The sequence below is a fragment of the Paenibacillus sp. VMFN-D1 genome, from assembly GCF_003386155.1.
GTDB classification, from domain to species: domain Bacteria; phylum Bacillota; class Bacilli; order Paenibacillales; family Paenibacillaceae; genus Paenibacillus_AQ; species Paenibacillus_AQ favisporus.
Window position 1 is genome coordinate 575,983 of record NZ_QRDU01000003.1, and the last position, 57,671, is coordinate 633,653.

Annotated in this window: 51 protein-coding genes, 1 tRNA gene, 1 other RNA gene and 1 pseudogene (2 of these 54 only partly in view); 17 read left to right on the plus strand and 37 right to left on the minus strand. The window is 53.3% G+C overall.

Going from position 1 to position 57,671, the window contains the following annotated elements:
* Window positions 1-823, minus strand: partial view of a cation diffusion facilitator family transporter gene (locus C7820_RS23520; RefSeq protein ID WP_116233075.1) — the 5' portion only. It extends 68 nt beyond the left edge of the window; only the first 823 of its 891 coding nucleotides appear in the window; the start codon lies at window positions 821-823; its stop codon lies beyond the left edge, outside the window.
* A gap of 451 nt (window positions 824-1,274) precedes the next feature.
* Here C7820_RS23520 and C7820_RS33705 point away from each other — a divergent pair, with 451 nt between their 5' ends.
* A complete protein-coding gene (locus tag C7820_RS33705; RefSeq protein WP_208629353.1) occupies window positions 1,275-1,394 on the plus strand; it encodes a YjcZ family sporulation protein in 120 nt (39 codons plus the stop codon).
* A gap of 304 nt (window positions 1,395-1,698) precedes the next feature.
* Window positions 1,699-1,935: a hypothetical protein gene (locus tag C7820_RS23525; RefSeq protein WP_116233076.1), complete on the plus strand. Its 237-nt coding sequence runs from the start codon at window positions 1,699-1,701 to the stop codon at window positions 1,933-1,935.
* A 264-nt stretch (window positions 1,936-2,199) separates the two neighbouring features.
* Here the strand turns inward: C7820_RS23525 and C7820_RS23530 are convergent, their stop codons facing one another.
* The 6 genes and pseudogenes from C7820_RS23530 to C7820_RS23555 form a co-directional block, all read right to left on the minus strand.
* The gene (locus C7820_RS23530) at window positions 2,200-3,909 is read right to left on the minus strand and encodes an ABC transporter substrate-binding protein (protein WP_116233077.1); all 1,710 of its coding nucleotides are present in this window, start codon (window positions 3,907-3,909) and stop codon (window positions 2,200-2,202) included.
* A gap of 84 nt (window positions 3,910-3,993) precedes the next feature.
* On the minus strand, window positions 3,994-4,932 hold the full coding sequence (locus C7820_RS23535) for a carbohydrate ABC transporter permease (protein WP_116233078.1): 939 nt from the start codon (window positions 4,930-4,932) through the stop codon (window positions 3,994-3,996).
* Between the two features lie 10 nt (window positions 4,933-4,942).
* A complete protein-coding gene (locus tag C7820_RS23540; protein WP_116233079.1) occupies window positions 4,943-5,908 on the minus strand; it encodes an ABC transporter permease in 966 nt (321 codons plus the stop codon).
* Between the two features lie 85 nt (window positions 5,909-5,993).
* Window positions 5,994-7,544, minus strand: coding sequence for a response regulator transcription factor (locus C7820_RS23545; protein WP_116233080.1), 1,551 nt, complete (start codon window positions 7,542-7,544; stop codon window positions 5,994-5,996).
* Window positions 7,541-9,323: pseudogene (locus C7820_RS23550) on the minus strand (sensor histidine kinase). The gene C7820_RS23545 and the pseudogene C7820_RS23550 overlap by 4 nt, the downstream one beginning before the upstream one ends.
* Window positions 9,324-9,431: 108 nt before the next feature.
* Window positions 9,432-11,615 carry an alpha-galactosidase gene (locus C7820_RS23555; RefSeq protein WP_116233081.1) on the minus strand — a complete coding sequence of 728 codons (2,184 nt, stop codon included), beginning with the start codon at window positions 11,613-11,615 and terminating at the stop codon, window positions 9,432-9,434.
* 374 nt (window positions 11,616-11,989) lie between these two features.
* On the opposite strand from C7820_RS23555, the gene C7820_RS23560 reads away from it, so the two are divergent.
* Entirely contained in the window at window positions 11,990-12,757 is a 768-nt protein-coding gene (locus tag C7820_RS23560; protein ID WP_397334217.1) for an AraC family transcriptional regulator, read from the plus strand.
* 204 nt (window positions 12,758-12,961) lie between these two features.
* On the opposite strand, the gene C7820_RS23565 is transcribed toward C7820_RS23560, so the two are convergent.
* The gene (locus tag C7820_RS23565; protein ID WP_258875366.1) at window positions 12,962-13,561 is read right to left on the minus strand and encodes a TetR/AcrR family transcriptional regulator; all 600 of its coding nucleotides are present in this window, start codon (window positions 13,559-13,561) and stop codon (window positions 12,962-12,964) included.
* 321 nt (window positions 13,562-13,882) lie between these two features.
* Here C7820_RS23565 and C7820_RS23570 point away from each other — a divergent pair, with 321 nt between their 5' ends.
* Window positions 13,883-14,788 carry an SDR family oxidoreductase gene (locus tag C7820_RS23570; RefSeq protein ID WP_116233083.1) on the plus strand — a complete coding sequence of 302 codons (906 nt, stop codon included), beginning with the start codon at window positions 13,883-13,885 and terminating at the stop codon, window positions 14,786-14,788.
* A complete protein-coding gene (locus C7820_RS23575; protein ID WP_116233084.1) occupies window positions 14,785-16,317 on the plus strand; it encodes an MFS transporter in 1,533 nt (510 codons plus the stop codon). Before C7820_RS23570 ends, C7820_RS23575 begins: the two co-directional genes overlap by 4 nt.
* 222 nt (window positions 16,318-16,539) lie before the next feature.
* On the opposite strand, the gene C7820_RS33900 is transcribed toward C7820_RS23575, so the two are convergent.
* Together C7820_RS33900 and C7820_RS23580 are read right to left on the minus strand one after the other, a co-directional pair.
* Window positions 16,540-16,665 carry a hypothetical protein gene (locus tag C7820_RS33900; protein WP_258875367.1) on the minus strand — a complete coding sequence of 42 codons (126 nt, stop codon included), beginning with the start codon at window positions 16,663-16,665 and terminating at the stop codon, window positions 16,540-16,542.
* Between the two features lie 38 nt (window positions 16,666-16,703).
* Window positions 16,704-17,192, minus strand: coding sequence for a MarR family transcriptional regulator (locus C7820_RS23580; protein ID WP_116233085.1), 489 nt, complete (start codon window positions 17,190-17,192; stop codon window positions 16,704-16,706).
* 169 nt (window positions 17,193-17,361) lie between these two features.
* On the opposite strand from C7820_RS23580, the gene C7820_RS23585 reads away from it, so the two are divergent.
* Window positions 17,362-18,105: an NADPH-dependent oxidoreductase gene (locus C7820_RS23585; protein ID WP_181909171.1), complete on the plus strand. Its 744-nt coding sequence runs from the start codon at window positions 17,362-17,364 to the stop codon at window positions 18,103-18,105.
* Between the two features lie 147 nt (window positions 18,106-18,252).
* Here C7820_RS23585 and C7820_RS23590 read toward each other — a convergent pair whose 3' ends face one another.
* From C7820_RS23590 to C7820_RS23645, 12 genes are all read right to left on the minus strand, one after another.
* Entirely contained in the window at window positions 18,253-18,495 is a 243-nt protein-coding gene (locus C7820_RS23590; protein ID WP_397334215.1) for a cold-shock protein, read from the minus strand.
* 51 nt (window positions 18,496-18,546) lie between these two features.
* Window positions 18,547-18,747 (minus strand): cold-shock protein, encoded by a 201-nt coding sequence (locus tag C7820_RS23595; RefSeq protein WP_076173149.1) that lies wholly within the window; start codon window positions 18,745-18,747, stop codon window positions 18,547-18,549.
* Between the two features lie 314 nt (window positions 18,748-19,061).
* Window positions 19,062-19,428, minus strand: a transfer-messenger RNA (tmRNA) gene (ssrA, locus tag C7820_RS23600).
* A gap of 233 nt (window positions 19,429-19,661) precedes the next feature.
* Window positions 19,662-20,144 (minus strand): SsrA-binding protein SmpB, encoded by a 483-nt coding sequence (gene smpB / locus C7820_RS23605; RefSeq protein WP_076173150.1) that lies wholly within the window; start codon window positions 20,142-20,144, stop codon window positions 19,662-19,664.
* Between the two features lie 234 nt (window positions 20,145-20,378).
* Window positions 20,379-23,006 (minus strand): ribonuclease R, encoded by a 2,628-nt coding sequence (rnr, locus tag C7820_RS23610; RefSeq protein ID WP_116233088.1) that lies wholly within the window; start codon window positions 23,004-23,006, stop codon window positions 20,379-20,381.
* A gap of 210 nt (window positions 23,007-23,216) precedes the next feature.
* Window positions 23,217-23,450, minus strand: a complete 234-nt coding sequence (secG, locus tag C7820_RS23615; protein ID WP_076173152.1) for a preprotein translocase subunit SecG — start codon at window positions 23,448-23,450, stop codon at window positions 23,217-23,219.
* A gap of 421 nt (window positions 23,451-23,871) precedes the next feature.
* Window positions 23,872-25,158 carry a phosphopyruvate hydratase gene (gene eno, locus C7820_RS23620; protein WP_076173153.1) on the minus strand — a complete coding sequence of 429 codons (1,287 nt, stop codon included), beginning with the start codon at window positions 25,156-25,158 and terminating at the stop codon, window positions 23,872-23,874.
* Window positions 25,159-25,360: 202 nt separating this feature from the next.
* Window positions 25,361-26,905, minus strand: a complete 1,545-nt coding sequence (gpmI, locus tag C7820_RS23625) for a 2,3-bisphosphoglycerate-independent phosphoglycerate mutase (protein WP_116233089.1) — start codon at window positions 26,903-26,905, stop codon at window positions 25,361-25,363.
* A gap of 1 nt (window position 26,906) precedes the next feature.
* The gene (gene tpiA, locus C7820_RS23630) at window positions 26,907-27,659 is read right to left on the minus strand and encodes a triose-phosphate isomerase (RefSeq protein WP_076173155.1); all 753 of its coding nucleotides are present in this window, start codon (window positions 27,657-27,659) and stop codon (window positions 26,907-26,909) included.
* 63 nt (window positions 27,660-27,722) lie between these two features.
* Window positions 27,723-28,904 (minus strand): phosphoglycerate kinase, encoded by a 1,182-nt coding sequence (locus C7820_RS23635; protein WP_116233172.1) that lies wholly within the window; start codon window positions 28,902-28,904, stop codon window positions 27,723-27,725.
* A gap of 196 nt (window positions 28,905-29,100) precedes the next feature.
* Window positions 29,101-30,111: a type I glyceraldehyde-3-phosphate dehydrogenase gene (gene gap, locus C7820_RS23640; RefSeq protein ID WP_076173156.1), complete on the minus strand. Its 1,011-nt coding sequence runs from the start codon at window positions 30,109-30,111 to the stop codon at window positions 29,101-29,103.
* Between the two features lie 79 nt (window positions 30,112-30,190).
* Window positions 30,191-31,228: a sugar-binding transcriptional regulator gene (locus tag C7820_RS23645; RefSeq protein ID WP_116233090.1), complete on the minus strand. Its 1,038-nt coding sequence runs from the start codon at window positions 31,226-31,228 to the stop codon at window positions 30,191-30,193.
* A gap of 240 nt (window positions 31,229-31,468) precedes the next feature.
* On the opposite strand from C7820_RS23645, the gene C7820_RS23650 reads away from it, so the two are divergent.
* The 6 genes from C7820_RS23650 to C7820_RS23675 all read left to right on the plus strand — a co-directional run bounded on the left by C7820_RS23650 (window position 31,469) and on the right by C7820_RS23675 (window position 37,953).
* Window positions 31,469-31,543 (plus strand) — tRNA-Arg (locus tag C7820_RS23650).
* Window positions 31,544-31,751: 208 nt separating this feature from the next.
* Window positions 31,752-32,348: an ATP-dependent Clp endopeptidase proteolytic subunit ClpP gene (gene clpP / locus C7820_RS23655; RefSeq protein ID WP_076173158.1), complete on the plus strand. Its 597-nt coding sequence runs from the start codon at window positions 31,752-31,754 to the stop codon at window positions 32,346-32,348.
* 427 nt (window positions 32,349-32,775) lie between these two features.
* Window positions 32,776-33,135 carry a class Ib ribonucleoside-diphosphate reductase assembly flavoprotein NrdI gene (gene nrdI / locus C7820_RS23660; RefSeq protein WP_116233091.1) on the plus strand — a complete coding sequence of 120 codons (360 nt, stop codon included), beginning with the start codon at window positions 32,776-32,778 and terminating at the stop codon, window positions 33,133-33,135.
* Window positions 33,122-35,206 carry a class 1b ribonucleoside-diphosphate reductase subunit alpha gene (gene nrdE / locus C7820_RS23665; protein WP_116233092.1) on the plus strand — a complete coding sequence of 695 codons (2,085 nt, stop codon included), beginning with the start codon at window positions 33,122-33,124 and terminating at the stop codon, window positions 35,204-35,206. Before nrdI ends, nrdE begins: the two co-directional genes overlap by 14 nt.
* A 78-nt stretch (window positions 35,207-35,284) precedes the next feature.
* Window positions 35,285-36,241, plus strand: coding sequence for a class 1b ribonucleoside-diphosphate reductase subunit beta (gene nrdF / locus C7820_RS23670; protein ID WP_089549396.1), 957 nt, complete (start codon window positions 35,285-35,287; stop codon window positions 36,239-36,241).
* Between the two features lie 269 nt (window positions 36,242-36,510).
* Window positions 36,511-37,953 (plus strand): MFS transporter, encoded by a 1,443-nt coding sequence (locus tag C7820_RS23675; protein ID WP_220376670.1) that lies wholly within the window; start codon window positions 36,511-36,513, stop codon window positions 37,951-37,953.
* A gap of 165 nt (window positions 37,954-38,118) precedes the next feature.
* Here the strand turns inward: C7820_RS23675 and C7820_RS23680 are convergent, their stop codons facing one another.
* From C7820_RS23680 to C7820_RS23735, 12 genes are all read right to left on the minus strand, one after another.
* Complete coding sequence (locus C7820_RS23680) at window positions 38,119-39,222, minus strand: PdaC/SigV domain-containing protein (RefSeq protein ID WP_181909173.1); 1,104 nt, start codon at window positions 39,220-39,222, stop codon at window positions 38,119-38,121.
* A gap of 373 nt (window positions 39,223-39,595) precedes the next feature.
* Window positions 39,596-40,648, minus strand: a complete 1,053-nt coding sequence (locus tag C7820_RS23685) for an ABC transporter substrate-binding protein (RefSeq protein WP_116233094.1) — start codon at window positions 40,646-40,648, stop codon at window positions 39,596-39,598.
* A 96-nt stretch (window positions 40,649-40,744) separates the two neighbouring features.
* Window positions 40,745-41,551, minus strand: a complete 807-nt coding sequence (locus C7820_RS23690) for an ABC transporter permease (RefSeq protein ID WP_116233095.1) — start codon at window positions 41,549-41,551, stop codon at window positions 40,745-40,747.
* Window positions 41,548-42,399, minus strand: coding sequence for an ABC transporter permease (locus C7820_RS23695; protein ID WP_105445130.1), 852 nt, complete (start codon window positions 42,397-42,399; stop codon window positions 41,548-41,550). Before C7820_RS23695 ends, C7820_RS23690 begins: the two co-directional genes overlap by 4 nt.
* Window positions 42,396-43,370, minus strand: a complete 975-nt coding sequence (locus tag C7820_RS23700) for an ABC transporter ATP-binding protein (protein WP_285855312.1) — start codon at window positions 43,368-43,370, stop codon at window positions 42,396-42,398. The genes C7820_RS23695 and C7820_RS23700 overlap by 4 nt, the downstream gene beginning before the upstream one ends.
* A 277-nt stretch (window positions 43,371-43,647) precedes the next feature.
* A complete protein-coding gene (locus C7820_RS23705) occupies window positions 43,648-44,403 on the minus strand; it encodes an SIMPL domain-containing protein (protein ID WP_116233097.1) in 756 nt (251 codons plus the stop codon).
* Window positions 44,404-44,589: 186 nt separating this feature from the next.
* Window positions 44,590-46,128 carry a methyl-accepting chemotaxis protein gene (locus C7820_RS23710; protein WP_116233098.1) on the minus strand — a complete coding sequence of 513 codons (1,539 nt, stop codon included), beginning with the start codon at window positions 46,126-46,128 and terminating at the stop codon, window positions 44,590-44,592.
* Window positions 46,129-46,369: 241 nt separating this feature from the next.
* Window positions 46,370-46,639 (minus strand): HPr family phosphocarrier protein, encoded by a 270-nt coding sequence (locus C7820_RS23715; protein ID WP_076173171.1) that lies wholly within the window; start codon window positions 46,637-46,639, stop codon window positions 46,370-46,372.
* A gap of 100 nt (window positions 46,640-46,739) precedes the next feature.
* Complete coding sequence (gene whiA, locus C7820_RS23720) at window positions 46,740-47,669, minus strand: DNA-binding protein WhiA (RefSeq protein ID WP_116233099.1); 930 nt, start codon at window positions 47,667-47,669, stop codon at window positions 46,740-46,742.
* A 5-nt stretch (window positions 47,670-47,674) separates the two neighbouring features.
* A complete protein-coding gene (locus tag C7820_RS23725; protein ID WP_076173173.1) occupies window positions 47,675-48,661 on the minus strand; it encodes a gluconeogenesis factor YvcK family protein in 987 nt (328 codons plus the stop codon).
* 14 nt (window positions 48,662-48,675) lie between these two features.
* Window positions 48,676-49,575 (minus strand): RNase adapter RapZ, encoded by a 900-nt coding sequence (rapZ, locus tag C7820_RS23730; protein WP_076173174.1) that lies wholly within the window; start codon window positions 49,573-49,575, stop codon window positions 48,676-48,678.
* Between the two features lie 95 nt (window positions 49,576-49,670).
* A complete protein-coding gene (locus C7820_RS23735; protein ID WP_076173175.1) occupies window positions 49,671-50,621 on the minus strand; it encodes an ROK family glucokinase in 951 nt (316 codons plus the stop codon).
* A 288-nt stretch (window positions 50,622-50,909) separates the two neighbouring features.
* On the opposite strand from C7820_RS23735, the gene C7820_RS23740 reads away from it, so the two are divergent.
* From C7820_RS23740 to C7820_RS23755, 4 genes are read left to right on the plus strand one after another with little or no spacing between them, the layout of a single operon-like run.
* Window positions 50,910-51,863, plus strand: coding sequence for an ABC transporter ATP-binding protein (locus tag C7820_RS23740; protein WP_116233100.1), 954 nt, complete (start codon window positions 50,910-50,912; stop codon window positions 51,861-51,863).
* Complete coding sequence (locus tag C7820_RS23745) at window positions 51,863-52,600, plus strand: ABC transporter permease (RefSeq protein WP_116233101.1); 738 nt, start codon at window positions 51,863-51,865, stop codon at window positions 52,598-52,600. Before C7820_RS23740 ends, C7820_RS23745 begins: the two co-directional genes overlap by 1 nt.
* Window positions 52,600-53,736, plus strand: coding sequence for a sensor histidine kinase (locus C7820_RS23750; protein WP_181909175.1), 1,137 nt, complete (start codon window positions 52,600-52,602; stop codon window positions 53,734-53,736). The genes C7820_RS23745 and C7820_RS23750 overlap by 1 nt, the downstream gene beginning before the upstream one ends.
* On the plus strand, window positions 53,733-54,335 hold the full coding sequence (locus C7820_RS23755) for a response regulator transcription factor (protein ID WP_116233102.1): 603 nt from the start codon (window positions 53,733-53,735) through the stop codon (window positions 54,333-54,335). Before C7820_RS23750 ends, C7820_RS23755 begins: the two co-directional genes overlap by 4 nt.
* A 141-nt stretch (window positions 54,336-54,476) precedes the next feature.
* Here C7820_RS23755 and C7820_RS23760 read toward each other — a convergent pair whose 3' ends face one another.
* Window positions 54,477-55,031: a helix-turn-helix domain-containing protein gene (locus C7820_RS23760; protein ID WP_076173180.1), complete on the minus strand. Its 555-nt coding sequence runs from the start codon at window positions 55,029-55,031 to the stop codon at window positions 54,477-54,479.
* 119 nt (window positions 55,032-55,150) lie between these two features.
* Here C7820_RS23760 and C7820_RS23765 point away from each other — a divergent pair, with 119 nt between their 5' ends.
* Entirely contained in the window at window positions 55,151-55,735 is a 585-nt protein-coding gene (locus C7820_RS23765; protein ID WP_116233103.1) for a LysE family transporter, read from the plus strand.
* Window positions 55,736-55,900: 165 nt separating this feature from the next.
* On the opposite strand, the gene trxB is transcribed toward C7820_RS23765, so the two are convergent.
* Entirely contained in the window at window positions 55,901-56,848 is a 948-nt protein-coding gene (gene trxB / locus C7820_RS23770; protein WP_076173182.1) for a thioredoxin-disulfide reductase, read from the minus strand.
* 40 nt (window positions 56,849-56,888) lie between these two features.
* Window positions 56,889-57,671, minus strand: partial view of a tetratricopeptide repeat protein gene (locus tag C7820_RS23775; protein WP_116233104.1) — the 3' portion only. 945 nt of this gene lie beyond the right edge of the window; only the last 783 of its 1,728 coding nucleotides appear in the window; its start codon lies beyond the right edge, outside the window — the gene reads right to left on this strand; the stop codon is at window positions 56,889-56,891.

Genomic DNA, 57,671 nt, shown 5'->3' on the forward strand with positions numbered 1-57,671 from the left:
TTTGTTTAATATTTCTGGAAATATCATGCCCTTCCTGAACACTAAGCTCAGCCGCCACCCCGACCCGAATATCAACAATAATATAATGGCCGTGGTCCCTCGCACGCAGGCGATCCAGACGCTTTACTTCCGGAACCGTTTTGACTAACTCCGTAAGCTCGTTCATTTTATCCAAGTCCACGTTTTTCTCCATCAAAACATCGACCGAGGATTTTCCCATATGAATCGCCAGCTTTAACACCAAATAAGCGACGACGATTCCGGCAATAGGGTCGCCATAAGAGAGAATCGCGATATCGTAATGATCGCCGAGCATGCCCAATGCGATGCCGATGACCGCGGCAATGGAAGCATAGACATCTGCCAGATGATCATAAGCTGTAGCAATGAGCCCGCTGCTTCGATGACGTTTTCCGATAGCCATGGTATAAACATAGAGGACTTGCTTCAAAATCAAAGAAAAAGCCGCTGCTGCCAGCGCGACGACGGTCGTTTTGTGCGGGGGTTCGAACAACACCATCACGGAATGATAGGCCATATATAGAGCGGCCAGCGCTAAAATGATGGCCACGCCCCCTGCCCCCAGCACCTCTGCCTTCCCGTGACCATACGGATGATCCTCATCCGGAGGCTGCTTGGAAATCCGCATAGAACTGAGGGCTGCGCCTGTAGCGACGACGTCTCCTGCATTATGAACGCCATCGGCAATGAGTACCGGACTATTGGATAAAAATCCAACACCGAGTTTAATAGCGGTTAACACGATATTACTTATGAAGCTGAGCCAAATGGCAAATGTCGATTGTCTGTCTTCATGGTTCACGTTTTTAACTCCTTACACATTCAGTAGCATCCGTGTTGAAACGATAGGTTTTAATAGTAGCGTACAAATACCGTGTGGGTCCAGAGAAACAGTTTTTGTGTATCCCTAAAAAGTATGACTTGGCATAAAGAGTTGTACGGGTGAAAAATATTTTTACATAACAAAAAAAGCCTCCTATCAAGGAGACTTATCTGGAATTTGGTTGACGACCTCGGACATCGGTAAGCTCGCCTCTTCCCTGTTGGCTATTAGCTGGCAGGGTCGTTTTTTTGATTCATTCTAAATTTATAGTCCGAAACTTAAAAATGAGTGTTTGCCCTTGAGAGGTTTGCCCTTCCCCAAATATTCATAAATCCATAAGATATGATGATCTATTTACCGCTTTGCCCATACCCAATCCCGATTAAATCATAAGATACATTGTACGTTAAACTCAAGGAGGTAGTAAGGGATGAGTGGAGTTGTAGGAGGAGTTGGCGCAGGGTACGGTTACGGCTTGCATAACAATGTTGGTGCTATCCTTGTGTTGTTCATTCTGTTGGTAATTATTTTGGCAGCGTTTTGTTGGTAAACCAAATATCAGGATTGACGAAAGCCCTGCTGGCCACCTGTTGACAGGGCGGAAGCGCCGTTGTGATCTGAAAGCATTAGATCTTTCTTTTTCTAAACAAATAACATTTTCAAACCCTGACAGCTTTGTGCTGCAGGGTTTAATTTATTTCTGAATCTTTTTTTAAAGGTTTAAAGTCGCACTTTAAAGTTCGTTTCTCAGAATTTAGTAAACTAGCGAAATCGGCCTCTTTCATTGGTATAACTGCCGTGACCTCTTGTCCAACGCGTTCATATGATGCTTTGTCAAAGAAAGGAATGATGAGATGGATGCCTATTATAGCTGCACGCGATTCATGAGCCAGAGAGTCCGCATTATAACAAGAGGCGGTTATGTGCACGAAGGAAGAATCGTAAAAGTGGATCGAGATCATGTGTACTTGGAGACAGATCGAAGAGATGGACCTGTAACGACCTCCGCCTTTCTCCCCTACGGATTCAGGGCCCGCAACTCCATTTTGACGTTAAGCCTGTTCACGCTGCTCGCGATTGCTTTAATCTAAATCCCTAAGCGATAAAAAATCAATCACCCTATTCACAAGAATAAACAAAAAAAATAGACTGCTTACTTCGCAGTCTATTTTTAGTTCAATTTCTTTCGTTTCTTCGGGAAGAAGATATTGAATTAACTGTGTGTACATTTCTTAAAATTTGTAGACGCGTTCATTATTCCGAAGAAATAAAAAAGAAACAGGCGACTAACATCCTGGCTACTTTTACGTACACTTAGAATCACCCCGATTTTCGGGGTGATTCTTTGCCTTACTCTACTCATTGGTCGACCAGAGCTCGATCCGGTCCTTGATATGCTTGGTATAAGCCTCTTCCATTTCTTTAACTCCGGCCTTCGCCAGCTCCGCCATATAGGCGTCCCAAATGTTGTCGAAGTCTTCCGGTTTGGACATGACCGCTTCCGGGATGCGTTTCCACGTAATGTCCTTCATCTTGGCTCCCAGAATCACGGCCGGATCGTCGTTAGGCAGCGACATCGTGTATGCCGCTCCGTAGGCTCTCGGCTTAAAGTCTTCTTCCTTAGGGAAGAGGTCCTTCCAATGCTCCGCTTTATAAGCCTTCAGGGTCTCCTTCTCAGGTTCGCTGTAGTTCGCGGTCAGCAGTTCCGGGTAATTGCGGGTGAAGTAGTTGCCGGTAGAATCCTTGATGCCGTCACCATAATGGACCATCAGGTTCCAGTATAGTCCAAGGCCTGCCTCTTTCTGGAACGCCGCACCGTCATTGTTCGCCCGCTCCTGCACCTCGGGTATCAGCGTGCGTTTGCCGTTTTCCATCGTGTAATGCTTGCCTTCGATGCCCCAGTTATTCAGGATCTGTCCTTCTTCCGATGCTAAAAAGTCGAGGAACTTGATCGCACGTACCGGATCCTTGCATTTGCTGGAGATCGAGATACCGTATCCTCCGTCAAAGCCGGCAGGCCAGAAGCTCGTATCCTTGTATTCCGTGCTTATCGTGACCGGATAATGACCGTAAGTCTGGTCGAATTTGCCGGCCGCCTTCAGCGCATTTTGTCCGTCGCCATAATCCCATTCCGGATCGGCAAGGCCAAGTACCCGCCCTGAAGCCACTTTCGCCTTAAATTGGTCGGTTTTCTGCACGAAGCTTTCCGGATCAAGCAGTCCAATGGAATTCATGTGGTTCAACCAGCGAAAGAACTCCTTTTCTTCCGGACGGCGGAAATGGTATGTGGCCTGGTGTGTTTCCTGATCGATGTAATACTCGCCGTCATCCGGCCCTCCGGTCGTCTGGAATCCCAAGTTGGTCACCTGGTACATATGCCAATCGTCCGCGTTCAGGGACAAGCCGATATTCTTATTGCCGTTTTCGTCCGTCGGATGCTTAGTGATGTAGTCCTGAATGACCTTTTCAAAATCCTTCACTGTGCGAATTTCCGGGTATCCCGCTTCTTTGACGACGCGATGCTGTAGCTCAAAGCCTCCGTCGGCTTTAAACTTCTTCTCCTCGACAGCCGACCAGGTCGGGATCGCGTAGATCGCCTGGTCATCCAAGCTGTACTTCGTCCGAACAAGCTTGTCTCCGAGCATTTTCTTGATGTTCGGCGCGTACTTGTCGATCAAATCGGTGAGGTCGATAACGGCGCCGGCGTCGACAAGTTTGCCGACATCCGCTTTGGCTGCGATCAAATCCGGATAGTTGCCGGTGGCCGCAATCAATGAAATTTTCTGTACCGGGTCGCCGACAGCGAACTCCGCATCCAGGGTGACCCCGGTTTTCTCCGTGATCACCTTACCGACCTCGTCTTTCATGTTGTTCCAGTTCGTGCTGGAATCTTCCGAAAAATAAGTGAATGTGATGGGCTTCAGGTCATCACTTTTCGTTCCGGATGCAGCACTTCCCTCTGTCTCAGCTGCAGACGAGCCGCCGTTTCCACCGCACGCTGCGAGCGTTGCCGTCAAAGTCAGCGCCAGTACAGACGCCGCCCATCTCTTTTTACCTGACTTCATGAAGCTTAACCCCCCAAGTCATAATGAATAATGATGAATTTGTATGGAACAGGCGAAGAGGCCTGGACACACCAGCATCTGTCTTTAACTTTTGACCGCTCCAAGCGTCATGCCCTTCACAAAATATTTCTGCAAGAAAGGATAGACGACCAGAATCGGTACCGTCACGATAATGGTAATCGCCATTTTGACGGATTCCGGCGATACCTGTGCCATGCGCTGAGCCATATTGGCAGCGTCCTGGGAATTGGTTGCACCCGTTGTCGTGCTTTGCAAAATTTTCATCAGCTCATACTGCAAGGTCGTCAACGATTCGTTGGACCCATTGAACAAATAGGTGTCAAACCATGAATTCCACTGCCCTACCGCCAGAAAGAGCGCCACGGTCGCAAGCGCCGGCTTGCAAAGGGGAAGAATCACGCGCCAGTAAATCGTAAAATCGTTGGCGCCATCCAGTTTCGCCGATTCCTGCAGCGCATAGGGCAGGCCGTCGATGAAGGAACGAATGACGAAGACGTTAAAGGCGCTCACGAGCCCCGGCAAAATGTAAACGGCAAACGTATTAATTAAATGCAGTTCCTTCAACAGGATAAAGCCCGGAATCATCCCGCCTGAGACATACATGGTGATGGCCAGAAACATGGAGATCCATCGTCTTGCTTGAAAATCGCTGCGGGCAAGCGCGTAAGCCAGCATTGAACCGCTGAACAGGCCCGCTATGGTTCCAATGACCGTCCTCAGGACGGAAACTTTGAATCCGGTGATGAGGCCGCTGTAAGTAAAGATCAAGTCGTAATTTTTCAGCGTAAATTGCCTTGGCCAGATCGTAATCCCCCCTCTGACGGTATCCACCGAATCGTTGAAGGAGATCGCAAGCACGTTTAAGAACGGGTAAATCGTCAGGACGGTCACCACGATCATGGACAGATACACGATCGCTTCCAAAATCCGGTCCTGCGGTGATTTTGACTTCAGTTTGCTCTTCATGCGACCGGCCGGCGCAGTACTATTGGCAGTTCCCATGTCTTCCTCCTTACATAATGCTTTCGTTGGTGAAGCGCTTAAAAATACCGTTAGCCGCAAACAACAGGATCAGGCTGATCACCGAGTTAAAAATATTGATCGCCGTCCCGAAGGAGTAGCGTCCCATGGCCAAACCATAGTTAAGCGCATACAAGTCAAGCACTTCCGAGTAATCGATGACCAGGTGATTGCCTAACAGAAACTGTTTCTCGAAGCCTGTGCCGAGCAGGTGGCCGATGGACATAATCAGAAGCACGATGATTGTCGGCCGGATCCCGGGCAGCGTAATATGCCACATTTGCCTTAGCCGGCTCGCACCGTCAACACGGGCAGCTTCATAGAGCTCAGGGCCGATGCCGGAAATGGCCGCCAGATAAATAATGGCGTTCCACCCGGTTTCCTTCCAGATGTCCGCGCTGGTGACGATCCACCAAAACCAATGCCCTTGAGCCATAAACTGAATCGGCTGATCGATGATGTTCAGGCTGAGGAGTATACTGTTCACGACGCCCCCGTCCGTTGACAGCATTTTGGTGACAATGCCTGCAGCAACGACCCACGAAACAAAGTGCGGCAGATAAGACACCGTCTGCACGAACCGTTTCATCACCTGAAGGCGAACCTCGTTAAGCATTAAGGCGAAGACGACCGGTACAATGAAGCCTGCAATCAGGCCCATAAAGCTCATGGCCAGCGTATTTCGAAGCACCTGGTAGAAGTGATCATCCTGGAACAAGGTACGGAAATGCTCCAAGCCTACCCACTTCTGTTCAAAAAAGCTTACGCCAGGTCTATATTTTTGGAAGGCCATTGTCCAGCCCCATAAAGGCAGGTACTGGAAAACAAAGATCCAAAGAACGAACGGAATGGACATGTAATAAAGATATTTCTGGTTTTTCAGCACTTTCCACGCACTTTTTCGGGTCTGCGTCGTCTGTTTGTATGCGTTTTCCGTCTTTAATGTTATCGTTTTCATGTTTCCTCCCCTCTCCTGACTTCCATCATAAATCAGCGGGGAGGAACGGCAAATACAACGGATTTCGGTAAAAATCATCCACAAATTATGGATTTTTAAAGTCGGAAGGTGAACGGCCCTCGTATTTTTTAAATTTGCTGTGAAAGTAGTTCACGCTCGTGTAGCCGACGCGTTCCGCCACTTCGTATACCTTCATGCCCTGCTCCAGCAGCTCCTTTGCCTTGTGGATCCGGACCTTGTCGAGGTATGTGTTGAAGTACTCCCCTGTTTTGTTCTTAAACAGCTGGCCTAAATAGGCCGTACTGTAGTTCAGCATCCCGGCCAGCGTGTCCAGTTTCAAGTTGTCGGCATAATGCCGGTGAATGATGTTGATCATGATCTTCAGCTCTCTTTCCTTTCCCTCTGGCTCCGCATCCTCTGCTAATGCTAGAAGAAAAGAGTGTGTTTCTTCCAAAAGATCCGCCAGATGCTCATATTCGAAAATCCCCTTCAAGAAACGCGAAGCCTCCTCCGTCCCTTTCCATTCCTTGCGGGAACCTGCGGTCAGCTTATGAATGACGGCATTGGATAAATAGAAAAACGATTCTTTGACAAAGCCTTCATTTGCCTCCTGCATGACAAAAAAGGCCGCCGCCTCGTCCAGCAATGGCCGGATCATCGTCTGATTGCCTGCCTCCAGGCTGTAATATAGGCGGGAGATGAATTCCTCCATCATCTCTTCCGGACTGCCGCCGGGAAGACGCGGCAATTCCGGTAAAGGATAGCGCGAAGGATAGGGACCCAGCAGCTGTCCCTTCTCGCTGAAGAAAGCCTGTTTTAACGCTTCCTGGGCTTTTATAAAGGAAATGTTCAGCTCTTCCGGCACCGGCACCGCTCCCCCGGTGGCTGCGACGAACCGGAAATTTCCCAAAGTGTTCCGCAGCAGCCGGTACAGCTGCTCCCGCCGCTGCATGCCGCGCAGCGGCTCTTGGAGAAGAAGGATGACGTAAGGGGGTATAACCGTGACCGCTCCGGTACCCCTGCGCTCGATGTCAGGCTTCAGCGCATCCGCAAGCTGCTGCAGCGCGTCGGGGCGGGTCGCTTCAGGTCCGCGCAGGAATACAGCCACGACTTCATAGCTGCTCCATAGCAGTCTGGCTGCTTGTGCCATGCTTCGCAGCTTGGCGGGATCTTCGGTAGTATTCTGCGGTACGAGAAGGCTCTGGAACAGCCATTCTTGGTTTATACCCTCGATTGAACGCGGCCCCTTCTTCAGGCGTTCCTCTTCGATCCGCTCTCGTACCCGCGTTAAGGTATGGATCATCTCTTTGATATCCACCGGCTTGAGGAGATACCCGGCTACCCCGTATTTAATCGCTTGTTTGGCATACTCGAAGTCGGCATAACCGCTGAGTATGATCACTTGCAGCTCAAGTCCGCTGGATGATACGGACTGCATCAGCTGCAATCCATCCATAAGCGGCATGCGAATATCGACGATGGCGATATCCGGCCGTTCCTGATCAATCACTGCCAGTGCTTCTTGACCATTGGCCGCCGTGGCGGTCACGGTAAGACCCAGACTGTCCCACGGAATCAAGGTTTGCAGGCCTTGGCGCAGCTTCGGTTCATCATCCACAATGATGACCTTCATCATTGAAAATCACCTCCTGGAATGAAAAATGTGATCAAAGTTCCGGCTCCAGGCTCGCTGTCGATCCGTAAAGCACTGGATTCCCCGTACAGCAAGACAAGCCGTTCGTTTACGTTGCGCAGGCCGATCCGCTGCTCCCCCTCGTCCTCAGCCGGTGATGCAAGCTCCTGCCGCACGAGATGGAGACGATCCGCCGAAAGGCCGGCACCGTTGTCGCTCACCTTGACTTGAATTCCCCTCTGGAATGCCTTCACTTCCACGCTAATAAACACTCCTTCCGCGCGGTGATCCAGGCCATGAACGACGGCGTTCTCCACCAAAGGCTGGATAATCAATGGAGGTACCAGCATCCCTTCCCGGCCTGCATCAACCGTCAATTGATACTGCAAGCGGTCTTCATATCTGAACTTTTGAATATCGAGATAACAGCGTACCCGCTCAAGCTCCTGGCCCAGCGGAATCCTGCCGCTGCCGGTTTCCAAACTGCTGCGCAGCAGCGTGCTGAGCAGCCATACCGCCTCCGCGATGCCGTCTTGTTTTCGAATATGGGCCTCCATCCGGATCGATTCTAGCGAGTTAAAGAGAAAATGGGGATTGATCTGGCTGGCCAGCATTTTAAATTTCATCTCGTTTTGCCTTTTCTCCACCAGGCTTTTCTGCCGGTTCGTTTCCTGGACTTCATTGAACAAGTGGTTCACCTCTCTGACCAGCGCGTTAAATTGCTTGGACAGCAGGCCAATTTCATCTTTCCCGTCGATATGCAGAAAGGTTTCCCAGGAACCCGACCGGACTTTGGACATATGCCTGCTTAACCTTAGGAGCCTTCTGGATAATAACGATGCGGAGGCATAAATGAGCAGGGCGGCAGCAATCAAACTGGCCGTAATGACGACCACACCGAGACGGATGACTTGATTGGCATCACGGGTGATCCCGGCAATGGAAAAGATGGAAATCGTCCGAAGGCCGTTCCAACTGTCCTGCGGTTGCAGACTGGCAATGACTACCTTGGACGCTTTCCCGTTGATGGACGCATTGTAGCTTCCTTCCTGAAGAGAAAGTATATTGGGATCGGCATAAATATCCGACAGAGCCTTTCCCGACACTCCCGCTTCATTGGACGCGACGATCCGGTTCCGGTTATCCACGATCAGGGTCGGGAACGATTCCTGCTCCAGAATGGAGCTTAACCGGCGCTTGTCCACATTGATGACCAGTACCCCTTTTCGCCCCGGAAGCATCCAAAGGAAACGAACGAATCAAACTTAGATTATAGGAGCCTTTTCGTTCATCTTGAATCAGATTCCAGCCGACCAGTCCCTTCTGCGCCAAGGCTTCTTGGTACCAATCCTGGGCCGTGACCGTTCGGTCCGGCTGGACAAACTCCCAGTTATCGAGTGCCCCCGGATTCTCGGCATACACACGGATCCCCGATATCTCTTTGTACAGCTGGAGGTAGTCGCGAATATCCGTATAGTCACGATAAGCCTGAATAACCTCAACGTAGCTGTTGTATTTCTGGCCGGCTACCCTTTTCATTCGATTGTCATTCATCAACCGGTTCGAAATGTCCAGCGGAACCTTGATCAGCTCTTCCGTACGTTTCCGAACACGCTCCACATTGGTGGAGACCTGCACAAAAGCGTTTTCGATAACGATTTCGCGCAGCTTTCCGGTTAGAAAAAGGCCGCACAGCAGCAAGGGAAGAACGGCCACCGATATAAACGTAACGGCCAGCTTCTTCCTTATTTTCATATCATTCATCATCCGGATAAAAAACATGGCGCTACCTCCCGTGTGATCTGTTCTGCTGCGCGCAAAAAGCCCCTTTTTCGCTTAAAAAAGGGGCTTAAACTCCATCCATTGATTCTTTCAGGCCTAGATCAATGGTTACGCCTTGCCGGGCTTGAGGGCCCGCAGTCTAAACCATCGGCTTTGATAATCTTTATGCTCGTAGGCAAGGGGCAAACCGAGCTGCATCAGCCGGTCTCCCCCAAAGACCGAAATCTCCCCGCCGGTTCCGGGTTCCACTTCGTATTCCAGTTCTGGGTCAAGTCCGTCCAGGCGCAAGGTCCGCTGGGGTGCGTTCGGCACGGCCATCACTTGAAAAGCGTAGACCAAGGCATCCTTTTGATCCTCCGAAACAAACATCCACGCCGACTCGTTCCCCTCGAACGGACTTTTCAGACGGTACAAGTCGCCTTGCTGCACCAACCCGCGAATCTGCTTGTAGGCGGCGACTTGGCGTTTGACCGCCTCCTTTTCGTCATCGGTAAATTTCGTGAGATCCAGCTCATACCCGAAATTTCCGGACATGGCGACATTGCCGCGAAAATCAAGCGGTGTGATCCGTCCGACCTGATGGTTCGGAACCGCCGACACATGCGCTCCGATGGCGCTTACAGGGTAGACCAGGCTGGTCCCGTACTGAATCTTCAGCCGTTCCACCGCATCGGTATTATCGCTGGTCCAGGTTTGAGGCATGTAATACAGCATGCCGGGATCAAAGCGTCCACCGCCGCTGGAGCAGCTCTCGAACAAAATATGCGGAAAATCGGTGGTGATTCGCTCAAGCAGCTCGTACAACCCAAGAACATAGCGGTGAGCAGTCTCAGCTTGGCGCTCCGGCGGCAGGGCGGCAGACCCGATTTCCGTCAAAGCGCGGTTCATGTCCCATTTCACGTAAGCAACCGGCACGGTGGAGAAAATCGCAGAGAGCGAGTCATAGATGTAATCTCGCACTTCCTGGCGCGTGTAGTCCAGCACCAGCTGCCATCTGGCTTCACTGCGTCTCCGCCCCGGGACGTGAAGGCACCAGTCCGGATGCTTACGGTACAGCTCGCTATCCGGCGAAATCATCTCGGGCTCGAACCACAGCCCGAATTTCAGGCCCAGCCGGTTGATGCGCTCCGCGACATCCGCCAGTCCGTCCGGCAGCTTCCGCCGATCCTCGTACCAATCCCCCAGCGACGAATTGTCCGCATCCCGTTTGCCAAACCAGCCGTCATCCAAGACAAACAGCTCGATGCCCAGCTTGGCTCCCTCTTCCGCAATCGAAACCAGCTTGTCCGCATTGAAGTCGAAATACGTGGCCTCCCAGTTATTGACCAGAATCGGCCGTTCTTCGTCCCGGTATTTCCCCCGGCACAGCCGGGTCCGGTACAGTCGGTGATACGTCCGCGACATCTCCCCCAATCCTTGCGCGGAGTACACCATGACCGCTTCCGGCGTTTGGAAGCTCTCCCCCGGATTCAGCTGCCACGCGAAATCAAAAGAGTTCACGCCAATGCTAAACCTTGTGGAGCCGAAGGAATCTACTTCCGCCCCTGCTTCAAATCCGCCGCTGTATACCAGGCTAAAGCCAAAAGCTTCCCCATGTCGTTCCGTCGTGTCCGGCGTGACCAGAGCGGCAAAAGGGTTAAACTGGTGGCTGCTCATGCCCCTTTTGCTGTCGATCCGGGTTTCGCCTTGCTCAAGCGGTCTTCGCTTCATATTCCCTTCCCGGGCCCACGCCCCGGAAAGGTACACCATCTCCAAATCGCTAGAACCGGAGAAATCGACGCTGGCACTAAGGGCACGGCGAAGCCGAAGCTTCTTGTCCCCTTCGTTGATCAAATGAGCTGACCGAATGATCACGTTGCGATCCGTGAAGATGGAATAAAGCAGGACGACCTTAAGTCCCGAGTAGGCATCTTTTAATACCAGCTCGAGCGTCTCTGCTTCGGACTCGTCCTCCGTATAAACGGCCGGAAGTCCGCTTAATGGCGGCTTTCCCTTCAGGATCCGGTAACCGTCGTACTTGAGCTCCGTAATCCTCGTCCCATCCTCCAGTTCGGCCTGGTACGCCGGATTCCGGAAGTCCCCGCTGCCGTACTGCGGGTATTCCTGCGGCAGCCGGTCAAGCCCAGCCCTCGCGGGAGTGTGTATCAGGAGATCGCCCATCGATTCCCGATGCTTCAGTCTCCCTCCCCAATACCCATGTACAGGATAGCCGTCCACGATCTGAATCAAATAGCTCATGCCGGACGACTGTAGATGAAACAACCCTGCTTGCTCTTGAACGATTAAGCCCATTGGTAAACATCCCTTCTTTCCTGCCTATCGGTACTTCATGCATCGTGACATGGTCTAGAAATCTGGCTTGTGCCACACCCGTATCTATGAACCATTACATCTCCGCCATCCGGGCAATGCTCCGGCATCTTTGTATTCAACATATCTTTGAAACATGGCTTTAGGATTGATCTACGATTCCAGAAATACAGGCTTATATACAAAAATCATATATGATCATACGATAGGTCGTACATGGCATGGTGCTCACTCATTATGTTATTATGATTGATAATTGACAGGCATTCTATTTTTAAGGGGATGGGGTTTTACTTGTGTTAGAGTATCTGCCGCGAAGCAAACAGCACACCGAGCTGCATCTGACGCAATTTGGCATGGAGGATTGTATATCCGGTCATTATTTTGGGCCCGCCGTAAGGACTCACTATTTGCTCCATTATATATTCAAAGGGGAGGGGATTTTTGAGGTAGGGGGAGTGAAGCACCGCCTTCGAAAAGGACAGGGGTTTCTGATTTGTCCCCATGTCGTTACCTATTATCAAGCCGACGAAGTTAACCCTTGGTCATACGGCTGGGTTGGTTTTAACGGCACGCTGGCCGAACCCCCCCTTATGCAAGCAGGGCTAACCCCTTCATGTCCAATTCTGCATTATGATCGAGATGATATGATTCATCAGTATTTGCAGTTGATGGCCCAGTCGAGACAAAGCCATAAAGCCCGGGAAACCAGACTAACGGGGCTGCTGTATTTGATGTTATCTTTGCTGGTGGAGTCCGGTCCGGAAACGCCCACCGTTCAAAGGGAAAGCCGCGCTGAGGTTTACGTGGAGCAAGTGATCGATTTTATCGAAATGAACTTTTCTCAAAAAATTACTATTGAGGACATCGCGCATTTGATTGGGCTTAATCGCAGCTATTTGTGCTCGTTATTCAAACAGCAAATGAACATAAGCATTCAGGATTACCTGATTCGCTACAGAATGGATATGGCGGCTAAAATGCTGGGAAGCACAGACCTTTCAATCGGCGATATCGCCCGCTCGGTCGGCTATGCCGACCCGCTCCTTTTCTCCAAAATGTTCAAAAAGGTGAAGGGGGCGTCGCCGAAACATTATCGGGGCGAAGCCTTTGGTCCAAATTAAGGTGGATCCCATAGGGAGGAAGTGGATTGAAAAAAGGTGTTCGTTCTCAAGGCGTACAGGCGTACGTTGGGGAGAAGACTTGAGCAATTCCAAAAAAACAAAAAATCGGCCTCATTGCACACGGTGCAAATGGAGGCCGATTTTTTGTTTTAGACGTTTCGAAATCGCCGGCGACGGGTCAATATACTCCGGGAAGACCTCCGTTCAGCGTGACTGCCGTGACTGAATCTCATGAATGAAGTTCTCGGCCAGTTCCCTGGGGATAAGGTCAGCCGGATCGCGCCCGCTCAAAACCCAGAAAAAAACCGGTCCGATCAACAAGGCGGTGGCCTGATCGAGCGGAACAGACAACAGCCCCTTCCCAAATGTACGCTCTATCACAACTCGGGCACTGTCGCCGAGCGGGTCCCTTGAGGAGAGCAGCTTGGCCACGTTGGAGTCATGCTGCGCTTCCCCGAGAAGCGCCCGATAAGCTGCGCCGGCCGGCGAGTGTGAAAGAAAGCGAATGAGCGCTTCCAGGTAGGCCGTCAGGTCTTCCAGCGGAGAGCCTGCGGGGCTAACCGCAAGTTCATGCTCTGCATCGGTGGCACTCGCTTCGAATAGGATCTCCGCTTTGTTGGACCACCAACGATATACGGTCTGACGGGATACTCCCGCCTTCTGTGCGATACTCTTCATTGTCATTTCCGCATAGCCGACCTCGAGCAAAAGGTCGTCCACCGCATACAGAACGGCGGCTCTCGCTTGCTCGCTTCGCGGTCGGCCGCTATGGTTGTGTTCTTTTTCCATGCCTAAAGTATACAAGGTGACATCATTCCTTGTCCATCTTATGTAGCTATGGTTTCAGTGCATGATGACTCGAAATTTTTAATAGGAGCAACTTGCTATTCACCCGCTTACAGCCTTGCATCAAGGCTACTCCTCTCTCTTCGCTACTTCAATTATCACTTTGGCCTTCTTGGCCTATACCAAACAATTACTTGACACAGTGTACCGTATAATATAAATTGTAGACACGGTGTCTCGAAATTACTGCTGTTGGACCTCTTCTTATAGCCTGACAATTCGAGCGACCGCATTATAAATTAGGGACAGCCTGCAGAAGGGCTGCAAGGAGGAATCACGATGAAAGTATTTATGACTGGTGCAACGGGGTGGATTGGCTCTGCCACCGTGGAAGAACTGTTAAGAGCGGGACACAAGGTCATTGGACTGGCGCGGTCGGACATCTCTGTGGCGTCGCTCGAGGGGCAAGGGGCAACAGTCTTGCGCGGAGACCTCGATGACCTCGACTCCCTTCGCCGCGGAGCATCCGAGGCGGATGGCGTCGTTCACCTGGCGAACAAGCATGATTGGGGAAATCCAGCGGAGTCCGATCGCGCCGAGCGGGCCGCCGTCGAGACCCTCGCCGAAGCGCTGGTCGGTACCGGCCGGCCATTCGTAGTCGCGAACGGCATTTCCGGTCTGGTTCAAGGACGGCCGGTGCTGGAGACGGACCCTTCCCCAGCCGTAGGCCCGAATTCTGACCGTGGCGGCGCCGAGAACCTCGCCCTGGACTACGTCAGCCGCGGTGTGCGGACCATCATCACCCGGTTCGCTCCGACGGTCCACGGTGCCGGGGACTGGGGTTTCGTCAATTTTCTGGTGTCCGCTGCACGCAAGCAGGGTGTGTCCGGCTACATCGGCGACGGCTCCAACGCATGGTCCGCGGTGCACCGTTCCGACGCCGCCCGGCTCATCCGGCTGGGACTCGAGAAGGCACCTGCTGGAACGCGCCTGCATGCTATCGCAGAGGAGGCAATCACCACCCGGACCATCGCCGAGGCTATCGGAAGCGCCCTTGGCATTCCGGTCATGCCGGTCGCTCCGGAAGACGCCGATGATCACTTCGGATTTGTCGGCAGTTTCTTCGGGCAGACAATGACCGGCTCTAGCAACCTCACCCGCGAACTGCTCGCGTGGGAACCCGCCGGGCCGACTCTGCTCGAAGACCTCAAGGCCGGCGCGTACACAAAGGTTGGCATACGATGAGCACGACACAGGATATGTCCCCGACTGTCGCAAGTTCGCGGCATCCAGAATTGGTTCTGGCATGCGTGTGCGCGTGCACCATCCTTGTCGTGGGCCTGGTCGCCGCAATCAATCTGGCGGTTCCGATGCTTGCAGCCAGCGGGCTTCACCCGAGCTCATCGGAGCTGCTGTGGATCGTTGATGCTTATGTCGTCGTGTTCGCATGCCTGGTCATCCCGGGCGGCGCGGCTGGGGACCGGTTCGGTCGCAAGGGCGTGCTGATCGCCGGTCTCGTCGCGTTCGCGGCAGGTGCGGCTTTCTCAGCAGCCTCAGCGAGCGTGCCGGTCATGCTCATCGGCCGCGCCATTACCGGCGTCGGGGCGGCGCTGGTGCTTCCGAACTGTATTGGCGTGCTGGTTCACGCGACAGCACCTGAACGACGAGGCGGAGCTCTCGCCATCTGGGGAGCCATGTCCGGCATGGGCGGACTCGTCGGCAACATCGCTGGCGCGGCCCTCTTGACCACCGGATCATGGCGATTCCTCTTCGCTGCCATCGTGCCGGTCGCTCTTCTTTGCGCACTTGGGGTGACTCTAACCGTACGGCGCAGCAGTCGTAGTGCCCGCACCCTTGATCCTGCGGGCACCGTCCTGCTCGTCGCCGCAACCGTTGCTCTCCTCATCGGCATCATCGAGGGGCCAGAGCAAGGATGGAGCAGCGCCGTCGTTATCACCGCTTTCGCGGCCAGCGTCGTGCTTAGCGCCGTATGGGTCGTGGTCGAGCTTCGGACTCGTCAACCTCTTCTCGATCCGCGCTTGTTCCGCATCCCCATGCTCAGCGGTGCCAGCCTTGGAATGCTAGTGATGTTTTTTGGCAGCTTCGGCCTGTTCTACCTCAACGCCTCGCTCCTGCAGTACGGCCGCGGATACTCCGTCATTCAAACTGGGTTGGCTATTGTTCCGATGACGGTTCCGATGATGCTCGGGGCGCGATTCGTCCCCGGCCTGGTGAAGCGTATCGGTATTCCCTTAACGTTGTCGGCTGCCTTCCTGGCCATCGGTATCGGGCTGCTGGGCCTTTCCTTTGCCGCGAACCAGCCTTACGTCGTTTACGCAGCCTGGCTTGTCCTCATCGGGATCGGCTTTACGCTCGCACTGCCATGCCTGACAGCCGAAATCACCGCTGCGCTGCCCTCTGAGCAGGCCGGCGTCGCAGGAGGACTCCAATCGGCAACGCGTGAACTTGGCAGCGCCCTTGGTGTCGCGGTCGTCGGGACCGTACTGACCGCTAGTTTCACCCGACACCTGCCGGCGACCCTGCAACACCAGGATCCGATTCCGCGTACCGTCTCCGAGGCCGTTGAAGCGGCAAGCAACCAACATGCCGCCATCATTGACGCATTCACGACCGGTGCCGACACCGCACTACGGGTCGCGAGCGTCGTCACTCTTCTGGCAGGCGTTCTCGTCATCGCCGTGGCCACCCAGGCTAGCCGGCAGAGCCGCGAGCGAAAAGCCGCTGCAACTGCTGCTGCAACGCCCAATGAATAGGTGTTTTCTATGTGCCGGTACCACCCGGTCCTGCCGACAGTTACTGGAAAATTGCACAAGAGGTCGACTTCTATCGTTGGAGTATATGTCTCTCCCCCACACAAAGCCATACAAGCTGGCGTTATTGAGAAAACGAACATAAACAAAACCAGCCTTCCCTTCCAAGGGATAAGGAAGAGAGGCTGGTTTTTGTACTGCTTATAAGCCTTTTCGCCAGCTTAACTACTTGGCGTTCCGGCTATCGATAAGGTTGGCCTTGATCAAAAACCGCTGTACAATCGCCGCAGTTTCAGCTCGGGTCAGGTTGCCGGTCGGGTTCAAGCCCTCCGAAAATACTGATCGATACACCCAACGACAGCCCCCCTGCCAGCTTTGAACTACGCCATCTACCGCAGAAGGGCCAGCTTTTCCAGAAAGTCTGCCACGATTTCCAGCGATGCCTCGTCAAAACTAGCCAGCAGTTCCACCGCTTTATGATCCTTCTCCTCGTGAAAAACCCGGTGCAGCTCAGCCAGTTCGGCGCCAAGCGGTGTCACAGAGTAATAAATTTCTTTCAGATTGTCCGGCAGCTGTTTTTTTCGTATCAGGTCCTGCTCCAACAATTTGCGGGTGATTTTGGAGACGGCGCCTTTTGTTAAACCCATCTCGCGGGCGATATCGATCCCTTTAATGCCGTCATGCGCGTAGATGACGTCCAGAACGTGCAGGCTTGAGACGGATAGACGGGGCAGCAGCTTTTTCAGCCGGTCGTCGCTGATGCGCTCCATGAGCCAGAGCCGATCACTGTCATCTTCGGTTTCGCTGACGAGAATCTGGTATATGGATTTTTCGATGCGATTTTTGAGCTGAAGCAAATCATCATTCATATCAGGCATAAGGCAAGCCTACCTTTTTTCTTTTCATTATATCATGATTTCCACAGAAACCATTTGACAAAGCATCATTTCCTTGTTATTGTGGTTTCCATGGAAACCATTTGGTTGGAACGTGGTCTTCATGCTGCTTCTGCAGAAATCACATTACATTGATTTGGAGGGAATTTTTATGAATGAGGTCATTCAATTGATCCGCCAGCATCGCTCTATCCGCAAGTTTACAAATACGCCGTTAACCGGCGAGCAAATCGAAGCCATCGTCGACGCGGCGCAAATGGCGCCAACCTCGGCGCATATGCAGCCGTTCTCGATCATCGGCGTCACGGATCGGGAGTTGCGCAAGAAAATCGCGGTGCATTCGGAAAATCCATGGATTGATGAATGCGGGTACTTTTTTATCTTTTGCGCCGATTTTCACCGCATGATGCTGGCTGCCGGCCCGGACTACCAGGACAAAATGAGCCGCAACCTGAACTACTCCTATTTTTATCAAACCAGTGTGCTAAGTGCCGCTCTTGCTCTGCAAAACGCCAACTTGGCGGCTCAATCGATGGGTCTCGGGGCCGTTATTATTGGCGGGATTAACAATGCTCTGCCTGAACTGGACGAATGGCTGGACCTTCCGGACTTCGTCATTCCTTTGGTCGGTCTTGCGGTAGGTGTCCCCGATGAATTTCCGGAACAAAAGCCGCGCCTGCCACGGTCCGCCGTATTTTTTGAAAACCAGTATGATCGTGATCTTAAGGCACAAGTCGAAGCGTATGACCGGGAAATAGAAGAATATTATGGCGCTCGAACCAACAACAAGCAGAAGGCCAGCTGGTCCGGGAAATTCATCTCAAAGCTGGATCGGGATTTGCCGCTGGGCGGGTATACGGAGTATGTGAAGAGCAAAGGGTTTGATTTGAAGTAGGCTCGTTAGAAATGCAAAATCCACAACCCCTTGAGGTTGTGGATTTCATTTACGTGATAGCCAGCCGAACCCCTGTCCGGACATAACGCCATCTTTTTTCCGCGCATAGATGGTGACCATCGTGATGAATTGCGGGCCTCGCTTTTTTTAATGCTTCGTCTGATTCGGACTTGTATTTGTTAAAATAGGCAGCATTTTCTGACTCTTCTCCATGAAGGAATTGCATTGGCCACAAATCGGTTGGATCCGAAAAACAAAGTTATCCCTCATCCATCCGTTGCACTTTTCATTGGTGCACGACCATATCGTTGTCATTTCCTCAGGAAGATCGATCATCAGTCTTTTCCGTGAATAGTACAAGCAGCATCCCACTTTCTCTTCTGGAATCATGAGCGAAAAAAAGGCCCCGACACGATGTGCGGGACCTTTCTAATTACAAACTTAGAGTTTAACAACGTTCTCGGCCTGTGGGCCACGGTTGCCTTGTACGACATTAAATTCAACTTTTTGACCTTCATCCAACGATTTGAAGCCGTCGCTCACGATTGCACTGAAGTGTACAAATACGTCGTCTCCGCCTTCAACCTCGATAAAACCAAAACCTTTGTCTGCATTAAACCATTTTACTGTTCCTTGTTGCATAGTTCATTACCTCCATAATTCTATTTTTTACATGATCTTCGAGTTTCCAAAAAAAATCACATATTGTACAAGGTTACATCATCAAAATCTAACCCTCTACAATATGTGATCTCAGGTCGAAATTCCAATAAATTAACTATAACACAACTGGAGTTGAATAACAAGTTTTTTTGAATTTTGATTCCACTTTATTGGAACTCACCTTATCTGCAGTACGATACAGTACAATCTTCCCCGGGTAGTATACTTCGTAAACCACAATTAAAGCGGAGATGCAAAAAGCGACCCGTAACGGGTCGCTTTTCTGATACTTATTATGGAGGCGAGGGGAGTCGAACCCCTGTCCGAAGATAACGCCACATAAGCTTCTACGGGTGTAGTGACAGTTTTGATGTCACCCTACCAGGCTCCCCGTCACCGGATCCCGATAGGGTCAGCCTGTTTGTCTTCTTCAGCTAGCCCCAGGCGGAGACTAGACAGCGTATCCCACTAAAGTTGAGCCCTCATCCCGGCACATGGGCGATGCAGAGCGAGAGCACGTGTGCAGGTTATTAAGCTGCTACAGCGTAAGAAGTTTGTTGTTTGCCAGTTATTATTGGCTTTAGCGTTGATGAAGTGGACGCGTCCCCACTACCCGCTACTCATGCTCGAACTATCCCCGTCGAATCCAAGAACGCCCCCTTATTAAAAAGGGCTTCTATTGGATTAGATTAGAACCGTTGAGGCATAAGAAGCAATCTATCCAGCATCCTTCCCCTCCATGAAGAAAGGATGATCAGAAGCATTTATCACGTAAAAGGCCGGTCAAGCCATAACCTCTTACATACATAGTATATCACACATCCCGGCCAAAATGACACAGAGGTTGAAGGAAACGCAGGTGAAACTTGCCTGTAACTTCACATAACCCCAAATTAACGCGCGATCTTCTGTTTCTCGCGGAGTGCCCGCTGAATGTCGCGCTGCGCGTCGCGTTTGGCGGCCGATTCCCGCTTGTCATACTGCTTCTTACCGCGGCCAAGGCCAAGCAGCAGCTTCGCATAGCCGTTGCGGATATACACCTTAAGCGGAACGATCGTATAGCCTTCCTGCTTGGTCTGTCCCAGCAGCTTGTGGATCTGTTCCTTGTGCATCAGCAGCTTGCGGGTCCGCGTCGGATCCGTCGGATTATAGCGGTTGCCCTGCTCAAACGGGCTGATATGCATGTTATGAATATGAATTTCCCCATTGCGGATCGTTGCAAACGCATCCCCGATATTGGCCCGTCCGTTCCGGATCGACTTGATCTCGGTTCCGGTCAGCACCATGCCGGCTTCGTACGTATCCTCGATGAAGTAATCATGGGAAGCTTTTTTGTTCTGGGCCAGGACCTTCCCGTCACTCTTCTTACCACCCATGCTATCACTCCTCCCACACTTGCTATAACAACAATGGACTTCCGGTATACAGCACAAGGGGAAGCAGCTCAAGCGCTCTAACGAGAGCGTCTAGAGGCCGCAAACCCGGCCGGTATACCAGAAATCCATTGTATCAACTGGACTGGGCAAAATCAAGATTTCGGCGAAAAGGCGCACGGTGTGGCGCCCGTTTCAGGCGAAGCCTGATTTAAAAGATACTGCCCAGGAACCCTTCTACTTTTTCTTCTTGCGCACGAAGGCGGCTGTGCCATTCTTGGCCGCACCCTTCTTCTTGCGCTTGCGGACGACGCTCTCGCCGCTGCCGGCATTGTCTTCGCGGGCGGCTGCCGCCCCGTCCCCGACAAAAATACCGCTGCGCGACGTTTTCTTCTTGCGGCCGCTGGACGGCTTGCTACCGCTTTGGTTACCGCTCTGGCTTCCGCCAGGCGCCGGGGCGCCGTAGCCGCCTTTGCCGGAGCCAAAGCCGAAGCTCACCGGCCGCTTGGCGTCGCCGCTGCGGCCGCCTTCCCGCGCGGCGCCCTGCTGCGCTGCGCCGGCGCCACCCTCGCGGGCGCTCTTGCCCGGCCGCGCGCCCTTGCCGCCGCCACGGGCCGCACCGCGCCCGCCGCGGCCATTCTCGCCGCCTTCACGGATGGCGGCGCCTCTGCCCACGCGGCCGCCACCACGGCCGCCAAAGCTTCCGCCGCGCCGGCCTTCGCTGCGCGGCTTCATGTCCACCATCTCGAAGTCGATGGTGTGATCGTCCATGTTCACGCGCTCGACGCGGATCTTCACTTCGTCGCCGATCCGGAACACGCGTGACGTGCGCTCCCCGATGAGGGCCATGGAGGCCTCATCGAAATGGTAGTAATCGTCCGTCAGCGCGCTCAGCCGGATCAGGCCTTCGACCGTGTTCTCGAGCTCGATGAACATGCCGAAGCTCGTCACGCTGCTGATGATGCCTTCGAATTCCTCGCCGACCTTGTCGAGCATGTATTCGGCCTTCTTCAGCTGGTCTGTGTCACGCTCCGCATCCACCGCCACTCGCTCACGCTCGGAGGACTGCTGGGCGATGTCTGCCATCCGGGAAGCCAGGTATTCCAGCCGGTTCTCCGGCAGGACGCCCTTGTTCTCCAGCACTTCCCGGATCACCCGGTGAATGACCAGGTCCGGATAGCGGCGGATCGGAGACGTAAAGTGCGAATAATATTCGGCGGCCAGTCCAAAGTGTCCGGACATTTCCGCATCGTATTTCGCCTGCTTCATCGAGCGCAGCATCACCGTGCTGATGACCTTCTGCTCCTTCGTGCCCTGGATGTCCTCCAGCAGGCTTTGGAGCGCCCGTGGATGCACGGAGTTGCCCCGGCCCTTCACATGGTGACCGAAGTTGGCCGCAAACGCCATGAACGTCTGGAGCTTCTCCGGATCCGGATTTTCGTGAATCCGGTACAGAAACGGCACCTTCATCCAGTAGAAATGCTCGGCCACCGTTTCGTTGGCCGCCAGCATGAACTCCTCGATGATCTGCTCGGCGATCGAGCGCTCGCGTTTCACGATGTCGACCGGCTTGCCGTTCTCATCGACGATCACCTTGGACTCCACGAAGTCGAAGTCCACCGCACCGCGGTTCATCCGTCTCGCCCGCAGGCGCAGCGCCAGCTCCTTCATCAGCTTGAAGGTGTCGACCAGATAGCTGTACCGCTCCGTCACTTCCGGATCCTCATCGTTGAGGATCTTCCGGACGTTGTTGTACGTCATCCGTTCCTTCGTCTTGATCACGCTGGTAAAAATGTCATGTCTCACGAGCTTCATATGCTCGTCGAATTCCATTTCGCAGGACATCGTCAGGCGGTCCACCTGTGGATTCAGCGAGCAGATGCCGTTGGACAGGCGGTGAGGCAGCATCGGGATGACCCGGTCCACCAAATAGACGCTGCATCCGCGGTTGTACGCCTCTTTATCGAGCTCCGAGTTCTCGCGGACATAGTAGCTGACGTCGGCGATATGAACGCCCAGAAGGAAGTTGCCGTTCGGCAGACGCTCCACGTTTACTGCATCATCGAGGTCTTTCGCGTCCTCTCCGTCGATCGTGACGATCGTTTTGCCGCGAAGGTCGCGCCGTCCCTGCTGGACGATTTCCTCCTCGGTGATCGAATCCGGCGCCTGCTCCGCCTCTGCCATCACCTCTTCAGGAAAGGCTTCCGGCAGCTGATGCTTGCGGATAATGGACAGGATATCGACACCCGGATCATCCTTATGCCCGAGAATCTCGACCACTTCGCCTTCCGCGGCGGATCGGCCCTCCGGATAATTGACGATTTTGACGACGACTTTCTCGCCGTCGACCGCCCCGTTAAAGGCATCCTTCGGAATAAAAATATCCCGGTTGATCCGTTTATCGTCAGGCAGCACAAAGCCGTACGCTTCATGCCCTTGGAAGACCCCGACGATCTGGGTAATGGCCCGGTTCACGATCCGTACCACTTCCCCTTCCAGCTTGCCGCCGGCCGGACTCTTGGCTGTAACCCGCACCAGAACGGTATCCCCGTTCATGGCGCTCTTCATATCATTGGCTCCAATATATACATCCGGATGCTCCCGGTCTTCCGGGATCAGGAATGCAAAGCCTTTCGCATGGGCCTGCAGGCGGCCCTTCAGGAGGTCCAGCCGTTCCGGCACACCGTACCGTTCCGACCGGGTCCGCACGATGGTCCCTGCCTCCTCCATCGCGTTCAGCGTTTTCAGAAAATCCTTGAAATCCAGCGCATCGTCAATCGCGAAATGCTGTTCCAGTTCCTGATACGTCATCGGTTTATATTCGGGATCCTGCATCAAATCAAGTATCATCTGTTCCGTAATCATCGTTTCATCACCTCAGGTGACTTGCAGGAATGCCTTCCGCAAGTGACTATGTAATCGTTCGTTTGTTGTATTTGTCCAGTAATATACACATACCCTAGTATACACGAATTTAATCGGTTGCATCCCTGCCCGTAAGCCTTAATCAACCTAAAAAACCTCCGCTCATCTTCCAATCGAAAAAGAGCGGAGGTTTTGATGTGCTGCTATTCTTTACTTGACGACGACGGCCACCACAATGGCCAGGATAAAAAAGCATGCCGCGACGACAACCGTCACGCGCTGCAGCACGAGATCCATGCCGCGTGCTTTCGTTTTACCGAATAGATGTTCCGCGCCACCGGAGATGGCCCCGGAAAGACCCGCGCTTTTCCCTTTTTGCAAAAGAACAATCGCGATCAACGCGATGGAGAAAATCACGAGCAGCACCTTCAACAAGATTTCCATTTGTTCCACCTCCCAATGGCTTAACATCTCAATTATATGAATGTCAAAATTTCATTTTCCGTTATGGCCGGACTTAGACTGCAGCCCAGCGTGCACAAACAGCATTCTTATTGTATCATAGCCTATTTGCGAACACAAGCTAAACCCGCACTGCACCGCTGTTTATGGCATCAATCACAAGTTCAGGGTGGCACACTCCCAGACGAACGATCGTTTAAAATCCGAGTCACCGATATTTGATCACTATGCTGGGCAGCTCCATCTTGAAATAAAAACTCCATAAGACGCAACTTTAACAAAGACAGACCGCGTTGAGCGGAAGTTTTCCTTGCGATGATTGAATCGTTCAGCGCCACTGAAATTATAAATAAAAAAGCGCCCCGGAGTTACCCGGAACGCTCTTGCTTAATGCTGTACAGCCTTATTTTTTCAGGTTGTAGAACGACTTCAAGCCGTTGTACTGCGCCAGTTCGCCCAATTCGTCCTCGATGCGGAGCAATTGGTTGTACTTCGCGATACGGTCCGTACGGGACGGAGCACCGGTTTTGATTTGTCCGGCATTCGTTGCCACGGCGATGTCAGCGATCGTGCTGTCTTCGGACTCACCGGAACGGTGGGAGACAACCGCTGTGTATCCTGCGCGTTTCGCCATTTCGATCGCATCAAACGTTTCTGTCAGCGTACCGATTTGGTTTACTTTGATCAGGATGGAGTTGCCGATGCCTTCTTCGATACCTTTTTCAAGGCGCTCGGTGTTCGTTACGAACAGGTCATCGCCAACGAGCTGGATCTTGTCGCCGAGTTTCGCGGTAAGGAGCTTCCAACCTTCCCAGTCGTCTTCGGAGCAGCCGTCTTCGATCGTGATGATCGGGTATTTGTCGACCCAGGAAGCGAGCAGCTCAACGAATTCGCTGGATGTGTAGGATTTGCCTTCGCCTTCAAGATGGTACTTGCCATCTTTGTAGAATTCAGTGGAAGCGACGTCCATACCGAGGAATACGTCAACGCCTGGCTTGTAGCCGGCTTTTTCGATAGCTTCCATAATGGAGGACAATGCGTCTTCGTTGGACGTGAAGTTCGGAGCAAAACCGCCTTCGTCGCCAACCGCTGTGTTCAGGCCTTTGCCCTTCAGAACGGATTTCAGGCTGTGGAAGATTTCTGCACCTGTACGGAGAGCTTCCTTGAACGTAGGAGCGCCAACCGGCAGTACCATAAATTCTTGAACGTCGACGTTGTTGTCGGCATGAGCGCCGCCGTTGACGATGTTCATCATTGGTACAGGCAGTTGTTTAGCATTGAATCCGCCAAGGTATACGTACAGCGGAAGGTCCAAAGCGTCAGCAGCCGCGCGGGCTACGGCCATGGATACAGCCAGGATGGCGTTAGCGCCAAGCTTACCTTTGTTAGGTGTTCCGTCCAGTTTGATCATCAGCTTGTCGATGCCGAGCTGGTCGAGCGCGTCCATGCCGATGACTTCAGGAGCGATGATTTCGTTCACGTTCTTCACCGCGTTCAGAACACCTTTACCGAGGTAACGGTCTTTGTCGCCGTCGCGAAGCTCTACAGCTTCGTGAGCGCCTGTGGATGCGCCGGATGGTACGATGGCGCGGCCATGGCCGCCGGATTCCAGATATACTTCAACTTCAACCGTAGGGTTACCGCGGGAGTCGAGGACTTCGCGTGCGTACACGTCAGAAATAATAGTCATTTTGTGCTAATCTCCTTTTCCACATTCGTAATTGGTTATTCAGACCACATGATATAGATTGAACTCAAGTTTAAAATGGAGAACCCTGTTGTAACGGCCTTATCCAAGCCCTGCAACACGAACTTCCTGAGTTCATTCTATATTGCTTGTCAGCTACTACAGCCATTATAACGCATCGGATCACCGGAATCGAATTTTCCGCTTATTTGCGGGTGGCAATCATCGATTCGCCGGTCATTTCGGCAGGCTTCGGCAGCTGCATCAGATCGAGAATCGTCGGCGCCACGTCGGCCAGAATGCCGCCTTCGCGGAGCGTTACGTTCTCATCGGTCAAAATAAACGGCACCGGATTCGTCGTATGAGCAGTGAATGGGCGTCCTGCTTCGTCAAATACCATGTCGGCGTTTCCGTGGTCAGCGATAATAATCGCTACCCCGCCCTTGGCGATGACGGCATCCACTACTTTGCCCATGCACTCGTCGGTGACTTCAACCGCTTTGATCGTCGGTTCCAGCATACCGGAGTGTCCGACCATATCCGGGTTGGCAAAGTTCAGAATGATCGCATCATGCTTCTCGGCTTCGATTTCCTTCACGCAGGCGTCCGCCACTTCATAAGCGCTCATTTCCGGCTTCAGGTCATAAGTGGCGACCTTCGGCGAATTGATCAGAATGCGCGTTTCTCCAGGCAGCTCGACGTCGCGTCCGCCGCTGAAGAAGAAGGTAACGTGCGGATATTTTTCCGTTTCGGCAATACGCAGCTGTTTCTTGTTATTCTGCACCAGCACTTCGCCCAGCGTGTTGTCCAGGTTCTTCGGCTCGTAGGCTACGTAGCCTTCCACCGTTTCGCTGAACAGCGTCAGGCAGACGAAATGGAGGTTTTCCGGGAACTTCGGCCCGCGGTCGAATCCGCGGAAGTCCTTGTTCGTGAATACTTGGGACAGCTGGATCGCGCGGTCCGGGCGGAAGTTCAGGAAGACAACGGAGTCTCCGCTTTCCACCAGCGATACCGGATTGCCCTGCTCGTCAACGATGACGGTCGGCTCCACAAACTCGTCGAACACCGACTTGTTGTAGGATTCCGTTACGGCAACCAGCGGATCGGTGTATTTCGGTCCATCCCCATATACGATAGCACGGTAGGACTTCTCTACGCGTTCCCAGCGCTTATCGCGGTCCATCGCATAGTAACGGCCTTGTACCGTGGCGATTTTGCCGACGCCAACTTCCTTGATCTTGGCTTGCAGATCCTGGATGAACTTCTTGCCGGAATCCGGAGCCACGTCGCGTCCGTCCAGGAAGGCATGGATGTAAACCTCATCCAGTCCTTCTTTTTTCGCAAGGTCCAGCATAGCAAACATATGCTCGATATGGCTATGTACCCCGCCGTCGGACAAGAGGCCGTACAGATGGAGCTTCTTGTTGTTATTCTTTGCAGCCTGCACCGCTTCGACCAGCGTCGGGTTGTTGAAAAACTCCCCTTCGCGGATCGATTTCGAAATCCGGGTCAAATCCTGGTACACGATGCGGCCTGCGCCGATGTTCAAATGGCCGACTTCGGAGTTGCCCATTTGCCCTTCCGGCAGACCTACCGCTTCGCCGGAAGCAGTCAGCGTCGTGTTCGGATACTTCGCCATCAATCGGTCGTAGTTCGGTTTCTTGGCCTGCGCTACTGCGTTGCCTTCGTCCGTGCTGCGCAGTCCGAATCCGTCCATGATGATCAGTGCTACGGGTCTAGGTGCGGTCATCTTACTTCGCCCCCTCAACGAGCTGGATGAACGAAGCCGGCTGCAGGCTGGCACCGCCAACGAGCGCGCCGTCGATGTCGCTTTGGCCCATGTATTCTTTAACGTTTTCCGGCTTCACGCTGCCGCCGTACTGGATACGAACTTGATCCGCTACCTCTTTGCCATACAGGCCTTCAACCAGGCTGCGGATATAAGAGATCACTTCGTTAGCGTCCTGTGCAGTCGAGGACTTGCCGGTTCCGATCGCCCAGATTGGCTCGTAAGCGATAACCACTTGAGCCGCCTGTTCTGCGGACAAACCTTGGAACGCTGCTTCCGTCTGTACTTTGCAGACGTCTTTCGTTTGGCCGGCTTCGCGCTCTTCCAGCTTCTCGCCGACGCACACGATTGGAGTCAGGTCATGACGGAATGCCGCTTGGACCTTTTTGTTTACGGTCTCGTCGGTTTCGGCAAAATATTGCCGGCGCTCGGAGTGGCCGATGATGACGTAGTCTACGCCAAGGTCTTTCAGCATCACGCCGCTGATTTCCCCGGTGAACGCACCGTTATCTTCAAAATGCAGGTTTTGGGCACCGATTTTGATCGATGTGCCTTTCACAGCTTCCACCAAAGCGGGAAGGTTCGTGAACGGAGCGCAGATGACGCTCTCCACGCCTTCAACTTCAGCTTTGCCTTTGACTTCTTCGATAAACGTTTTGGCTTCCGGAACGGTTTTGAACATTTTCCAGTTGCCGGCGATGATAGGTGTTCTCACACTTTTCACTCCTTTTTTGTCCTTACGGGTCCGTACGTTCCGCGCTCTTTCGGCGCTTCTTGCTTACTTGTCGTTCAGTGCCACGACGCCAGGGAGAGCCTTGCCTTCCATGAACTCGAGGGATGCGCCGCCGCCAGTGGAGATGTGATCCATTTTGTCAGCCAAATGGAATTTCTCAGCCGCTGCCGCCGAGTCGCCGCCGCCGATGATGGTGTAGCCTTCGGTTTGGGCGCAGGCTTCTGCCACTTCGCGTGTACCGTTGGAGAAAGGATCGATTTCGAATACGCCCATCGGTCCGTTCCATACCACGAGCTTGGAGTTCTTGATGATCTCCGCATATTTGGCACGGGTTTTCGGTCCGATGTCCACGCCTTCCCATTTCTCTGGGATGTTGCCGACTTCGACGATGTCTACGTTCGCATTGGCGCTGAAATCGTCCGCGATGACGATGTCGACCGGAAGCAGGAAGTTTTTGCCGAGATCCTTCGCTTTTTGGATAAATCCGAGCGCGACATCCAGTTTTTCATTATCGCACAAAGACAGACCGATTTCATAGCCCTGTGCCTTCATGAACGTATAGGACAGGCCGCCGCCAATCAGCACGTTATCCGCGATGTTCAGCAGGTTGTCGATAACGTCGATTTTATCCTTAACCTTGGAACCGCCGATGATCGCTGTGAAAGGACGCTCCGGATTGGACAGTGCTTTACCGAGTACGGAAAGTTCCTTCTCCATCAGCAGGCCGGAAACAGCCGGCAGGTAATGGGCAATACCTTCGGTCGAAGCATGCGCACGGTGAGCGGCGCCAAACGCGTCGTTTACGAACAGGTCAGCCAGCTCAGCGAACTGCTTCGCAAGTTCCGGATCGTTTTTCTCTTCGCCAGGGTAAAAGCGGACATTTTCAAGCAGCAGCACGTCGCCGTTGTTCAGCTTTTCCACTTGCGCTTTGACCGCGTCGCCAACCGCTTCATCAGCCTTGACAACCGGTTTGCCGAGCAGCTCGGACAGGCGCTCTGCCGCAGGTGTCAGACGCATGGATTCTACCACTTCGCCTTTCGGGCGTCCCATGTGGCTGGCCAGAATCACTTTCGCGCCATGCTCGATCAGGTAGTTGATCGTTGGCAGCGTTTCACGGATCCGTGTATCGTCGGTAATTTTGCCGTCTTCCAATGGCACGTTAAAATCAACGCGCACGAATACGCGTTTGCCGTTTACTTCTACATCACGTACAGACTTCTTGTTCATCGTATTGTTTCCCTCCGCACCCATATTTTTAACGGGACAGTCTCCTCAGCCCCGTGGTTCAGCATGTTAGGACATTGATCTTGCAATCATAGAATGGCTCAGCTCCGCTGAAAATTTATGCATTCTATATTTTAAAGAGCGGAAACATAGGATGCCTGTTTCCGCTCGGGATGTTTTCGCTATGGGATGGCCGATATTACTTAGCGATCTTAGCGAAGTATGCCAATGTGCGAACCAATTGGGAAGTGTAAGACATTTCGTTGTCGTACCAAGCAACGGTTTTAACCAGCTGTTGGTCGCCAACAGTCAACACTTTCGTTTGAGTAGCGTCGAAGAGCGAACCGAACGTGATGCCTTTGATGTCGGAAGATACGATTTCGTCTTCAGTGTAGCCGTAAGTTTCTGGATCGGAAGCTTCTTTCATTGCTGCGTTTACTTCGTCAGCCGTTACTTTGGTATTCAGAACTGTAACGAGCTCAGTCAGGGAACCTGTTGGTACAGGTACGCGTTGAGCGGCACCGTCCAGTTTGCCTTGCAGTTCTGGAAGAACCAGACCAATCGCTTTTGCAGCGCCAGTGGAGTTAGGAATGATGTTTTCGGCAGCTGCACGCGCACGACGGAAGTCACCTTTTGGATGCGGAGCGTCCAGGGTGTTTTGGTCGCCAGTGTAAGCGTGGATCGTTGTCATCAAGCCTTGAACGATACCGAACTTGTCGTTCAGCGTTTTGGCCATTGGAGCCAGGCAGTTCGTTGTGCAAGATGCGCCGGAGATTACAGTCTCAGTTCCGTCCAGTGTCTCATGGTTAACGTTGTATACGATCGTCTTCATGTCGCCTGTAGCCGGAGCGGAGATTACAACTTTCTTAGCGCCGCCTTTAAGGTGTTTCTCAGCAGCTTCTTTCGTTGTGAAGAAGCCTGTGCACTCGAGAACGATGTCTACGCCAAGATCGCCCCAAGGAAGTTCTTCAGGGTTACGGTTCGCCAGAACCTTAACTTCTTTACCGTTCACTTTGAAGAAGCCGTCGTGAACTTCGATGTCTCCGTTGAAAGTGCCTTGCGTTGTATCATATTTGAGCAGATGGGCCAACATCTTAGCGTCAGTAAGGTCGTTGATGGCTACAACTTCGATGCCTTCCACATTTTGAATACGGCGGAAAGCGAGTCGTCCGATACGTCCAAAACCGTTAATGCCTACTTTTACACTCATTGAATAGTCCTCCCAAAAGTTCGTATTTTATTTATTCAAAACAGGTAAATACCTGTCATGACATCAAAAGGAATGTTGTTTACTCACTGCCAATTTCCCGGCAGATCTCGATAGCGGCCGCTTCGTCAACCACCAGAATGTCCTCGTGGCCAAATTTGAGCACCGCATGGATCGCTTTGGCCTTGCTTCGGCCGCCCGCAATGCCTATGACGGTCTCGGTCCGCATAATGTCCTCCAGCCGCAGCCCCAAAGTCATCATTTTATGAACGACAACGCCTTGTTCATTGAAATAGTAGCCAAAGGATTCGGCTACGGCTCCTTCCGACCGGATCTCCTCCACGGCGGCGGGATCCAGCCTTCTGCGGCGGGTCATCTCCATCGCGTCCCCGATGCCGTGCATGATGATGCGGCAGTGCCTAATCGCCTGCACGATCTCCTGGATGTTGCGGTCCTGCACCAGCGACTGATACGCTTCATCGCTCAGGAGGTCCGGCACATGCAGCAGCCGGTACTGCGCGCCGACGCGCTTGGCCATTGTGGATGCGATCGTATTCGCCTGAAACTCCACGCTTTCGCCAAGTCCGCCCCTAGCTGGCACGAACCAGCTGTTCTTCATCGGTACGGCCGCCTGCGGCGTCAACTGCTCCGCCACTTCGGCGAGCGTTGAGCCTCCAGTCACCGCTACGGTGTCCCCTTGGTTCATGACGCCAAGCAGCGCTTTGGCACCCGCGCGTCCCAAGTCACGCTTCGTGAGCGGCGACGATTCGCAATCCCCGGGCACGACCACGACTTTGCGCAAGCCGTACGTCTGGCGGATCTTCTCGCCAAGATCATTGAGGCCGAACAGCACTTTCACCATCGGTTCCATCTGTTCGAGCAGCTTGCTTCCCGCCTCACTGACCCTCATCCCAGAGCTCTCGATCTCAATCAGGCCCTGGGACTTGAGAAGATCCGTCTCGGCCCGCAGCACCCGCTCGGTCATATGCAGGGATGCAGCGAGCGTTCTCCGGCCGATCAGCTCCGACAGCATGATCTGATGAAGAATGGTATATCTGGTCTTGAGAACGTCCACGAGATCAGGCAGAAGCTGCTTTTGTATCTCTAATATATCCCGCATTTCTTTCCACTCCTGCAACTTCGCTTCCCTCTCTCCCCTGGCCCCAAAATGTCCCGGGTCAACGTTTTAAGTCCCACCACTATTCTACTCAATAATGGCGCTGGTTGCAAGTAGTCCACTGACTATAATTCACATCAGCCTTTCCTCCTATACAGCATTTTCCTGATTCAAAAAATTTAATAACATAACCCTTGCATTTTGAGGCAAGCTATCATATAATAACTCTTGCTATTGAATTTTGCGCCCGTGGTCCAATGGATATGACGTAGGCCTCCGAAGCCTGAGATCGAGGTTCAATTCCTCGCGGGCGCGCCATTTTTCTTCAATAGAAGAGAACGCAGAACGACAACCGTTCTACGTTATGTTTTTAACCAAACGTACCACAGCCAATCAGATGGCTATTTTTTTTACCTCGAGTTTGACTTTCTTTGACTTTTTGTTTGAAATTGTTTATCATGTGGTTAATACGGTAACAGTATGTATAGAATGACCTATTTTGAGCCAATTAAGGGAGGTTTTCCACGTGAGTTATATTCCTATGGTCGTCGAACAAAGCAACCGCGGTGAACGGGCTTACGACATCTATTCCCGTTTGCTGAAAGACCGCATCATTTTCCTGGGCACCGAAGTCAATGACGTGGTCGCCAATTCTATCATCGCCCAGCTGCTGTTCCTCGCAGCCGAAGATCCGGAGAAAGACATCCATTTGTACATTAACAGCCCCGGCGGATCCATTACGGCCGGTATGGCGATTTTCGATACCATGCAGTTCATCAAACCGGACGTATCTACAATCTGCGTAGGCTTGGCCGCTTCCATGGGCGCGTTCCTGCTGAACGCCGGCGCCAAGGGCAAACGCTTCGGCCTCCCAAACAGTGAGATCATGATCCACCAGCCGCTCGGGGGTGCGCAAGGTCAAGCTACGGATATCGAAATCCGCGCCCGCCGCATTCTGAAAATGCGCGACACCTTGAACCGCATCCTGTCCGAACGTACCGGACAGCCGCTGGAGCGCATCGAGAAAGACACCGACCGTGACTACTTCATGAGCGCAGCTGAAGCGCAGGAATACGGACTGATCGATAAAGTTCTGGAAAGCACTCCAATCCAAGGCGTGTAAATATTAGCGGCTTTGGAACCGAAGAAAAACAGGGAATCTCCCCGAATCGATCCGCTTACGGATCGCCGGGGGGCTCCCTGTTTTTTTGTTTTTCAAGGCGTCAAGCAGGCTGCAAGCCGCCCATGAACATGATTCTCATAGGCTTGACCACATCAATATATTGATGTATTATTCTTGATACATGCCAAATATCATCTACATATTGATTTCCATCGGCATAGTATATATAACATATTTTTCCCTCTATCCCAGTCTATTCGTTGTAGTTCTAGGATGAAGGGATTTCATTTTCAGCGAAGCTGAACCATTCTGTGATCACAAGAACAACGACCACGATATGTGGTGTGGTTATCTTCAATGACGTCAAATAGACGTTTTTTTTACGCCCGTGACCACGGCAGAGAACATTATTCAGGAGTGAAGGATCATGCTGATCGTCTATGATTCCAAGACCGGCAATGTCAGACGCTTTATCAACAAGCTGAACATGAGAGCCATTCCGATCGAAGAGCAGGAGCAGGTGAATGAGCCTTATGTGCTCGTAACGTATACAACGGGTTTTGGGCAGGTGCCCGAGAAAGTGTCCAACTTCCTGTCGAAGAACAACCGCATGCTTCGCGGCGTGTCGGCCAGCGGCAACCGGAACTGGGGGCCTCGTTTCGCCAAAAGCGCGGATACGATATCGGAGATGTACGATGTGCCGGTCATCACCAAGTTTGAGCTTTCGGGAACGATGCGGGATACGGAGATTTTCAAAGAGAGGGTGCGGAGCATTGAAGCATATTGAACTCAACAACGAAATTATGCAGCGCGGATCGGACGGTTACTTTCAATTGGAAAAAGACCGGGAGGCGGTTGCCGCCTTTATGGAGGAAGTGGAGCGCGATACAATGAAATTCGGCTCCCTGCGCGAGAAGCTGGATTACCTTATTAGCAACGACTACTATGAGAACGTGTTTGAGCATTACACCTACGACGAAGTCGAGTCCGTGTTCAACCTGACGGCGAGCAGCGACTTCCAATTCCAGTCCTACATGGCGATCTCGAAGTTCTACAAGGACTATGCGATGAGAACCAACGACAAGAAGCAGTACCTGGAGCAATACCCGGACCGCGTCGCCATCGTGGCGCTGTACTTGGGCGAAGGAAATATCGGTAAAGCGCTCCGTATCGCCGAAGCGATGATCGAGCAGCGGCTGCAGCCTGCGACCCCGACCTTCCTCAATGCCGGCAAAAGCCGCCGCGGCGAGCTGGTCTCCTGCTTCCTGCTGGAAATGGACGATTCGCTCAATTCGATCAACTACGTGCTCGGGACCTGCATGCAGCTGTCCAAAATCGGCGGCGGCGTAGCCGTCAATTTGTCCAAGCTGCGTGGGCGCGGCGAACCGATCAAAGGTGTGGCCGGAGCGGCCAAAGGCATCATGCCGGTGCTGAAGCTGATGGAGGACGCGTTCTCCTATGCCGACCAAATGGGCCAGCGCAAAGGCTCGGGTGCCGGATACTATAACATTTTCGGCTGGGATGTCATCGAGTTCCTCGATTCGAAGAAAATCAACGCCGACGAGAAGCTGCGCATCAAGACGCTGTCGATCGGGCTGATTGTCCCGAACAAATTTTACGAGCTCGCCGCCCAGAACAAGCCGCTTGTGGTCTTTGGCCCCTACTCGGTATACAAAGCCTACGGCAAGCATCTGGACGACCTCGATATGGACGAAATGTACGACGAGCTGCTCGCCAATGACCAGGTGACGAAGAAAACCGTCATGAGCGCCCGTGACATGCTGACGAAAATCGCTTCGATCCAGCTCGAGTCCGGTTATCCGTACATCGTGAACAAATCGAACGCCAACAAGGTGCACGCGCTGAAGGATGTCGGCCAGATCAAAATGTCCAACCTGTGCACGGAAATTTTCCAGCTGCAGGAGACTTCGGAAATTAACGACTACGGTGTCGACGATGTGATCCGCCGGGACATCAGCTGCAATCTGGCCTCGCTGAACATCGTGAACGTGATGGAGCAGGGAAAAATCAAGGAATCGGTCCGTGTCGGCATCGAGGCCCTTACGGTCGTCAGCGATCACTCCCGCGTGGAGAACGCGCCGGGCGTGAGCCTTGCCAACAAGGAGCTGCACTCCGTCGGCCTTGGAGCCATGAACCTGAACGGTTACCTGGCCAAAAACAAAATCGCATACGAGAGCGCGGAAGCACGCGAGTTTGCGAGCACCTTTTTCATGATGATGAACTACTACTCGCTGGAGCAAAGCATGGAAATCGCGCGCGATCGCGGCGAAACGTTCCGGGACTTCGACAAGTCCGAGTACGCGAAGGGTACCTATTTTGACCGCTATCTCGAAAAGGACTTCCGGCCGCAATCGGAACGCGTGAAGCAGTTGTTTGAAGGCATCGAGATCCCGTCCCCTGAGGACTGGGCGCAGCTCAAGGCGCTTGTGCAGAAGCACGGACTGTACCATGCCTACCGTCTGGCGATCGCGCCGACGCAGAGCATCTCGTATATCCAGAACGCGACGTCCAGCGTCATGCCAATCGTCGAGCATATCGAAACGCGTACCTACGCCAACTCGACGACATATTACCCGATGCCGTTCCTCAGCGCGGAAACGCAGTGGTATTATAAATCGGCCTACAATATCGACCAGTTCCGCCTGATCGACATGATCGCGGAAATCCAGCAGCATGTGGACCAAGGCATTTCCACCGTGCTGCACGTCAACAGCACCGTATCGACCCGGGAATTGTCCCGTTTCTATATTTACGCCGCCCAGAAAGGGCTCAAATCGCTGTACTACACCCGGACGAAAAAATTGTCCATCGAAGAGTGCACCAGCTGCGCTGTCTAAATTCGAATATTACGCAAGGCGACGGCGGGGGCTTGAACAGCCCCTGTCGCCTTCTTCTATAAAAGGAGCAATGGTCTGATGAAAGCAGTAAACTGGAACCGGCCCGACGACGATTTTACGCTCATGTTCTGGCAGCAGAACATTATGCAGTTTTGGACCGACGACGAAATCCCTTTGTCCGACGATAAAATGGACTGGATCAAAATGACCGACGAGGAGCGCACCGCCTACAAGCATGTTCTTGGCGGACTGACGCTGCTTGATACGCTGCAGGGCGGCGTCGGCATGCCGAAAATTTTGGAGCATGTGGAAGGCCTGCAGCGCAAAGCCGTGCTCGGATTCATGTCGATGATGGAGCAAATCCACGCCAAATCGTACAGCAGCATTTTCACCACGCTCGCCTCGACGGAAGAGATCGACGCCATTTTCCGCTGGGTGGAGGACAACGAGCAGCTGCAGTTCAAAGCGAAGAGCATCGAATCCTGGTACGCGAACATTCAAACGAAGCGCGATCTCTACAAGGCGATGGCCGCTTCCGTCTTCCTGGAAAGCTATCTGTTCTACAGCGGCTTCTTCTATCCGCTTTACCTGGCCGGCCAGGGCAAAATGACCAGCAGCGGCGAAATCATCGACCTGATCATCCGCGACGAGAGCATTCACGGCCTGTACGTCGGCACGCTGGCCCAGGAGCTGTTCCAGGAGTTCTCTTTCGAAGAGCAGGAGGAGCTGCGCCGGGAGCTGTACGAGCTGCTTGAGACGCTGTATCAGAACGAGGTGAAATATACGGATGACCTGTACAGCCCGATCGGACTGCAGGAGGAAGTGAAAACCTATGTCCGCTATAACGCCAACAAAGCACTGATGAATCTCGGTTTCGAGCCGCATTTCCCGGAAGAGCCGATCAACCCGATCGTCTTCAACGGGATCAGCACCCACACCAAGCAGCATGATTTCTTCTCGAAAAAAGGCAACGGCTACGTCCGCGCGATCAACATCGAGCCGCTGTCCGACGACGACTTCGTGTTTGACGTATAAGTTCAGGCAAGGAACAGAAGGAGCTCCACTCCATAACAAAATCCCCTTTGAGCAGACAAGTGCAGGAAAGCGCACTGCCGTTTGCTCCGAGGGGATTTTTTCTGGGATTGTCGTACTGCCGTACGTATTGGTCTCCCCTTCAATTCCTTCCATGGATACCCGATAACCTTCGCGGCGTAATTCCTTGTTGACATTTCAAATTATTTTGAAATATAATGTTCCCGATCCAGTCATTTCAAAATAATTTGAATTATAGGGGTGAACTACGAATGTCAACTGATCAACAAACTCGGCTAAGCGGCTCTACATCCGAGATCGCTTCCATCAAGCAGCGGGGCATGGGATGGAGTTTGGCACTGCTTGCTCTAGCACAGCTGATTTACGGGCTCGACATCAATATCGTTTTCGTCGCTTTGCCTGAGATCGGACATGGCCTTGGCTTCTCGGAACAGTCCCTGCAATGGGTGGTCAGTGCTTACACGGTTTTCTGCGGGGGCTTCCTGCTTCTTGGAGGGCGTGCTGCCGATATGCTGGGACAAAAGCGAATGTTTATTTTTGCGTTGGTCCTTTACGCCCTTTCCTCGCTATTGGGAGGCTTGGCTTGGGACCCGCTCGTCATCATTATAGCCCGTGCCATCCAGGGTATCGGAGCTGCGTTCCTGTTTCCCGCTACGTTATCGCTGATCAACCGATTGTTTGAGGAAGGCCCGCGCCGAAACCGCGCTCTTGCCGTATGGGGCGGGGCTGGAGCCAGCGGCCTGACGATTGGCTCGATCCTGGGCGGGATATTAACCAATGCATTCGGCTGGGAAGCGGTCTTTTTGGTGAATGTTCCATTAGCAGGAATCGTTGCACTAGCCGCGCTGTTCGTTATTCCCCGCGACGAACGGCGGAAACAAAAGCGCTATTTCGATGTGCCCGGCGCCGCCACGGTAACCGCAGGCGCTACTCTCCTGGTATATGTTCTTGTCCAGGGGCCCGAATTGGGCTGGGCTTCCACGGAAATGATCATATGTGCTGCCCTTTCCCTGATCCTCTTGTCGATCTTTGCTCTGATCGAAATACGAAGCACCGCTCCTCTAATGTCGATCCATCTTTTCCGTAACCGCAGCTTAGCTGCCAGCATGGTCATTACATTCATCTACATGGGGACGTTTGGTGCCTTACCTTACTTCCTGACAACCTTATTTCAAAATGTGCACGGATACAGCGCTCTGCAAACCGGGCTTGCCTTCATTATCCCTTCCTTGGCGATTGCCGCGGGCACCCAGCTCGGCGAGCGGCTGGCGTCCCGTTTGGAGGCGCGAAGCACGCTGCTTATCGGCATGATCATCGGAATTATCGGGACCATACTGATTCCGTTAGGTGCGTACACGGACAGCAGCTATCTGATGATCGTTCCGGGCCTTGTAATTTCCGGGATCGGCCAGGGCATCACTTGGACCGCCATGTGGATCACGGCTTCAAACGGTGTAGCCCCGGAGGACCAAGGCGTCGCGTCCGGGATGGCCTCGACCACCTTGAACATCGGCAATGCCATCGGGCTTGCCATATTGATCGCTATCGCCAACTCGGGTACGCATCAAATGTCGGGTGAAGCTTTTCGCCAAGCATTAGCTGAGGGCAATCGGACAGCCATTTATCTTGCGGCGCTCGGCATTCTCCTCGGCGCGCTTGTTGCCTTGTTTTTGCCCCGCAAACGAAAAATATGACGGCTGTGGCCCGTCCAGCAAAAACAGTCAAACCCCCGTTATAGGTTTAACGGGGGTTTGGCAACATTAAATCATCCCTTGAGGACCGTTGACCGGCTCCCCGTTGGGATAAATCGTTCTATATCATCTGACTCAGCTTACATCATCTCAGTTGCATCGACTCCATTATTTCGCCGCTTCGAACGGATCCGTTCCCTTCGGCAGCAGGTCGCTGAAGTTGAACGTATACGTCGGGAAGCCGGCAGCATACGGCCCGATTTCGTACTGCTGGAAGAAGACCGTCAATCCGCTTTCCTTCACATAGAAATCCGCGTCCTTTTTCAGCCCATTGAAGCCGTCTGTGAAGCCGTCTTTGGTCGCTTTTTGCTTCAGCAGTTTGTCCAGCTTGGTCTTGGCGTCGGCCGAATTGTGGAGCAGGCTGTCCAGCGTCAGCTGTTTGCCGTCCTTCAGCGAGAACGTAAACCCTTCGCGGGCTGTCATCCCGTGAGCTCCGCCTGTGTATTCATAAGAATCCGTCACGATGCTCAGGACGCCTTGGCGGTTATAAGTAACCAGGAACGTTCCGTCGAACTCATACGGGTGCTCCACCTTCGCGTCGCGCTTTTTCGCTTTGGCCTTGGCTTCTGTGGCGAACGCTTCCGCCTTGTCTTTAAATACTTTGTTGATCGCCTCCTGGGCGTCCGCGTTAGCCAGCCCGCTTAACTGAGGATAACGGATCAGAATCGTTGCATTGGCGTCGCTCGCCTTGATGAGTTCGGTGGAGATTGTCACCTGGTTCATTTGACGCTTGGACAGGCTCAACGTCTTGGAAGACGCGTTAAACACGCCCTGGAATCCCATATAGTCGTTCAGCAGCTTGAAAGGAACGTACAGCTTGCCGTCGATCAATTTTCCATCGTAGCTGTTCGAATTGTCTCCGACATAGCTTCCGTTGATATAAGCGCTGACCCCGTAGTCGGAAACCTCCAGGTTCAGCTTCGTTACCCCGGATCCGACAGTGTACGTCTTGATCCCCGGATTATAAGACAGCGGCAGACCGGCGGCATCGCGCAAAATGGACACCGGAATCATGGTGACCCCGTCAACCAATTTCCCCTGCAGCGATAACACCTTGCCGTTATATTTTAACGCCACTCCCGGCTGCGCAGCCGGCTTCACGACCGGCTTTGAGGCTGCAGCCGACACCTGCGATCCCCCAAACACGCCGGCATTTCCGATCAATACGCCTGCGGCCAGCACCGCGGCTCCCCATTTCATTCCCTTGTTCATCCTTATCCAATCTCCTCTCCAAACATTGCTGCTTGTGCTAGTCATATGATTTATTACCCAAATTCACCACTTCCCTATTATAAAAAAGACCTCAGCCGATTTGTTTACAACCGGGGTTACAGTATTGTCGTTTACGCCAGCCAAAAGTATAACTCTCTTAACCTTTACGTTAACTTTGTGTTCCTTCATCCGATCAGCCACGGGCCTTGCAATCATGAAGTCCCCCTTCATAGAACACAAGTACCGCGCCAGGACTTTAAAAAGCTCACGAAATAAAAATAATGCCCCGTTCCGGAAGCCAGCCTAAGCATGGTCCCGAAACAGGGCAATTGTTCCTAAACGATATTAACGGTCGTTGTAAGGCCTATGCTTACTACCGTCCGCTCTTCAGCTCCGTCCAGTAACGGTCATAGAGCTGCAGGGTATCCTTTACGTCGCCGAGCCATTCCGTCCGGCCCAGCTCTTCTTCGGAGAGATTGATCATATGGTTGTTCCGGTATTCCTCGCTGTGAAACTCCATCGCTTTGGCGTTCGGATCGCTGTATCCGATCGATTCATAGTTCTTTGCGCTGACCTGCGGATCGAGCATGTAGTTGATAAACTTCTCGGCAAGCTCTTTATGCTCGGCCCCTTTCGGGATCGCATAGTTGTCCGAGAAGATCGTCCCGCCCTCTTTTGGCACGACATATTCCACATCCGGATTGTCCTTCGCGATAAAAGCCGCGTCGCCGGACCATACCGTTCCGATCCAGCCTTCCTCCTGAATCATCTTCTGCTTGATGGTATCCGTGTCGAAAGCAAGAACGCTCGGCAGCAGCTTCTTCAGGTCGTCCACGGCCGACTTGATCTCGCCTTCATCCTGGGAGCTGTTCGAGTGCCCCTGCTTCTTCAAGGCCATGCCAATCACTTCGCGGTTGTCGTCCAGCAGAAGGACCTTGCCCTTGTATTTCGGGTCCCACAGATCCTCCCAGCTGTCGATGGTGTCCTTCACGTATTTTTTGTTATACGCAATACCCGTTACGCCGGAAGTGTATACGATCGAGTATTTATTGCCCGGATCAAAATCAGGGTTCTTCAGCGATTCCTGAATGTTCGCAAAATTCGGAATGTTGTTCTTGTCCAGCGGTTCCAGCAGGTTGTTCTCGATCATCGTCCGGACCATGTAGTCCGAAGGCTGGATCAGATCATATCCGCCGCCGCCCGCCTTGATTTTGGCCAGCAAATCCTCGTTGTTCGCATAGTTGTCATACGTAACCTTGACGTTGAATTTACTCTCGAAGTCCTTGAGCACCTGCTCGTCAAAATTGTCAGCCCAGCTGTAAATATGAAGCGTCTCCTTGGAAGATGAGCATCCTCCCAGGGATGCAACCGACACGAGGGCGAGTGCCCCAGCCAGTACGAGACCGGCGATACCCTTTCTTTTCACAGTAACATATCTCCTCTCTTTCTCCTTATAGCATGTAGTCCATATCCTGTAGCTCAATCAATAGTTCCATCAATAGTTCCATATCTTGCAGCTGCGTTAAATCGGCAGCATTTTATGCTTCTTCTGGCCCTTGCCGCGGTTGAGGAAATACTGCGCCAGCAAAATCAGCACAACGCTCACCACGATCAGCAGCGTACAGAGTGCGTTAATTTCCGGCGAGATTCCCCGCTTCACCTGGCCGTAAATGTAAATCGGCAGCGTAGTCGAGCTAGGCCCGGCTACGAAGAAGCTGACCATAAAGTCGTCCAGCGACATCGTAAACGCGATCAGCGCCCCCGAGATGACGCCCGGGAAAATCTGCGGCCACGTTACATGGCGGAACGTCTGCCAGGGGGTGGCGCCAAGGTCGGCGGCCGCCTCCTCCAGCTGCTTGCCCATTCCAGCAAGGCGGGCCGTCACGACGACATAGACGTACGACATGCTGAACGTGATATGGGCGATGATGACCGTCGCTTTACCCAGCGGAACATGCATCTGGTTGAACAGCACCAGCAGCGACAGCCCCATGATGATGTCGGGAATAATGACGGGCAGGTACATGAGTCCGTTCATGCTGCCCTTCCATCGCCGGCCAAGCCCCCGCAGAGACAAGGCGCCCACGGTTCCTAGCAGCGTCGCTGCAATCGTGGATACGATCCCGACGGTCAAGCTGTTCATGAGCGCTTCAAGCACATGGTCATCGGTCATCAGCGATGCGTACCAGTCGAACGTAAATCCTTCCCAGTCCCCGCTAAGCCTCGTGTTATTAAATGAATAAATAATAATCAGCAGGATCGGCACATAAATAAAGATCATCATCAGCACGGAGTGAACCCCCAGCAGGGGATGACTTTTTCTCTTCATGCTCTCCCCTCCTTCGCACGGTCAGCCCGGGACTGCATCGCCCGGTTAAACAGCAGGATCAGAATGAGGGACGTGATGACGAAAATCACGGACAGCGCCGAGCCGAACGGCCAGTTGCGCGCTCCCAGATACTGCTGCTGGATGATGTTGCTGATCATCGTCGACTTGGCCCCGCCAAGAATATCCGTGACAACGAACATTCCCGTCGTGGAGACATAGACTAAGACGCAGCCGGTCATGATCCCGGACTTGCTCTGCGGCAGCGTGATGTGCCGGAACGCTTTCCAGCGGGTAGCCCCCAGGTCGCTGGCCGCATCCAGCAGCCGCTTATCCATCTGTTCCAGCGCGACGTAAATCGGCAGCACCATGAACGGAATGAAGTTGTAAACCATGCCAAGCAGCACCGCGCCTTTGGTATACAGCATTTGCAGCGGCTCCTGAATCCATCCAAAATGGATCAGCAGCGTATTCACCACACCCTGCGTGCGCAGCAGCAGCACCCAGGCGTACGTCCGGATCAGGAAGTTGATCCAGAACGGAATCGTGATCAGCACCAGTCCCCAGGTCTGCACCCTGGGAGAGGCATTGGCGATAAAATAAGCGAGCGGGTAGCTGACCAACAAGCATACGACGGTCGTCACCACCGACAGCACTAACGTATCCCAATAGATGCCGAGATACAAAGAGTCGAAAAAGGTTTTATACCCGTTCAGCGAGAAATGAAAGACAACATTGCCCAGTGTGTCGCGGCTCATCAATGACATGACCACGACGATCACCATCGGGACGAGCAGAAACAGCGCCAGCCACAGCAGAACCGGCGTAATCAGCAGCTTGGATCGTCTCATGCCCCGATGACCACCTCATCCCGCGGATTCCAGTCCACCCCGATCCGGTCGCCAACCTTCCAAACGATCTCATCTTCGATGTCCAGAGCGATCGTCACCATCATCGGTTCGCCATCGAGCTGGACGGTTAGCTTATGAACGTTGCCAAGATACAGCACATCCTGAATGACTCCGGTCTTACGGACCCCTTCGGTTTCCCGTTTCGGACGCAGCTTCTCCGGCCGTACGGCAAACAGCTCCGAACCGGAACTGAAAATGTTGTTCTCCCCGACGAAGGTCGCGGCGAAAAGCGTCTTCGGTGCGGCGTAGATGTCCTTCGGTGTGCCGATCTGCTCGACTTTACCACTGTTCATAATCACGATTCGGTCGGATAGCATCATTGCTTCCTCTTGATCGTGCGTGACATAGACAAAGGTAATGCCCAGCGAGCGCTGCAGATGCTTCAGCTCAGACTGCAGGCTCTTGCGCAGCTGCAGGTCGAGCGCGCCCAGCGGCTCGTCGAGGAGGAGCACTTTGGGCTTGTTCGCGATCGCCCTCGCGATGGCCACCCGCTGCTGCTGTCCGCCGGACAGCTGATGCGGATAACGCGAAGTAAGCGCGGTTAGCTGAGTCATCTGGACGGCTTCAGCAACCCGTGCTTTTTGCTCTGCCTGAGGCAGCTTTTTCATTTTCAAACCGAAGGCGATATTGTCTCCCACGGTCATATGCGGGAACAGCGCGTAATGCTGGAACACCAGGTTCAAATCCCGCTGGTTAGGCGGAAGCTTCGTGACGTTCTGCCCTTCCAGGATAATCTCGCCGTGAGTCGGCTGTTCGAATCCGGCAATCATGCGTAGTATGGTCGTCTTACCGCAGCCGCTAGGCCCGAGCAGAGTCAGGAATTCCCCTTCTTCAATGTTCAGTGACAGCGGATGCACGACAACTTGTCCTTCAAATTGCTTCTCAATCTGGACAAGTTCAATCATATGCATCAACCCCTTACTAAGAAAAAAGCCATATCCATGGGTATGGCTTTTTCGGTAAATTATTTTTTCCCGTTACGATCAACGGAAGTAGTTTATAACTGTTGCTGCATGTACAAATTTTCGCATATTCACTATAACGTTTTTTGACCCTTGGTACAATACCTTTCTGCGTTTTCCCGCTGGAAAAGGGGGGATCGGGACCCACATCTGCGCAAAAAGCCGCCGCTTCAAGGGACGTCTGTCCCCGAAACGGCGGCTTGGCTCGGACCAAATCAGCCCGTTCTTATTTCATTTCGTACTGCACGCTCAGCTGCGTCGATACTTTCACTTCGCCAGGCTCCACCGATGTGGCGTTGCTGGCGGTGCCGGCCGTATCCATTTTGGCCATGGAAGACTCGGCATAGATGATCGGGTTCTGTGCATCGCCCTGGCTCACGACCAGAACCACTCCCAGCTGACGCTTGGCGGCCTTGGCAATCGCGCCTGCTTTCAGATCAGCGTTAGCCATCGCTTTCTCAATCACTTGTGCCTCATATTGGTCACGGTTCTCGACGGAAAACTGGACGCTCTCGATGTTGTTGGCGCCCGCACCGGAAGCGGCGTCAAGCAGCTGTCCAACCTTGGACAGGTCGCGGTACGATACCTGCAGCGTATGGTGGGCCGTATAGCCCGTCACTTTTTGTCCGTCCTTCTCGTTGTAGGTGTAGTTCGGCTGCACATAGAACGTGGTGCTCTTAATATCTTTGTCTTCGATTTTCCACGTCGTCTTCAGCAGCGCGGTGATCTTTTGGATTTTGTCTGCCGTTGCCTTTTGCGCGCTTTGTGCCGTTGCCGCCTGCGAGTCCACACCGATCGACAAGTATGCGATATCCGGCTTGACCGAAATCTCACCCTTGCCTACAACATTGATGACATTGCGCTGTACATCCTGGTCCGCATAGACGGTGGTCGAGCCACCCAGTCCGGTGACGCCCGCGCCTCCAGCCAAGAGCGCTCCTGCGATCAGCACAGAACCTACCGGTTTCAGCCATGTTTTCATTACCTTCAGCCTCCCTTTATATACTTCCAGTGTATCCATATAGCCGAAAGCGCAAGCACGGACGCAGTCTGTAGGTCAAACCGCCTGCGCGGCCGCCCTCACCTTCCAACTGTATTTGTCTACTAGACGTAGGGGACTGTTAAATGTTGCACATGTTAGAAAAATAATCTTCTGCCTATGAAACGGTCAGCTGACGATCGATTTCAAGTGGCTCTGAGCTTCCTTAATGCCGGCCAGGCTCTGCTCATTGTTGCCGAGGAGGGACTGCAATGTAGCCGACAATTCCTGCAGTGTCGCCGACGTTTGCTCGTTCACCGACGCGAGATGCGAAGTGGACTCGTCAATGGAACCCGAGAACGTCTCCACTTCGTGAAGCAATCCGCGGTACCCGTCGGAAATCTGCAGCAGCCCGGCCACCGATTCTTTAATGAATTCAAAGGCTTCGTACGTCTCATGCGTCATCTCGCTGCTCTTCTGCATCCGCTCCGCAACCTGATCCATCCGCATCAGGGTGTCGCTCATCAGCTCGGAGAAGCTGTGAAGCTGGAGCGAAATTTTCTCCGCCGAGTCCGAGGCATTCTCCGCCAGCTTGCGGATTTCCCTGGCGACCACGGCAAAACCTTGTCCATGCTCGCCTGCCCGTGCCGCCTCGATGCTGGCGTTCAGCGACAGCAGGTTGGTCTGGTTCGCAATCTCCTGAATGGTCTGGCTGAACTGCGTCGTTTCCTGCACCTTTCCGGTCAGGCTCTGGATATCCTGCGACATGGCGCCGATTTCTTCCTTGAATTCGATAATCGCTTCGTTCAGCTGCTCCACTTTGTCCTTACCGGATTCCGACAGCTGGTTCGCCGTACCTGTCTGGCTCAGCAGCGTATCCGTCGAGCTGGACATCTGCTTGATCATCTCGTTCATCTGCTTAATGGACTCGTTAATGGCATAGGTGGAATCCACCTGGGATGATGCCCCGCCCGATATCTCCTGAAAGGCGACGTTCATCTGCTGGAACGAGGCGGTGTTATCCTCGACCGCCTGCGTCAGGTCGTCGATGCTGCCGGTCACCGCAGCCACGCTGCCCAGCACGTGTTCCTTTTGTTCCTTCTGCTCGGCCAGCAGCCGCTCGGTCTGATCGCTTGCCGCTTTCATATTGTTCATCAAGGAGCGGGTCACCCGCAGCAGCAGGAACACCATGACGCATACAAGCGCATACATAATGATGACCGTTAAAGGCCCGTCCTTCGAACCGGTTCCGAGCTGAACCTCATCAGCCTTTTGCAGGCACAGGTAGAGCATCAACCCCAAGCCGTACAGCATCGTGATCGAGGTTAATACGATACGCAAGGTGATCAGCGCCAACACGAGCAAATAGTATATGGAAAACAAGCTGCTCGGGCTGGTGGAATCCAACGCCTGAATGAGGATCGTCAGGGCCACCCCCGTAATGGCAATAACCGCCGCCTGATGAATCAGCTTACGCCGGACTTGGCTGTACACCATCACCAGCAGGACCACCAAATCAATCAAGAAGCTTAAGTTGTTGAGACTCGTCAGATTATCGAGGCTTCCCAGCTTGACCGTGGACACGGCCATCAGCGTGGAGATCAGAATCGCGATCAGCAGTATCCGGTTTCTGCCCATCGTGTCCCGCTCCGCGATTGTCAGCCTCCGTCCTTTCCCCGATCCTTCAGTATCATCTGTGTTGGTTGTGGTACCGTTCCATTTCCCCATACGTTGACCCCTCTTTATCAAAATAATGCATCCGGGCTTCCCCAATGCCGCCGCTTGCGTGATCGGCTATAGCTATGATATCGGATGGCAGATTTATTTTTATAAGAGCCAAATCGTCCCAGACCCCGCCAGACAGCAAAAAACAGTCCGCCCTCCCCAAGGAGAAACGGACTGCTTTGTGCAGAAAATGGCCTCAGCGCTGCATCATTCGCAGCCGCAGGGCCCATTCTATAATTGTTTATTATTGGTTTTCAAGCTCTTCTTTGCCCACCAAGTTGACTAAAGCGGTTACAGCCTGTTCTGCGTCCGCACCTTCAGCACTGATGTTTACTTCCGTACCCGAGCTAATGGCAAGGCTCATAATTCCCATGATACTCTTGGCATTCACCTTTTTATCATCTTTTTCCACGAAAATTTCAGACGAGTACTTATTCGCTTCTTGGACGAACAATGCTGCCGGTCTGGCATGGAGACCCGTTTTCAAACGGACAACTACCGGGTGCTTTGTCATGGAAACTTACCCCCTATTAGATCAATCTGTATAGCTCACACACAACACATTTTATAACATTATACCATTATACCATGAAGGAAACTAGAAGAAAAAAGGCTCAGCCGCCACGAATCTTCTCGGCCATTTCGTCAATCTTGCGCAGCCGGTGGTTCACACCGGATTTGCTGACGGTGCCCTTAAGCAGTTCACCGACTTCCTTCAGGTTCATATCGGGATGGGCCAATCTCACTTCGGCCACTTCCCGAAGTTTGTCCGGCAGATTATCAAGGCCCACTTCCTTCTGGAGCAGCTTGATGTTATCGATTTGCCGGACGGCGGCCCCGATTGTCTTGTTCAAATTCGCGGTTTCACAGTTCACGATCCGGTTAACCGAATTCCGCATATCCCGCATGATCCGCACGTCCTCGAATTTGAACAAGGCCTGATGGGCCCCAATCAGGCTTAAAAATTCAATGATTTTCTCGCCTTCCTTAATATACAGTATGAACCCCTTCTTGCGCTCTATACAACGGGCGTTCAGATGAAATTCATTGGCGAGGTCTACAAGGGCCTGGCAGTGCTCCTCGTACATCGAGGCAATTTCAAGATGGTATGACGACCCTTCCGGATTGTTCACGGAGCCCCCTGCCATAAAGGCACCGCGTAAATACGCCCCTTTGCAGCATGGTTTGCGGACCAAATCCGGATGGATATGCGAGGTAAACAGGAAGCCCTCGGAGACAATCTTCAGCTCCTTCAGTATTTCCTGAACCTGTGCAGGAATACGTACGATGTACACATTATTTTTCTTCAAACGCATTTTTTTACGCACGAGAAGCTCGGTATGCGCCTGGAAATGCTTTTTGATCAATGTGTAAATGCGTCTTGCGATGGCTGCATTCTCTGTCGATATATCCAGAATCACCTTTTTATTGGAAAGCTGGACGGCCCCGTTCATCCGGATCAGTGCCGACAATTCAGCCTTTTCGCAGCAGGGCTCTGCTTCGATCATGGTCAGTTCTTTTTTAGTCAGCGCCGCAAACGACACGGGACTCACCTCTTTCGTTTAATCCAATTTTGAACCAGCTGGTAAATATGCCGGCTCAGCTTGTCGGCGTCATGGCGCAGATAGGTCCGGAACAGGACCAGCGTATCGGCAATAACCTTATAGCCAAGACTGGTGACCTCGTCGTAATCGAGCTCCACCGGCTTCGCGCCCTTCTCGGCATATTTGTCCTGCACCTGGGGCGGAATTTCACCGCTGTTCACGATGACATAATCGAACAGATGCTTGCCGACGTGGTCATATACCGCCTGAAGATGGTCGCTTACGGTGTAGCCGTCCGTCTCCCCGGGCTGTGTCATGACGTTGCACACAAAAATCTTGATCGCGTCCGACGACATGACCGCTTCGGCCAGCTTCGGAACGAGCAGATTCGGCAGAATGCTCGTATATAGACTTCCCGGGCCGATCAGGATGGCATCCGCCTCCCGGATGGCCTCGGTCGCTTCCGGAAGCGGCTCGACATGGGCCGGCTCCAGAAACACCCGCTTGATCCGACCGCCGGCTTCCGGAATTTTCGACTCGCCGGTCACAATGGTGCCGTCCTCCATCTCTGCGTTCAGGATTACGGCTTCGCCCGCCGCCGGAAGCACCCGCCCCCGCACGGCAAAAACGCGGCTGAGCTCGCGCACAGCCGTTACAAAATCGCCGCTGATGTCGGTCATGGCCGCCAAAATCAGGTTCCCCAGGCTGTGCCCGGCCAGGCCCGAGCCGCTGGAGAACCGGTATCTCAGCATTTCCGACAGCAGCGGCTCCACGTCGGCCAGTGCCGTCAGGACGTTCCGGATGTCCCCGGGAGGGGGCATCTGCAGCTCGCTGCGAAGGATGCCCGAGCTCCCTCCATCATCTGCTACGGTGACGACAGCCGTGATGTCTAGCGGCATTTCCTTCAGTCCCCGGAGCATGACCGACAGCCCGGTGCCCCCGCCCATCACAACGATCCGCGGACGGTCACTTCTTTGTTCTGCCACTGTCATCACTTCCACTCTCTTTAATGCCGATCACGTTCGGAATCCCGATGGCTGACGGAGACCGTCTCGGTCTCGCTGGCTCCCAGCATTTTGCCCAGGTACTCGGCGATCGCCACCGAGCGGTGCTTCCCGCCGGTACAGCCGATGCCGATGATCACCTGGCTCTTGCCTTCCTTACGGTATTGGGGAATCAAGAAATGCAGCATATCCAGCAGCTTCGTCAGAAAAGCCTGGGTTTCAGGCCACTTCATGACATAGTCATACACATCGCTGTCCTGACCGGTGTGTGGACGCAGACTATCCACATAGTGGGGATTCGGAAGAAAGCGGACGTCAAAGATCAGATCGGCATCGATCGGAATACCGTACTTAAATCCGAATGAGGTTACGTTGACCGAAAGGGTATTGCTTTCCAAGTGGGAAAATCTCGAGATAATTTTGTCCTTCAATTGTCCCGGCTTCATATTGCTCGTGTCGAGCACCACTGTGGCCGAGCTCTTGAGCTCCTCCAGCATTTTGCGCTCCAGCCGGATGCCGTCCAGCGGCATGCCCTCCGGCGCAAGCGGATGCCGCCGGCGGGTCTCCTTGTAACGCTGCACGAGGACCGAATCGGTCGCCTCCAGGAACAGAATTTCGCAATGAATCGTGAAATGGTCCTTAATATAATTCAATGATTCGGATAAGGCCGTAAAGAACTCCCGGCCGCGCAGGTCAATGACCAGCGCCACCTTGGCGATTTTCCCCTTCGATTGTTCAATCAGTTCCGCAAATTTGGGAATGAGCACCGGCGGTAAATTATCCACACAGAAAAATCCCAAATCCTCCAAGCTTCGTACGGCCAAGGATTTACCCGCCCCCGACATGCCTGTAATAATAATCAGGGTGGCCATGGCCGACGCAGTATTATTCTCCTCCAGCATCAGCTTTCCCCTCCCTTATGGAATATGGGCCCGTTAATACTTGGTATACCCAGGTCACCCCTTATTTTAACCCATAGGCGACCTCGCAGGATTCCTTACGAACGGAGCAGCAAACCGGCCGCACCGACGATACCCGCATCGTTGCCGAGCTCGGCAGGAAGGATCGATACCCCGCGCTGCAGCGGTTCCGGCGTCAGCTTCGCATAAACTTCCCGGACTTCATTAAACAGGATGTCTCCAGCCTTCGATACACCGCCGCCGATAATGAATACTTCCGGATTCAGAATCGCCGCAACCGCAGCCATGGACTTGCCCAGGTAGAAGGCGGCGCGGTTCACGATCCGCAGCGCCACTTCGTCGCCGGCTTTGGCTGCATCAAAGACTTCCTTCGCCGCAATGTTCTCAACCATCGACAGGGAAGTGCGGTCCCCGCGCTCCACGGCGTCTTTTGCCATACGGATTATGCCTGTTGCAGAAGAGACGGTCTCGAGGCAGCCCATTTTGCCGCATCCGCATTGAATGGCTTCCAGATCCGGCACGACCGAGATATGTCCCAGCTCACCGGCAAGTCCGGAGAAGCCTTGATAGATTCGGCCGTTAATGATGATACCGCCGCCAACGCCGGTTCCGAGCGTATAGCATACGCAGTTGTCGATGCCGCGTCCGGCGCCGCTCCAAGCCTCGCCCAGGGCCGCCACGTTCGCGTCATTATCTATTTTGATCGGCTTGCCAATCTTCTGCTCCAGAATGGAACGAATCGGTACATCCCGGAAACCTACGTTCGGCGCGAGGATGATGATCCCTTCACGGACGTTCGTAAATCCGGCAACCCCGGCCCCAACGCCTGCCAGCTGATCCCAGCTGTAAGGGGACTGCTCCACGATATGGCGCACATATTTCTCAATATTGTTGATAACCGTATCGACGCCTTTATCTGTTTCCGTGGGACCTTCATACGTTTGAATCAGCTGTCCCGCTTGATTGCAGATGCCCACTTTAATGGTCGTTCCGCCCAAGTCGACACCGACGTAGATTTGCTCAGACATGTTACAAGCCACCTTTTTTCCTCAATAATAGTTTGCTCCTACTGTACCAACTATAATTGAAGCCCTCTCTCCGGTCAAGAGAAGCGGGCCTTACCCGAAAGTGGGTCCAGCGCTTCTGTCAGAAGGCTTAACGGACTTACCCCCTATATGAAAACCCTGCCAAAAAACATGACAATTGTCACCTCAATTCCATGACAGAGTCCACTAACGAAGGGATGCCCCCTCGTCTATGATAACGATAGATCAATCAAATACGGATTCACCTGTTCAATAGGAGGAAATGACAAAATGGAACATATTGCCGAACTGCAGCATGTCACGAAACGTTTTGGAAGCAAAGCGGCGGTCGATGACGTTTCATTCACGATTGATAAAGGATCCATCGTGGCCGTCCTGGGGCCCAACGGAGCCGGGAAAACGACGACGATCTCGATGATGCTGGGGCTTCTCGAGCCGACGAGCGGCTCTGTCCGGCTGTTCGGGCAAACCCCGAAGCAGCCGCAGGTCAAGCAGCGCATCGGGGCGATGCTCCAGGATGTCAGCGTGATCGACGGCCTGAAGGTGCGCGAGGTGCTGGCCTTGATCCGCAGCTATTACCCCCGGCCGATGAGGCTGGAGGAGCTGGCTGCCCTGGCCGGGTTCACCGAGGAAGACCTGGGCAAACGGGCGGAGAAACTCTCCGGCGGCCAGAAACGGAGGCTCGGGTTCGCTCTGGCGCTGGCGGGAAATCCCGATCTGCTGTTTTTCGACGAGCCGACCGTCGGCCTGGATACACCCGCGCGCCGCTCCTTTTGGGAACAGGTCCGAGCGCTTTCGGACCGGGGCAAGACCATCCTCTTCTCCACGCACTACCTGCAGGAGGCCGAGGACGCCGCGGACCGCGTGATCCTGTTCAATCGCGGCAAAATTGCCGCCGACGGCACGCCGCAGGCGATCACGGCCCAGCTGACGAGCCGCTCCGTGACCTTTACGACCGATACAAGGTCGCTAGAAGGCCACGCTCTGATGAGTGCCGATACCGAACAGCACATCCGCGAGCGCCTGCTCCCGGTTCCTGGCATCCATGACTGCACCTGCCAGGAAGGACGCTGGACCGTCACGGCGGACAATACCGATACGGTGCTGGCCGCAATTTTCCGATACCAACTTCCGGTTCACGATATCCGGACCCAGCAGGGCCGGCTTGACGACGCTTTTGAAATCATGATTCATAATGACGACACACAGGGGGCTGTTTCCTAATGCACATGTTATTCATGCAGTGCCGGGCCGAAATGCTGCGGATTATCCGGAATCCGTACTACGTTTTCTGGTCCTTACTGATGCCGATCGTGTTCTATTTCATTTTTACCCGCCTCGTGAATGCCGGCATTGAAGGCGCCTCCGAATGGCAGGCACGTTACCTGATGTCGATGACTTCCTTCAGCGTGATGGGTTCGGCGATCATGACGCTGGGCATTCGCATGGTCCAGGAACGCACGCACGGATGGTCGGTCTTTATGCGGATTACCCCGCTGCCCTCCAGCATTTATTTCTTTGGAAAAATGTTTGGCCAGATGGTCATGCACATGTTCTCCATCATTGTTATTTTTGCTGCAGGCTTTCTTATGAATGGCGTCCATTTGTCAGCTGGCCAGTGGGTCGGCAGCGGACTGTGGATATGGCTCGCCTCCATCCCCTTCCTGGCCCTCGGCACCCTGGTCGGGACGATGAAAAGGGTCGATACCGCCAGCGGTGTCAGCAACATGGTGTATATGATTCTGGCGATCGTGGGCGGCATGTGGTTTCCGATCGACAGCTTCCCGGCTTTCCTGCAGAGCATCGGCAAGTGGCTGCCTTCCTATAACTTCGGAAGCGGAGCCTGGGATATTGCCGCGGGTCATTCCCCCAGCTGGCAGCCGGTATTGATTTTGCTGGGATATCTCATCTTGTTTATGGTATTATCCACCTATATACGAAAGAAACAGGAAGCGGTGTAATGCCATTGGCACGTCGAAAAACAGAGATTTTCCCAAGAGCGCTCGGGTTTTCCCCTTATGTATGGCTCGTGTATATGGTCATTCCGTTGTTTAATATGGCCTATGAGAGCGGCATCAAAATGGTGCTCGGCTACGCCATGATCGCGGTCTTTATCGTGTCGTATCGTCAGCTCTTTTTTTCCGAAAGGTTAACGGCTTTCTGGCTTGCCGTTCAGATGATTATTATTGTGACGCTGTCTGTGCTCTACCTCCCTTTTTATTCGTTTATGGGCTTTTTTACCGCCAACTTTATCGGCAATTATCAGGATGACCGGAAATTCAGGATCGCCTTCGCTGCCTTCGTTGTGTCCATCCTGCTCCCAATCCTGGGGAACATTCGTCATCTGACCGTATCGGACTACTTAACGCTCGTTCCCTTTATTATGATTATGTTGATGACCCCCTTCGGCATGCGTTCCATGAATCTGCGAAAGCAGCTGGAGCTGCAGCTGAACGAAGCCAGGGAGCAGATCGAAATTTTGGTAAAAAAGGAGGAGCGGCTGCGTATTGCCCGTGACCTTCATGATACGCTGGGACATACGCTGTCCTTGCTCACCTTAAAAAGCCAGCTGGTTCAGCGGCTGACGGACAAGGATCCGGAGAAGGCACGGCTGGAAGCCCGTGAAATGGAAGAGACCTCCCGGGCGGCCTTAAGACAGGTACGTGAGCTGGTTTCCGATATGAGGACCTTGACGGTGGCGGAAGAGATCGAAGAAGTCCGCTCGATTTTGCACAGCGCTGACATCACCTTGGAATCCGAGGGGGATACGCGACTGACCGGAATTCCCGATCTGACGCAAAACATCCTCAGCATGTGCCTGAAGGAAGCGGCGACCAACATCATCAAGCACAGCCGGGCCACGGCATGCACTATTACTATTCGGAAGGGAACTTCCGACGTCCGGATGGTCATTCGGGACAACGGCGTCGGTCTGGAGGACAGCGGGCTGTCTACGAGCCAGGGCAATGGGCTGAAGGGCATGTCCGAGCGGCTGGCGCTGATCGACGGAACGCTGGAGCTGTCCTCTTCCGGCGGGACCGAGCTCATCATTACCGTGCCGATTATTATTAAAGGGAAGGAGAGTGTTACGGCATGATCCGTATTCTGATCGCTGAAGACCAGCGTCTGCTGCGAGGCGCTCTCGCTTCGCTGCTCGATATGGAGGAGGATATGGAAGTGGTGGGCCAAGCCGGCGACGGCCAGGAAGCCTTGGACCAGATCCTGTCTTTACAGCCGGACGTCTGCCTATTGGATATTGAAATGCCCGTTATTACCGGACTTGAGGTCGCCGAGAGGCTCAAGGCGCAGATGGCGGCTTGTAAAATCATCATATTAACGACGTTTGCGCGGCCGGGATATTTTGAACGGGCCGTGAAAGCGGGCGCCTGCGGATATTTGCTGAAGGATGAGCCGAGCGAGAAGCTGGCCGAAGCCATCCGGCGGGTCATGGCCGGCCACCGCGAGGTCTCACCAGAACTCGTCTTTGGCTCGTTCCGCCAGGAAAACCCGCTCACCGCGCGGGAGCGCGACATTTTACGGCTGATTGCGGAAGGCAAGACAGCGAACGAAATTGCGGCGACCCTGCACTTGTCGCACGGCACCGTTCGGAACTACATTTCCGAAACGCTGAACAAATTGTCGGCCAAGAACCGGATCGAAGCGATCGGGATCGCCGAACAGAAGGGTTGGCTCTAGGAAGGACTGAAAGGCTTCTTTATTTGAAAAAACACGAACGGGGACCGGCTCATGCAGCCGGTCTTTTTGCCGTCGGTGTAGGCTTGGGTTCTCCCCTTTTCGGTACCGAGTGATTTGTGACCGCGTCACCTTCCTCCAGCTTCAAGCCGGATAATAGATGACCATGCTTAATCTCGTTAGCGAGCCGCCGGAATTATGGTACGTATGCGGCCGGTCGGCCTTGAACCGGATCGAGTCACCGCTCCCGATGGTATGCTCGCTGTTGTTCACGCGGATGGTCAATTCCCCTTCGTACACCGTAATGTACTCCTCCGTTCCCTCACCATGCGATTCCGAAGCGAGAAATCCTCCTTTATCGATCTCGACCGCATACATCTCGAAACGCCGCTCTTCATCAAACGGGAAATAAGGGTAGACCCGGTATTTGCCGTTGTCTTCGGATAGCTGCTGGACCTCGCTTTTCTGAATCACTTTGGTGTCAGGCTGGGGCTGGTTAATCAGCGACGTGAACGAAATTTTGAGACCGTTGGCGATTTTCCAAATGGTTGTGATTGTGGGGCTTGATTCGCCCCTTTCGATTTGGCCGATCATCGTCTTGCTGACCCCGGTGAGCTCGGCTACTTTTTCCAGACTGAGCTTTTTATTGTCACGGATGCTCTTCAAATTCCGCGCAATGATCAGATTGATTTCTTCCATGGGCACACCTCTTCCAATCGATTATGTACAATATAACGATCACAATGTACAATATGAAGTATAAATGCGTTATAGCGTAATTTTCGGACATTATAACATACAAACGGAGGAGACCCAAGATGCCTGTATTTTCGTTTCTGGTCTATATTGTAGTAAGCACCTTTACCCCAGGCCCCAACAACTTTATGGCGATGCTGTTTGCTCACCGGTACGGTTTTCGACGAACGATCCGATTCTGTCTGGGCGTTGGCGCCGGCTTTTTTGTCGTTGCCCTGCTGTGCAGTTACTGCAATCTGCTGCTCAAAAATCTCATTCCCGGCATCCGGTGGTGGATGACGATTCTCGGAGCGACCTACATGCTGTATCTCGCCGTTAAAATCATGTTCCACCGCAAGAAGTCAGCGAGCAGCAAGGAGGACAAAAACAACCGCTTTCTGACGGCGGTGCTGCTGCAGTTTATCAATCCTAAAGGCATTTTGTACGCCATAACGGCCGTATCCACCTTTATTCTCCCGTACCATTCTTCCCATCTGGCCTTGATCGGCTTCTCTTTGTTTCTGGCACTCTTGAGCGTGATAAGCACCTTCTGTTGGAGCATGTTCGGCTCCATATTTCAGCGATGGCTGTCAGCATACCAGACCCCGTTTAACGTCGCGATGGGCCTGCTTCTCGCATACAGCGCAGTTTCCATCCTGGTCGAATAAATGTGGAGTTCGGCACAGCGTCTGCCTGAAGATCATCCACAGAAATTTGCACGCATACAGGAGAAAGCCTCTCCTCGGCAGGATCAGAGGTAGCGGCCCGTTCCCCCATTCTTATGTAAAAAGGAGCCGTCCCCGGCTCCTTTTCTATGTTCGTATTGGTCCGCTTTACAGCGTTTCGCTCCAGTCATGCACCATGCTGCCTTCCAGGAACTTCTCGCAGTCCATGGCGGCCATGCATCCGGTACCGGCAGCGGAAATCGCTTGGCGGTAACGTACATCCTGCACGTCGCCGCAGGCGAATACGCCTGGAATGTTCGTTTCGGTCGTTCCCGGCTTCACCTGAATGTAGCCGATTTCGTCGGTCGTAATCTGGCCGTCGAGGAACTTGGTGTTCGGCGTATGGCCGATCGCCACGAAGACGCCGTCTGCTTCGATCAGTTCTTCTTCGTTCGTCTCATTGTTGCGGACCTTCAGTCCCTTCACGCCGTGCTCACCGGCCACAATTTCAAGCGGCGTACGGTTGAGCGACCAGATGATCTTTTCGTTCTCGCGGGCGCGGTCCTGCATAATTTTGGACGCTCTCAGCTCTTCTCTCCGGTGAACCAGCGTAACGCTGGAACCGAAACGGGTCAGGAAGCTGGCTTCCTCCATGGCAGAGTCCCCGCCGCCAATCACAACGATCTTTTTGCCGCGGAAGAAAAATCCGTCGCAGGTCGCACATGTGCTGACTCCACGTCCGACATTTTCCTGCTCGCCCGGAATGCCCAGGTATTTGGCCGAGGCGCCTGTGGAAATAATTACGGATTCCGCCTCAATCTCTCCCATGCCTTCCACGGATAGCTTGAACGGGCGTTTGGAGAAATCGACTTTGTTGACCCAGCCGGTTTTAAACTCGGCGCCGAAGCGTTCCGCCTGCTTGCGCATGTTGTCCATGAGCTCAGGGCCCATGATGCCCTCCGGGAACCCCGGAAAGTTCTCTACCTCAGTTGTGGTGGTCAGCTGTCCGCCGGGCTGCATGCCTTCGATAACCAGCGGCTTCATGTTGGCGCGTGCCAGATAAATCGCGGCCGTCAGGCCGGCAGGTCCTGTTCCGATAACGATGGATTTGTACATGAGAATTGCCTCCTTTTCGAACGGAAATGAATGGGTCTATTTAGATATTCTCCGTAAAAGGCCGGAAAATATCATCGCTTTCTTCATCCAGTGAACATACACTGTCGATCCGCTTGACGTTGCGGCTCACCGTGGAGACCGAAACGCCATAGCGCTGGGCCACCTCCTGGTAAGTCAGGGCGCGCCCGTGCTTCTTGGCCGTCAAGTATTCCAGAGCCGCCGACCAGCCCTCCGCCTGCCTGATGAGAGGTGTCTCGGGATGCAGCTTATTGATAAACTGGTGCCATAATTGCTGCACATGGTTTTTCTGTGCGCGGTCGGCCACCGTCTCCATGCTTTTCAGGGCCTTGTCGACGACGGACTGCAGCGTCCCGTTCCACTTGGGCAGACCCGCAGCCACTTCACGGTATGCCGCTGCCCCGACGGCCGTGCCAGGAAGTTCGGAGCTCTCAACCCCGAGATCCCGAAGCACCCGACGCGCTTCAGCTTTGAGCTCGCTCAGCACGTCCGGGTCTTCGAGGAAGGTCATCAGCGTCTCCTTGACTTCGTCATCGGCAATCCAGGCCAAGGCCCGGATGACCTGCAGCTTGGTACCGGAATCTCCGTACCGGAGCGCCCAGGAGAAGGAAGACCGAATCAGCGGGTTGTTCTTGATTTCCTCGGACATGCCTTCCCCGTCCTTCTCCCACCGCTTCAGCTGCTCTTCAAAGGGCAGATGATATTGATAGCTGAGCTTGACGCTTCCGCCGAAGCCTTCCCTCAGCTGGTCCAAATAAAACCGGGGAATTCCCGATTCCGGGTCCAGCTTCATGGCTGTGCTCCA

Excerpts from the sequence above, each read along its gene's own strand:
- C7820_RS23705 (WP_116233097.1), bottom strand. The coding sequence starts at position 44,403 with ATGAAAACATGGCTGAAACCGGTAGGTTCTGTGCTGATCGCAGGAGCG.
- C7820_RS23765 (WP_116233103.1), top strand. The coding sequence starts at position 55,151 with ATGCCTGTATTTTCGTTTCTGGTCTATATTGTAGTAAGCACCTTTACC.
- rapZ (WP_076173174.1), bottom strand. The coding sequence starts at position 49,575 with ATGCTGGAGGAGAATAATACTGCGTCGGCCATGGCCACCCTGATTATT.
- C7820_RS23700 (WP_285855312.1), bottom strand. The coding sequence starts at position 43,370 with ATGCATATGATTGAACTTGTCCAGATTGAGAAGCAATTTGAAGGACAA.
- nrdF (WP_089549396.1), top strand. The coding sequence starts at position 35,285 with ATGAAAGCAGTAAACTGGAACCGGCCCGACGACGATTTTACGCTCATG.
- C7820_RS23725 (WP_076173173.1), bottom strand. The coding sequence starts at position 48,661 with ATGACAGTGGCAGAACAAAGAAGTGACCGTCCGCGGATCGTTGTGATG.
- C7820_RS23580 (WP_116233085.1), bottom strand. The coding sequence starts at position 17,192 with ATGCCTGATATGAATGATGATTTGCTTCAGCTCAAAAATCGCATCGAA.
- C7820_RS23755 (WP_116233102.1), top strand. The coding sequence starts at position 53,733 with ATGATCCGTATTCTGATCGCTGAAGACCAGCGTCTGCTGCGAGGCGCT.
- C7820_RS23645 (WP_116233090.1), bottom strand. The coding sequence starts at position 31,228 with ATGCGGGATATATTAGAGATACAAAAGCAGCTTCTGCCTGATCTCGTG.
- rnr (WP_116233088.1), bottom strand. The coding sequence starts at position 23,006 with ATGATTACGGAACAGATGATACTTGATTTGATGCAGGATCCCGAATAT.
- smpB (WP_076173150.1), bottom strand. The coding sequence starts at position 20,144 with ATGGGTGGTAAGAAGAGTGACGGGAAGGTCCTGGCCCAGAACAAAAAA.
- C7820_RS23575 (WP_116233084.1), top strand. The coding sequence starts at position 14,785 with ATGAGCACGACACAGGATATGTCCCCGACTGTCGCAAGTTCGCGGCAT.
- C7820_RS23585 (WP_181909171.1), top strand. The coding sequence starts at position 17,362 with ATGAATGAGGTCATTCAATTGATCCGCCAGCATCGCTCTATCCGCAAG.
- C7820_RS23560 (WP_397334217.1), top strand. The coding sequence starts at position 11,990 with ATGGAGGATTGTATATCCGGTCATTATTTTGGGCCCGCCGTAAGGACT.
- C7820_RS23680 (WP_181909173.1), bottom strand. The coding sequence starts at position 39,222 with ATGAACAAGGGAATGAAATGGGGAGCCGCGGTGCTGGCCGCAGGCGTA.
- C7820_RS23590 (WP_397334215.1), bottom strand. The coding sequence starts at position 18,495 with ATGATTCCAGAAGAGAAAGTGGGATGCTGCTTGTACTATTCACGGAAA.
- C7820_RS23530 (WP_116233077.1), bottom strand. The coding sequence starts at position 3,909 with ATGAAGTCAGGTAAAAAGAGATGGGCGGCGTCTGTACTGGCGCTGACT.
- nrdI (WP_116233091.1), top strand. The coding sequence starts at position 32,776 with ATGCTGATCGTCTATGATTCCAAGACCGGCAATGTCAGACGCTTTATC.
- gap (WP_076173156.1), bottom strand. The coding sequence starts at position 30,111 with ATGAGTGTAAAAGTAGGCATTAACGGTTTTGGACGTATCGGACGACTC.
- C7820_RS23695 (WP_105445130.1), bottom strand. The coding sequence starts at position 42,399 with ATGAGACGATCCAAGCTGCTGATTACGCCGGTTCTGCTGTGGCTGGCG.
- eno (WP_076173153.1), bottom strand. The coding sequence starts at position 25,158 with ATGACTATTATTTCTGACGTGTACGCACGCGAAGTCCTCGACTCCCGC.
- C7820_RS23635 (WP_116233172.1), bottom strand. The coding sequence starts at position 28,904 with ATGAACAAGAAGTCTGTACGTGATGTAGAAGTAAACGGCAAACGCGTA.
- C7820_RS33705 (WP_208629353.1), top strand. The coding sequence starts at position 1,275 with ATGAGTGGAGTTGTAGGAGGAGTTGGCGCAGGGTACGGTTACGGCTTG.
- C7820_RS23745 (WP_116233101.1), top strand. The coding sequence starts at position 51,863 with ATGCACATGTTATTCATGCAGTGCCGGGCCGAAATGCTGCGGATTATC.
- C7820_RS23525 (WP_116233076.1), top strand. The coding sequence starts at position 1,699 with ATGGATGCCTATTATAGCTGCACGCGATTCATGAGCCAGAGAGTCCGC.
- C7820_RS23675 (WP_220376670.1), top strand. The coding sequence starts at position 36,511 with ATGTCAACTGATCAACAAACTCGGCTAAGCGGCTCTACATCCGAGATC.
- gpmI (WP_116233089.1), bottom strand. The coding sequence starts at position 26,905 with ATGACCGCACCTAGACCCGTAGCACTGATCATCATGGACGGATTCGGA.
- C7820_RS23545 (WP_116233080.1), bottom strand. The coding sequence starts at position 7,544 with ATGATGAAGGTCATCATTGTGGATGATGAACCGAAGCTGCGCCAAGGC.
- C7820_RS23715 (WP_076173171.1), bottom strand. The coding sequence starts at position 46,639 with ATGACAAAGCACCCGGTAGTTGTCCGTTTGAAAACGGGTCTCCATGCC.
- C7820_RS23710 (WP_116233098.1), bottom strand. The coding sequence starts at position 46,128 with ATGGGGAAATGGAACGGTACCACAACCAACACAGATGATACTGAAGGA.
- trxB (WP_076173182.1), bottom strand. The coding sequence starts at position 56,848 with ATGTACAAATCCATCGTTATCGGAACAGGACCTGCCGGCCTGACGGCC.
- C7820_RS23740 (WP_116233100.1), top strand. The coding sequence starts at position 50,910 with ATGGAACATATTGCCGAACTGCAGCATGTCACGAAACGTTTTGGAAGC.
- C7820_RS23690 (WP_116233095.1), bottom strand. The coding sequence starts at position 41,551 with ATGAAGAGAAAAAGTCATCCCCTGCTGGGGGTTCACTCCGTGCTGATG.
- C7820_RS23735 (WP_076173175.1), bottom strand. The coding sequence starts at position 50,621 with ATGTCTGAGCAAATCTACGTCGGTGTCGACTTGGGCGGAACGACCATT.
- C7820_RS23555 (WP_116233081.1), bottom strand. The coding sequence starts at position 11,615 with ATGGGCTTAATCGTTCAAGAGCAAGCAGGGTTGTTTCATCTACAGTCG.
- C7820_RS23540 (WP_116233079.1), bottom strand. The coding sequence starts at position 5,908 with ATGAAAACGATAACATTAAAGACGGAAAACGCATACAAACAGACGACG.
- C7820_RS23750 (WP_181909175.1), top strand. The coding sequence starts at position 52,600 with ATGCCATTGGCACGTCGAAAAACAGAGATTTTCCCAAGAGCGCTCGGG.
- C7820_RS23760 (WP_076173180.1), bottom strand. The coding sequence starts at position 55,031 with ATGGAAGAAATCAATCTGATCATTGCGCGGAATTTGAAGAGCATCCGT.
- C7820_RS23595 (WP_076173149.1), bottom strand. The coding sequence starts at position 18,747 with ATGCAACAAGGAACAGTAAAATGGTTTAATGCAGACAAAGGTTTTGGT.
- C7820_RS23535 (WP_116233078.1), bottom strand. The coding sequence starts at position 4,932 with ATGGGAACTGCCAATAGTACTGCGCCGGCCGGTCGCATGAAGAGCAAA.
- C7820_RS23570 (WP_116233083.1), top strand. The coding sequence starts at position 13,883 with ATGAAAGTATTTATGACTGGTGCAACGGGGTGGATTGGCTCTGCCACC.
- secG (WP_076173152.1), bottom strand. The coding sequence starts at position 23,450 with ATGGAAATCTTGTTGAAGGTGCTGCTCGTGATTTTCTCCATCGCGTTG.